Genomic DNA, 57,671 nt, shown 5'->3' with positions numbered 1-57,671 from the left:
AATGGTATGTAGTATTTTACATCTATTCCTATCTCTTGCAAAGCCAAATAGCAAAGAGATGTCGAAGTTATTCCATCTACATCATAATCACCATAAATCCAAACGCTTTGATTTTTGCTTTTAGCCATAAGTATCCTATCCACAGCTCTATCTACATCTGAAAATTCACTTGGATTCATGAGGTTTTCTAATGTTCCATTTATAAAAAAATCAATTTCTTCACGCTCAGTAACGCCTCTATTATACAATATTTGCACTATATCTTTATCCAATTCTATACCGTTTGGTACGAAATCTTCTGACTTATAAACCCATCTAGTATTTCTCATTTTTTCTCCTTTTTTTAATTGTATATTGCGCTATAAAAAGCATATGTATAGACAATCTCCTCTATCTCTTTTTGTAATTTATCATCACCGACTGTTTCCAACTTCAAATCCCCATCTAACTCAAAATTTAAACTTTTCAATACAGTTTCACCATATAGATAATCTATAAGTGTTTTTAAAATCATAGCATTATTTTTTTCATAACTTTGTTTTAACAATTTTGTTCCAAGCTCTATATTTTCCTGTGGATCAAAATATTTTTCTTTTTCTAGTATACCTTCTAAAGGAATTCCCATAAGTCCAATTCTATCAAACTTATCGTTATTTTTATCAAATCCACTTTCTATGTACATAACTGTATAAATTAAAGATTGAGGAATTAAATTTTTCTTTCTAGCACTCTCAACTTCATTCCAATAATATTTTGGGTAAATATTATGTAGTAAATTTCGATATCTATACATATCTCTTTTATATTTTTTAGATTTTTCAAAGGCCTCTTTATAGAAACTACTTTTTGCGAAACTATCAATAACTGTTATTTTATCTCTTACAGTATCTATATCTAAATCAAAGTTTTTGCTTCTAGTTGCTAAATCTAATAATTCTGAATTTCCCAATTCTCCTATTTGTGTCAATGCACTTTTTAAAATTTTTTCTTTAAATGTTTCTTCCAAGTTGAAATTTTCCAAAGAATCAATATAATTTCTTACCGCATAGTTACTTGTAAAAAATATGCTATAATTTGCCATATCCCACGGTTGTTGGTTATTATTTAACAACTTTGTATATATCATATAATATAGACCCAATTTAGGATTTTCAGGATATTTACTTCTAAAATCTTCATAAAACTTTAAAAATTTACTCCTATTTTCTAATTTCACATAAACATCTAGCATCAATTCATCTATTTTTTCATTTTTAGAAATTATCTTTTCTAAAATATTTTTAACTTTTTTATACTCCTCCAATTTAAAATAAATTCTAGCTGTTCTATACATAGCTCTGTCTTGATAATCTGTTTGGTTTAAAAGATTATAATTATATAGAGCTCTTGAATAATCTTTTGCTTGTTCGTATGCAACAGCCCTTATAAAAATTAATTTCATATCTGTCTTATCTTGTGTAAATTCTATAATTTTTTTATTTTCATTCAACTTTAATAATGTTTCCAAGTATCTTATTTCAATATCTCTTTTTTTATCTGAAATATTATACAACTTTTCCAAAATAATTTTAGTTTTTTTATACTCTTTTTTTTCAAAGAAATATTTACTCAGCCCCTCTAATTCAGAAGAATTAAGTTTGTCAATAACTGAAAAATCACCTTTATATTTCATCCTATATATGAACTCATATTTAGGATTTTTTATTCTTAAAAGATTCAAAGCTTTTATTTCATACGGTGTTAATTTGGGATCATAATAATCCGTTACTAATCGCTCTAAAAACTCGTTACTTTTTTTATGATTGTTCAATTTTAAATATATTTCTCCCACATAATAGTCACGTCTATACTGAAAAAAATTAGTTTTTTTCGTTTTTTGTTTAACAAATTCTTCCGGAACATACACGGCTCTACTAAAGTACAATATTGCTTCCTCATATTTTCCTAAATCCATATAATTTTTAGCTATGTAATACTTAGCGTAATTACTCGTCAATGGATAGGAATCTTTATAATTCCTCTCGTATATCTTATAAAAAAATTCACTTTCTTTAAAGTCTTTTTTTTCATTAGCTTTTAAAGCTTTATCAAAAAAAAGGTAATCATCTATATTGTATGAAAAGCTTTGTATAAATAGTATTCCCATGAAAAATAACATAATCAAATATCTCACTTTCCCCCTCCATTTTCATTAATAATTTCATTATATCATATTAATTTTTACTATAAAATTTATATTTTATAAAAAAATAGTTGAAATTATTTGAAATCTGTATAATAATAAATAATGTTATAATTTCTTATGGAGGTGACATTTTGGGCATTATTAAAATTTTAGATGAATCTCTTTCTAATATGATTGCAGCTGGTGAAGTTGTTGAGAACCCTGCTAGCTTGGTTAAAGAACTTTTAGAAAACTCATTAGATGCGGGTAGTAAATACATTAAGGTTGATATCAAAGATGGTGGAAAAAATCTAAAGTTTATAGATGATGGAAAGGGAATGTCTCGTGAGGATTTACTTCTTTGTATCGAAAGACATGCCACAAGTAAGATTTCATCCAAAGATGATCTTTTCAATTTATATACTTATGGATTTAGAGGAGAGGCACTTTCATCTATCTCTGCTGTTTCAAAAATGGTTATATCCACTAAACGAAGCATGGATGCCAACGGTCATTCTATAAATATTTCCGCGGGAAAGATAACAACCCTTAAAGAAATTACTAAAAGTAACGGAACTGAAATATCTATAAAAGATCTGTTCTTTAATACTCCCGCCAGATTAAAATTTTTAAGAAAAGATTCTACTGAAAATATCCGTATAAAAGAGATTGTTTTACAAGAGGCTCTTGCTAATCCTACAGTTTCTATCGTTCTTACTATAGATGGAAAAGAATCCATTAGAACTAGTGGCAATGGTCTTGAGAATACTATTTTAGAAATTTTCGGAGTATCAGTATTAAAAAATCTAAAGAAAGTAGATTTTGGATATATCGGCAATCTATCTTTAACTCGTTCTACTAAGGACTCAATTTTTATTTTTGTCAATGGTCGGCCTGTGAAAGCTAAAATTATAGAAGAGGCCATTATAGATAGTTTTTATACAAAATTGATGAAAGGCAAATACCCTTTTGCTATTATTGATTTCAAGGTTGATCCTAAAACTATCGATGTCAATGTTCATCCTTCAAAAAAGATTATCAAATTTTCTGATGAAAGGCAAATTTACCAGGATGTTTACGATGAGATTGTGAACGTTTTGAATGACGATAAAAATTTTACTACAGGCATTATTGAGGTTAAAAAAAATTCTATGAACTTCAATAATTTCGAGGTAAAAGAAAAGAAAAATCTTGAATTTTTTAAAATAAATGATATAAAGATAGATGAGGAATTTATTGTTAATAAAAATCTGAACTCTATCAAGCCAAATAAAAAAGAACAAAGTTCTTTAGAAAATGATATTCAAGCTAATCCCGTTAAAATTAATTCATTTAATTTTGATACTGAAATCAAGCCAGTAAATAATATATCTAATAAAACTGAATTGATTTTAAAAACAACTCAGTTCACTCCAGATGTTGAGGAGCAAAATAAAATTAAACCAGCCGGAAATGTCGAGGCTGAAAAAAAATGTGCTTCTACGCATTTCAAAATTATTGGTCAGTTTTCAGATACATTTATCCTTGTTGAGGAGAATAAAGAATTAATTATCTATGATCAGCACATTGTTCATGAGAGGATTTTATATGAAAAACTTAAAAAACAATATACTTATCATAAAATATCTTCCCAGCATCTTTTAGTTCCGATTAAAGTTACACTTTCTTTAAAAGAAAGTGAGCTTTTCAAAGAAAAAAGTAGTTACTTTGAAAATTTTGGATTTGAGATAGATCAATTCAATGAAAATGATTTCTTAATTAGGTCTGTACCTAATTTCCCCACAAAAGATTCCTTTGAAAACATTTTTTTCGAAGTTCTAAATGGTTTGAAAAAAGTCAAATCTAAAAATGAAGTTATTGAAAATATGATTATTTCCATGTCTTGTAGAGGTGCTATAAAAGCAAATGAAAAATTATCTATCTATGAAATGGAAAAATTAATAAAAGAGTTACACGAAATTGGAGAGTTTACATGTCCTCACGGCAGACCTATAACTTTCAAAGTTAGTTTAATGGACATGGAGAAAGGATTTAAAAGAAAATGAATATAAATATAATCTGTGTAGGTAAAATAAAAGAGAAATATATTAATGATGGAATTCAAGAGTTCGCTAAAAGACTTCAAGCATTTGGAAAACTTAAAATAATTGAATTGAAAGAGGATGGAAATGATAACAATAGAACTATTTCCATTGAGAAAGAGTCTAAAGCTATATTAGAAACTTTAGAAAAAAACAAAGGATTTAAGGTTCTTCTAGACATTCAAGGAAAGAATTTTTCTTCGGAAGAGATGGCAATTCAAATTGAAAAAATTGGTGTTAATGGTGATAGCACAATTAACTTTATTATTGGAGGTTCTTATGGTACCTCTGACACAATCCGAAAAATAGTTGATTTAAAACTCAGTTTTTCAAAAATGACTTTTCCTCATCAGTTGATGAGACTCATCTTAATAGAACAAGTTTATAGATGGTTTAGTATCATAAAAAATACTAAATATCACAAATAGCATTTAATTTAAATTTTTATAAAGTATTTAGGAGGAAACAATGTATTCACAAGGAGAAACTTTTTATCACACTTTCGATGACGAGGAGTTTGAATTAACAGTCTTAGAAAACCTTATTATTAGGGACAAGGAATACCTTATTACTGAGGATTTCGATGGAATTAATTACATTTTTTTATATGATGAAGATGATGATGATCTTCAATTTGTAGATGATTCTAATGAGGTTAATGCTGTTCTAGACTTTTGGAAAGATCAATATTTAGGCTCTGATGATATTGGCGATTGGGATGATGATGAGTACTATGATCGTGAAGATTCATACGATAAAGATGATTATTACGACATGGACTACGACGATGAAAAGGACTACTATTAATGGCTAGAATAATAATAAATAGCCTCGATTCTTTTGGAGATAATATCTCACAAAAGATGATTGCCAAAAAAGAAGTTGTTGGTGACACAACTATTTTTACTTACGATAATAAATATGGACAAGGTGAAATCAGGATATCTCCTTTACTCACTGAGATTTTTAAATTTGGAGAGGTCCAAAGTAAACTTATTATCAAACCAGAATCTAAAACAAATTTTTTATATAATACTTCTTTTTTTACAAAAAACTTTGATGTTTTTTGTAAAAAATATTTTTATTCTGAAAATAAGTTGACAATTACCTATATTATATATGATAATAATGTTGAGATAAATCAATTAGAAATTGAAATAATTGAAGTACAATAAAAGTTATAATAGAGCAATCTCTTTGCTCTATTTTTTATTAAAGGAGGGATCAATGAAAAAAATATTTGTAATTTCTGCTACAACTTTACTTTTATTTAGTTGTTCTAATCTTGATATGCAACTTCCTGAAAAAAACAAAGTCGTTGTACCTAGTGTTAAGAATCCAGTTTTACAGCAAACCGATTTTTATTTAAATGAATCTGGTGTTACTTATCTCTATGATTTAATCCAAAGAGATTTAACTACTAATTCTATCAGAGAATATCTTCCATCGCAGATTTCCTCTACATTGGAAACCTACGCTGGCGAAACTCTTATAATTAATAATATCAATGCAGACAGAGTTAAAATTATCTCATCACCTGTTAAGACTGACTACACTTTTGCTATAAATGGAAATAGTTTGAAATTTAACAGTTTATATCAAGGTGAATATATTGCTGAAATTTATAAGGGTTTTACATATATAGGAACTATAAAGATTAAAAATAAGTTGAAATATGATTTTACTGAGAAAGATAATTATGATATAATTTTAAACAGCTACAATAATAAGAATTTAGATTTATTAGTAAAAAGTGCCCATTTATACTCTATTGCTTTTCCTAGAAATAGTAAGCAAAAAGACATAGCTTTTATGGTCTTAGATTTAGGAGCAATAAATGATAATAAACTTTTGATTAATAAAGAAATAAGATATTTAAAAGATAACTTCTCACTTAATGAAAATGAGAAAATAAAACTTCTTACTTTAGAAGAAAATTCTAGGGACGGTGTTTTCATTATTAATAATTACTATTTAGATTATAACCGTAATAATTTAAAACTTAATACCGAAATAATGAGAATTATTCAAAGAAAAAATAGCTCAACACTGGACGAACTGCAATTTTTAGAGAAATTCTATAGTGATTCACAAGAGTCTCAACTTGCAGCTTTAATAGGAAATCTATACAAACTAAATGGCGATTCTGACAAAGGAAATTACTATTTAAGTTTAAGTGGTGGAGATTTTGAGTTAACTAACTCTTTAATCCCTACTAACTCAAATGGGAGTTTACCTTTTAATACTTTATCCCAAATTTCTAAAGAAAATCAGATTAAACAAGATCCTAGTGAAATACTTACTTCTTCTGATCCATCTAAAGATATCACAAGTGGTATTGATGCACTTAACCGTAAAAGCTATAACGAAGCCTTGATATTCTTTAACAAAGCTGAAAGCAATTCGAAAACATATTTTTATCGTGGAAAAACATATTTTTCGATGAATAACTATGATAAAGCGCTTTTAGATTTTGAGAAAATAGATAATCCAGAGGAAAATACTTCTGAACTTTATTATTATTTAGGTGTTATTTATCATAAAAAAGGTAATTTAGAAAAGGCTAAAGAATATTTAAGAAAGTCTAGAGAAAATAACCCAAGTAGTACCTGGGGAAGAAAAAGTAGCATATATTTATTGAAACTATAAATTTTAAAAAGGGAGAAAAACTATGGAAAAATACTTTGACAGAGTTGGAAAAGAACGTCTTGTTATGGAGCAATGGGAAAAAGTAAAAGAACTTGAAGAGCTTGGGGTGTATCCTTTTGGAAAGAGATACGATAAAGCTTTCATGGTTGGAGATCTTTTATCAGCTTCTCCTGAGTCTGAAACAGTATTTAAAACTGCTGGAAGAATTATGGGATTTAGAGAGCAAGGTAAAGCTGTCTTTGCTCATATCGAAGATCAATCTGGTAGAATACAAGTTTACATAAGACAAGATCAAATCGGTGAGGAGCTTTACACTGTAGTTAAAAAACTTGGTGCAGGAGATATCATCGGTGTGGAAGGAAAACTATTCGTAACACAAAAGGGTGAATTAACATTAAGAGTTTCTTATGTTGAACTACTTTCAAAAAATGTTAGAGCTCTTCCTGAGAAATTCCATGGTCTTACTGATGTGGAAACTAGATACAGAAAAAGATATCTTGACCTTATCATGAATAGAGAGGTTAAAGACACTTTTATTAAAAGAGTTAAAATTATAAATGGTGTTAGAGAGTTCTTAAACAAAAAGGGCTTTTTAGAAGTTGAAACTCCTATGATGCACCCTATAGTTGGTGGAGCTGCTGCTAAGCCTTTCATCACTCATCATAACGCTTTAGATATGGAGTTATATTTAAGAATCGCACCTGAGCTTTACTTAAAAAGATTAATTATCGGTGGATTCGATAAAGTTTATGAAATTAATAGAAACTTTAGAAACGAAGGAATGTCAACAAGACACAATCCTGAATTCACTATGATGGAGTTATACCAAGCTTATGCAGATTATAACGATATGATGGATTTAACTGAAAACCTATTCCAATATCTTGCTACAGAGGTTTTAGGAACAACTAAAATTGAGTATAATAACAAAGAGATTGACTTAGGAAAGTTCCATAGAATACATATGGTTGATATGATCAAAGATATCACTGGAGCAGATTTTTGGCAAGAGTTAACTGTTGAAGAAGCTAAAGCTTTAGCTAAAGTTCACCATGTTCAAATTGCAGATCACATGACTACTATCGGTCATATTATAAATGAATTCTTTGAACAAAAATGTGAAGAGCATATTGTTCAACCTACATTTATTTATGGACATCCTGTTGAAATATCTCCTCTTGCTAAAAGAAATTCTGAAAATCCAAGATTTACAGATAGATTTGAGTTATTCATCGATGCTAGAGAATATGCAAACGCATTCTCTGAATTAAATGATCCTGCTGATCAAAGAGGAAGATTTGAAGCTCAAGTTGAAGAAGCTCTTTTAGGAAATGATGAAGCTACTGCTGTTATTGATGACGATTACATCGAGGCTTTAGAATATGCTTTACCTCCTACTGGTGGTTTAGGTATTGGTATCGACAGAGCGATCATGCTTTTAACTGGCGCTCCATCTATCAGAGACGTAATCCTTTTCCCACAAATGAAAAGAAAAGACTAACTAATTTACAGAGGTGTTCACTGAACACCTCTTTTAATATTTTTAACACAACTATCGGAGGTTTTATTTTGTTATATGAATTTCTTATAATTTTATCTGTTAATTACTTTGGTGTTATTTTAGAGAAAGTTTTTCACCTTCCAACCCCTGGAACTGTTAATGGACTTATCATTCTCTTTCTCTTATTGTGCTTTAAAATAGTTAAACTAGACTCTATAAAGAATGTTGGCGAGTTTTTTATAGCTAATATGATTATTACCTTTATTCCACCCAGTGTTAAGCTTTTAGATGTTATTGATTTATTGAAAGTAGATTTTTTTAAATTAATTTTTCTTTTAGTATTAACTACTCTTATTACCATGGTAATAACAGCTTTATTCGTTGATTTTATGATGAGGGGGAAAAAATAATGAAAGAACTATTTTTTGACAATGCTTTTTTTGGAATATTTATAAGCTTATTAGCTTTTAAAATAGGGAAAGATCTTTTCAACAAATTTAAGCTTCCCATTTTAAATCCTATTTTTATTGCAATTATTATTATTTTTATATTTATGGAAGGATTCAATATCCCAACTTCTTATTATAACAAAGGTGGAGATATCTTAGGATTTTTCATTGCTCCCGCAACTGTTTGTTTAGCTATACCCCTATATAAAGAATTAAATACATTAAAAAAACATTATAAAGTTATTTTTTTAGGTTCTATTGTTGGCTCTATAACAGCCATCTTATCTGTTGTTCTACTCGGAGAGTTACTGGGAATTAAAGATGTCATCTTACTCTCTTTTGTTCCTAAATCCATTACGACTCCAATCGGCATTGAGGTTAGTAAGATTCTTGGTGGTATTCCTTCTATAACAGTTTTCGCTATTATGGTCACTGGGATTACAGGTAATATTTTCGCACCTATGATGCTAAAATTATTTAAGATTGAAAGCTCTATCGCCAAAGGTCTAGGTATAGGTATATCTAGCCATGCTGTTGGTACGAGTAAAGCTATTGAAATGGGAGAAATTGAGGGGGCTATGAGTGCACTTTCAATTGTAATTGCAGGAATAATTACGATATTTATAGCACCACTTATTGTTTCTTTTCTATAAAAAAATCGAAGTACTTGAATGTACTTCGATTTTTTTATTTATCGACAAATAAAAAACCCTCCTGGGGGGGAGGGTTTTTTCATAACACGGGGGAGTGTTAAAAAATAAAAAAGATTAAAATAGATTTTTGGGGGGTATATAGATCTATTCAATCAAATTCGGTCTCAACATTAGTATATAATAAGAACACTATTATGTCAAGTTTTTTTTTGGTACATTTTCCTTTTTTGTTCTGTTCCGTTTTTTACCGCGAAAACGCAACAATGTTTACAAAAAGGAAGGAGTGGATAATATCCACTCCTTCCTTTTTGTATTATACTAATTCTTTTTTTATCATAGCAAAGGCATATTGGTGGGCATCTACAGTTGCATTAGCATATGCAAACTTCGTTTCCCCTTCAAATAATCCATTAAGTAATATTTGCTGTTGCTCCTCTATATTAGTAGTCAACGCCTCTATTGTTAATCTACCCTCTTTATATTCTTCTAATAATGCATAATACACTGCATCAAAAGTACTATCATAAATCTCATTTTGTATTTCTTCAAAAAACATGTGATTGCACCCCTTTATTATATAATTTCTTTTATGCCCTATGTTAACATTTTTTAGTAATTTTGTCAACAATTATCCTATATAGGCTATTTCAAAATTACTGTGAACTCCGAGGTACTTTTCTTTTAAACTCTTATAATTTTTCTTCAAATATAATAACTGATTAAAAAAATTTTCAGATGCATTTTTTATCATTAATTTATTATTTAATTCTTTCCCATATTCATTCCACAAATTAGTAAATAGTACAAATAAAAAAACTAGTGTAGTTACTTTTATCCCCGTAAAATCTAAAACAACTTCTTCCTCTTTTTTTAATACCTCTTTTAGTTTATCACAAAATATTTTTGCTTTATCTGGATTTACCAAAACAGAGCTATTGAAGTATTTATTCAGCTTTATTTTCATATGTTTCTCCTCACTGATTTGATTGATCAAAATGTTGTTGCTTATTATAATTCAGCTTCCCCGTAAGGGTTCCTTTTTCATTATAATAGTTCCAAATTCCTGTGGCTTGACCATTGTAAAAACTTCCTACTATATGAGGAGTTCCATTCTCATGGTATAATTTAAAAAGTCCATGATCCTTTCCTTTTAAATAATATGTTTGAAATATTCTATATCCTTCTTCATTATATAATATATACTTACCATTTAACTGTCCATTTTCCCAATTTTCAATTGATTTAATTTTTCCATTCAAATAAAAAGATAACCACTTCCCTTCTGCTATTCCATTTTTATAAAACTCCCTATCTTTTCTATATTTTACCATTCCTGTCAAAGGAGTAGTTAATCCTTTGACGAAAATTTTTCCATTTTTGTTTAAAATTTTAGAATAATCTACTTGTAATAACTCTGACAATGAAATTTTAAAAAGTATAAAAAAAATTATCCCTGCCTTTTTGAACATATTTATTACCTCTCCTTTTTTTCTAGCGCAATTATTTTTACTGATTTTTCCATTCTATTTTTTACAACTTTTTTATCATAAACAAAAATTCCTAAAAATGATAATACTAAAAATAAAAATGACATCCCTATATTTTGTCCCTCTGTAAATCCATTTTTATCTCCTAAAAAATACCCAATAAACATTGCTATTAATGGCAAAATATAAACTATTAACGCTGCTTTAAAAACTTGCTTATCCTCCATTTCAAATGTTACAATATCTCCTATTTCAATATCTTTTCTATCAGATATCAATGTAAAGTTATTTGTAATCTTTGCACTCTCATTACATTTATTACAATGAGAACATGCACTCTCTTTATACATTGAAATTGTTATTTTATTTCCTTTTTTATCTTTTACAATACCACTATTTTTCATTTTCACTCCTCATTAAAATGATTATAATGGAATTATAACATATTTCCATTAACTAAAAAATAAAATTGTAAAAAAAAAAGCAAAGGTTCAACCTCTGCTTGTAATTTCTATAATTTATCGTGAAGAGTTCCTCCAACAGCACATTTACAACCCATCCCAACCTCTACACATCTATTCGGATCTATATAAACTACATCCCAACCGTCATCTTCATCGTCTCCATAACCAACTTCACCGATAAACATAAGTTCAAATCCTTTTTCTTTTAATTCCTCTTCAGTTTTCTCAATTTTTTTTAAAAATTCTTCTCTAGTTAGCATAGCACTTCACTCCTAATCCTCTTTATATTGTTAACTTATAATATACCTTTTTAGTGTAAATGTCAACTTGAAATTAGTTTTTTTAATATTATTTTTTAAGTTTTAATTTTTAGTGAAAAATGTTATAATATTCACTGGTAATACAAATAATAGAAATGAGGTAAAGAATGAAAGTTTTAGTTATCGGTGACGTTGTTGGAAACCCTGGAAGACAAACTTTAAAGGCTTTTTTAGATAAAAATAAGTCTCAATATGATTTTATAATTGTTAACGGGGAAAACGCGGCTGCTGGATTTGGAATCACTGGAAAACTGTGCGATGAAATCTTAGATTGGGGTGCAGATGTTATTACAAGTGGTAACCATATCTGGGATAAAAAAGAAATTTATGACTACTTAGATAGATCAAATAAAGTCCTACGTCCATACAATTATCCTAAAGGGGTTCCGGGCACAGGATATACAATTTTAAAAGATAAAAAGGGTAATAAAATTGCAGTTATATCTCTTCAAGGAAGAGTTTTTATGCCACCTATAGACTGTCCATTTACTACTGTGAATAAACTGGTGGAAGAGATTAGAAAAGAATGTAAGCATATTATAATTGATTTTCATGCCGAAGCAACTTCAGAAAAATTAGCTCTAGCTAACTTTTTAGATGGAAAGGTTTCTGTTGTTTACGGCACACACACACATGTTCAAACAGCTGATAATAAAATTTTACTAGATGGAACAGGTTATATAAGTGATGTGGGAATGACTGGTTCAGACTCAGGCATAATTGGTATGAAAAAAGAGTCCATAATCCCTAAATTTTTAACTTCTCTCCCTCAAAAGTTTGATGTCGCTGAAGGAAAAGAAAGACTTAATGGTTTGGATATTGAGATTGATAATGAAACCGGTGAATGCATAAAAATAGATAGAATTAACCTTTCTCTTATAGAGTTAGGAATCTTTTAATTAGGTAGGTTATGATGAAAGTTATTGAAATAAAAGTTATATTTGATAGTGATAATATTGAAGAAACTCAGAAAGAGATTTCAGATATATTTTATAATTTTGGAGCAACTGGTTTAAAGCTAGATGAACCTTTAAAATTTAAAAATCCTTTAGATTTTTATAAAGATGAAAAGAAATTTTTAATGGTAGACCATGCTGTGTCAGCATATTTTCCAATGAATCCTTATTCTCAAAGAAGAAATGATATGATAAAAAATACTTTTGATGAAAGATTTAATGATAGAGATGATGTTATTTTTTCAATTGATTTTTATGAGTATGAAGAGGAAGATTATCAGAATAGTTGGAAAAAATACTTGTATCCTGAAAAAGTGAGTGATAGATTTGTAGTTAAGCCTACTTGGAGAGAATATGAAGCAACTGAAGGAGAATTAGTAATTGAACTTGATCCAGGAAGAGCTTTTGGAACTGGTTCTCATCCAACTACATCTCTTTGTCTAAAATTGATGGAAGATAATATTAAACAGGGTAATTCTGTTATTGATGTTGGAACTGGTTCAGGGATTCTTATGATTGCCGCTGAAAAACTTGGTGCTTCTGAAATATATGGAACTGATATTGATGAACTTGCTATTGATTCCACTAAAGAAAATTTAGTGTTAAACCATATATCAAACGATATCGCACAAGTTCACCTAGGCGACTTAATCTCTATTGTAAAGGATAAACACTTTGATGTTGTTGTTGCTAATATCTTAGCCGACGTTATTCTTTTACTTCTTAAAGATATTTTTAAAGTTGTTAAAAAAGATGGACTTATTATTTTTTCTGGTATAATCGATGAAAAGCTTCCAGAAATTGTAAAGCAAGTCGAAGAAAAAGGACTGGAAATACTTGAAATAAAAAGAGATAAAGAGTGGAGAGCTCTTCTTATTAAAGCGTAACGGAGGATTCTTATGAAAAATTATATAGTCGCCTTAGATGGCCCTGCTGGGAGTGGAAAAAGCACTATTGCTAAACTTATCGCTAAAGAGTTTGACCTTACATATTTAGACACTGGAGCTATGTATAGAATGGTTGCTCTTTATGTTCTTGAAAACTCTATAGATTACACCGATGAACTCTCTGTTGAAAATGTTTTAAATAATATTAATATGGATATAATTGGAGATGCCTTCTTTTTAAATGGCGAAGATGTTTCTTTAAAGATAAGAACTCCAGAAGTTACAAATATTGTTTCTCCTGTTTCTGCTGTAAAAGCTGTTAGAGTTAAACTCGTTGATCTTCAAAGAGAGATCAGTAAAGGGAAGAACGTTATTTTAGACGGAAGAGATATCGGTACTGTTGTTTTTCCAAATGCTGACTTAAAAGTTTTTTTAATCGCATCTGCTGAAGAAAGAGCTAAAAGAAGAGTAAATGACTACCTATCAAAAGGTATCAATGAAGATTTCAATACTGTTTTAAAAGGAATATTAGAAAGGGATCATATTGATTCCACTAGAAAAGAGAGTCCTTTAAAAAAAGCTGAAGATGCTATCGAGGTAGATACTAGTTTTTTAACTATTCAAGAAAGTTCTAAAGCTATCTCTGATTTAATAAAGGGAAATATCGGAGGCTAATCAATGTTTTATAATTTGCTACGAGCATTTATATATCCATTTTTATTTATTTCTTTAATCTTTATGCCTAAGAAATTTATTTTTGTTTTTAAAAGGTTCTTTCAAAATTTTTCTTGTTTAAAAAGGGGAGAAAAATATATTTGGATTCACTGCTCATCTGTTGGTGAAATAAATCTTTCTGACGCTTTAATTAAAAGAATAAAAGCAACCTATAGAGAAAACATATTGATTACTGTTTTCACTGATACCGGTTTTGAAGTGGCACAGAATAAATATTCAAAAGATTCGCAGATAACTGTACTTAGATTTCCTTTGGATGATATCTTTATTATTAAAAAAATACTAACTATTATTGATGTCTCTTATCTTGTGCTCATAGAAACTGAAATTTGGCCAAACCTTATATCTCAAGTTTCTAAAAAAGGAAAAGTTCTTCTTGTCAATGGTAGAATTTCAAACAAAAGTTATCCACGATACAAAAAATTAACTTGGGTTTTAAAACCTCTGTTTAAAAATATATCTAATTTTTGTATGCAATCTCAAATTGATCAGGAACGAATTATCTCTTTAGGAGCTAAAAAAGAGAATGTTTTTATCACAGGAAATCTAAAATTTGATATCTCTTTCGAAGAATTTTCTAATTTAGAAAAAAACTCTTTAAAAAATCAAATTTTATTAAATAATCGTAAAGTTTTTGTTGCTGGAAGTACTCGTGAAGGTGAAGATCAAATAATTATTGATGTTTTTAAAAAATTAACTTCAACTCTATTAATTATTGTTCCACGTCATTTAGAGCGTGTGGCGGATATTGAAAACCTTGTACTTTCTTCTGAATTAACTTTTGAAAAGTTTTCTAATATTGAAAAAATCTCATTAAAAAATGAGGTGGATGTTATTATTGTAGATAAAATAGGAATCCTTAGAAAGTTATATTCGATCTGTGATATTGCTTTTGTCGGCGGGACCCTTGTAAACATTGGTGGTCATAGCCTACTAGAACCTCTTTTTTACGGGAAAACACCTATTTTTGGACCTTATCTACAAAATATAAAAGATATATCTAATGATATTTTGAACCTAAATTTAGGATATAAAATATCTGATGAATCTGAATTTTTAAATGCTATCAACTCTTTAGAAACTCATCCAGCTTCTAAAGATAAAATATATGAATTTTTTAAAAATAATAAAAATTCTGTTGAAAAAATTGTTAAACTTATGGAGGAATAATGAAAGAAAGATTAGAAGATACTCTTTGGAGACACTTCTTTGCAAATCCTAGAATTAACTACAACCCATATATGGTTAAATTAGTTGATTATCCTAATCACATTATTTATGATAGTGAAATTATGGATTCGTACAAAGGACAGTGGAACGAAAAAGCTTTTGGTAACAGTAATCCCGTTTATCTTGAGATAGGTTCTGGAAGTGGTAATTTTGCTATTGGAATGGCAGAAAAGTATCCTGAAAGAAACCATCTAGCTCTTGAAATTAGATTTAAAAGGCTTGTTTTATCCGCAAACAAAGCTATTAAAAGAGAATTAAACAATGTTGTTTTTCTTAGAAGACGTGGAGAGGATATCACTCAATTCATTGATAATAGTGAAATCGAAGGTCTTTACATCAATTTCCCTGATCCTTGGGAAGGAAATGAAAAGAATAGAATTCTTCAACCACAGCTTTTTGAACTTCTTGATGTTATAATGAAAATTGAGGGAACATTATTTTTTAAAACTGATCATGATCAGTACTATAGTGATGTTTTAGATTTCGCTAAAAATTTGGATAACTATGAAGTTATATATCATACTCATGATTTACATAATAGCCCAAAAGCTGCTGATAATATCAGAACTGAGTTTGAGGACCTATTTATTTGTAAACATAATAAAAATATCAATTACATTGAAATAAAAAAAATCAAATAATACATGGAGGTATTTAAATGGCAGGATATGTTGTAGTTGGAACTCAATGGGGAGACGAAGGAAAAGGAAAAATTATAGATGTACTTGGACATAGAGCTGACTATGTTGTTAGATTCCAAGGTGGAAATAATGCTGGACATACAGTTGTAGTAAACGGAGAAAAATTTATTCTTCATCTATTACCATCTGGAATGCTTCATGGACAAGGAAAATGTATAATCGGACCTGGTGTTGTTGTAGATCCTAAAGTTCTTTTACAAGAATTAGATACATTAGAAGCTAAAGGAGCTAAGGTTGATCACCTATTTATAAGTGATAGAGCACATCTTATTATGCCTTACCATATTCAATTAGATATTTTAAAAGAAGAGAGAAGTGGAGATAATAAAATTGGTACTACAAAAAGAGGTATCGGACCATGTTATTCTGATAAATTCTCTAGAGTTGGAATTAGAGCTGTTGAACTTTTAGATATGGAACTATTTGCTAAAAAATTAAAAATCAATTTAGAAGAAAAAAATGAGCTTTTCACAAAAATATACAATGCTCCTGTTATGATTTTTGAAGATATTTTTGAAGATTATAAAGGTTATGCTGAAAGATTAAAACATAGAATTATTGATGCTACTCCTGAAATTAATAAAGCTTTAGATGACGATAAGTTCGTTCTATTTGAAGGGGCTCAAGCTATGATGCTTGATATTAACTATGGAACATATCCATATGTTACTTCTTCATCTCCTACAAGTGGAGGAGTTACTACTGGAGCTGGAGTTTCACCTAGAAAAATTGATAAAATAATAGGAGTTATGAAAGCTTACACAACAAGAGTTGGAGAAGGTCCTTTTGTTACTGAATTAAACAACGAGTTAGGAGAAAAGATTAGACAAGTTGGTGGAGAGTTTGGTGCTACTACTGGAAGACCTAGAAGATGTGGTTGGTTAGATCTAGTTGTTGGTAAATATGCTGTAGATATCAATGGTTTAACTGATGTTGTTATAACTAAGATTGATGTTTTAAGTGGTTTAGATACTCTTCAAATTTGTACTGGATATGAAATTGATGGAAAAGTACATACTACTGTTCCTGCAGCTACTGAAAAATTAGCTTTCGCTACTCCTGTATATGAAGAGTTACCTGGTTGGACGGAAGATATCTCTCAAATGAAAAATTATGATGATTTACCTGAAAACTGTAAAAAATATCTTGCTAGAGTTGAAGAGTACTTAGGTTGCCAAATAACTGTTGTTTCAGTTGGTCCTGATAGAACTCAAAATATCTTCTTAAAAGATATCTAAAAAAACAAGAATCCCCTAGGTAACTAGGGGATTCATTTTACAAGGGGGTTTGTAATGCTTGAAAAAATATTAATCATAAATACTGGTGGAACAATTGGTATGGTCAATAGTGACGAAAATGATTTAAATAGTCCTTTAAGACCAGCCAAAAATTGGTTTGAAGTTGCTAAAAATCATCCTATTTTGGAAAGATTTCCTACAGATTATTGCCAAATACCAACTCTTATTGACTCTTCTGACATGAATCCTGATCTTTGGATTGAGGTTACAAAGATTATAGAGAAAAACTATTATACATATAGAGGGTTTGTTATTCTACACGGAACAGATACTATGGCTTTCACTGCATCTGCTCTTTCATTTATGTTAAAAAATTTGGATAAACCTGTTGTTATAACAGGCTCTCAAGTTCCTTTAATTACACCCAGAAGTGATGCTCTTCAAAATCTTATCACATCAATTCAAATAGCTGGAAATAGAATTTATGGGGTTAAAAATATTCCAGAAGTTACCATCTGCTTTAGAGATGAGCTTTTAAGAGGAAATCGTGCTAGAAAAATTGATGCAACAAATTATTTTGGATTTTCTTCTCCAAACTATAGAGCTCTTGGTGAAATTGGGTGTGAAATTAAAATTCACGATAAAAAAGTTTTAGATATGCCAAAAGATGAATTTTATGTGGATTCTACAATCAATAACAATGTTATCATTATAGAAATATTCCCTGGATTTAATCCTGTCTATATAAAAACAATTGTAGATGCTCATCCCGAGATAAAAGGAATTATTTTAAAAACATATGGAAATGGTAATGCTCCTACTTCTGAAGTTTTTTTAGATACTCTTAAAGATATCATGAGTAAGGACGTGGCCGTTATAAATGTTACTCAATGTGGCACTGGAGCTGTAAAAATGGGTTTATATGAGGCTAGTAGTGCTTTAAAAAGCTTAGGGGTAATCAGTGGTGGAGATATGACACCTGAAGCAGCTATAACTAAACTTATGTATCTCCTTGGCAAAAACTTATCTAAAGAGTGCATTAAAAAATATATGGAAAACTCTCTTTGTGGAGAAGTTTCTATTTAGGAGGATAGATGGAAAATAATCTTTGGAAAAACAATAAAAATGGAAAATTATACCAAGTTATAAATCACCATATTTTAAACTGTACAAATGAGCAAGATGGACAAAATATGTATCTTTACAAAGTTTTTTCTGACAAAATTTTAGATAAAAATGGAGAAGAGATGTTATTTGTTCGTTCAGAAGAAGAGTTTAAACTTAAATTTACTAAAATATAAAAAGTACCGCAGAAAGTTAAATTAATTTTCTGCGGTTATTTATTTATTTTTCAAACCTTTGTGGTTTTATCCATTCACTAGTTTTTCCCATTAAATAATTTTTTTCAAATTCAGATTTAAATTCTAGGAATCTTTGTTCTTTTATTGCTTTTCTTGAATCTTTCATAAGTTTTAGAAGAAAATATAGGTTATGGTATGTTGCAAGTCTACCACCTAAAATCTCCTGTGCTTTAAAGAGATGTCTTATATACCCTCTGCTGTAGTTTCTACATACATAACAGTCACATCCATCATCTAAAGGTCTAGAATCCTCTGCATAAGAAGCATTTTTTACAACAAGTCTTCCATACTTTGTAAATATAGTCCCATGTCTTCCTATTCTACTTGGTTGAACACAGTCCATCATATCTATACCAGATGCAACAGCTTCTAACATATCTAAAGGCTCTCCAACACCCATTAAATATCTTGGTTTATTCTCAGGTAACTTCTCAACTATGTAGTCAAGAATTCTATACATATCCTCTCTTGGTTCTCCTACAGCTAGTCCTCCAACTGCATATCCTGAAAAAGATTCATCCATTTCAAATAATTCAGCTAAACTTTTATCTCTTAATTCTTCATATACTCCACCTTGAACTATTGCAAATAATCCTTGTTCATCTGGTCTTTTATGAGCTTCAACACATCTTTTAGCCCATCTAGTAGTTCTTTCAATCGAAGGAATCAAGTATTCTTTTGATGACATTCCAGGTGGACACTCATCAAATAACATAACTATATCCGATCCTAAATTGTTTTGAATATTAATCGATTTTTCTGGTGATATAAAATGTTTTGACCCATCCAAGTGAGATCTAAAATAAACTCCCTCTTCTTTTATATTTCTTAAATCACCTAAACTAAATACTTGGAATCCACCACTATCAGTTAATATAGGTTTTTTCCAGTTCATGAATTTATGTAGTCCACCAAATTTACTAACAAGCTCATCCCCTGGTCTCAAATACAAATGATACGTATTCCCTAATATAATTTCTGACCCCATCTCTTCTAACTCTTCTGGAGTCATTCCTTTTACTGTTGCCTGAGTTCCAACAGGCATAAATACTGGTGTTTCAATTTCCCCATGCGGTGTTGTTATTTTTCCAATTCTAGCTTTTCCATTTGTTTCGTATAACTCATATGTTACAGGTAATTTTTTACTCATTTCCTCTCCTATCTATCTATTGATATTATATCTTTTATTTTTAATAAATGATTTACTAATGCCTTATATTCTTCCTTAGCATTCAATTCTACTGTAATTTTTACTACAGCTATAGTATCTAGTCCTTTTTTTATATTGTGTGAATTCAATGAAATTACATTTATTTTATGATTGGATATTGTCGTTACAACATCCATCAATATATTTTGTCTATCTAAGGCTTTTACTACAAAAGTAAATTTATACTTATTTTTTTTGAATGATTTATCCAATATTTTTTCATCCCAATTTACATCTATAGCTCTAGCTGGATCATGTAAGACCATGGAGATATAATTTGGACAATCTTTTCTATGAATTGCTATTCCTGTTAGTTTTGTTACATAGCCCCCGATATTATCTCCTGGAAGAGGAGTACAACATCTTGCAAATCTTATTAGGGTATTTTCTGTTCCATCGATAACTATTCCTTGATCATCTTTTTTAGCAGATTTCTTTTTTACTGGCTCTTTTATAAAATCATCTAAAGTATTCTCTATGATAGAACGATTTTTTTCTAACTCTAATTTCAATTTTCCAATGATAATATCTATCTTACTTTTAGTTTCTCCCATATGAAAATAGAAATCATTCAGTGTTGGTATATTATGTTTTTCTAGATGCTTTTTTAAAGTTGGTCCCTCTTCAAATTCTTTAAAAGTAACCCCTAACTTTAACAACTCTTTTTCTATAAGTTCTTTTCCTATTTTTATATTTTCATCTAATTTTTGATCTTTTAACCATTTTTTTATTTTACTCTTAGCACTTTGAGTTGCTACTATATCTAGCCAGTCATTTCCTGGACCTTTTCCTGTTTTAGAAATTATAATTTCTACTCTATCACCATTGTTTAATTTTGAATCTAAAGGAACTATTTTTCCGTTAACTTTAGCTCCAACACACTTTATTCCTATTTCAGTATGTATATTAAATGCAAAATCAATCGGAGTTGCTCCTTGGGCTAACTCCACTACATCTCCTTTTGGAGAAAATACAAATACAGTATCCTTTACTATATCTCCTGTGACTTCTTTTATAAACTCCTCTGTATTTTCTGCTCCTTGATTTAGCTCCACAATATTTCTTAACCAACCATACACTTGGTCTTTTTGACTAATTTTTTTGTGTTCTTTATAACTCCAGTGGGCAGCAACCCCCTCTTCAGCAACTCTATCCATCTCTTCAGTTCTAATTTGTATCTCTACAAATTTACCCATTGGCCCAACTATTGTTGTATGAATTGATTGATAATTATTTGATTTGGGAACTGCAATATAATCTTTAAATCTTCCAGGAACAGGACGATAATTACTATGAATTACCCCCAATGTATTATAGCATTCCGCTTCTGTATTTAAAATTATTCTAATCCCAATCAGATCATATATCCCATCAAAATCTTTTCCTTTTTCAAACATTTTCTTATAAATACTATAAAAATGTTTAAATCGTCCCTTCACTTTAGCGTAAATTTGAACTTCATCTAAAAGATTAGTTATATTATCTACCATCTCTTTTAAGTATTTTTTTCTTTCATCTTTTTTTTCATCAATAAGTGCTTTAATATCTCTATATTTTTCAGGTTCTAAATAATATAAAGACATGTCTTCTAACTCCCACTTTATTCTAGCTATTCCCAGTCTATGTGCTAATGGAGCATATATTGCAAGTGTTTCTCGAGCTATTCTTTGCTGTTTTTCTGGAGACATAAATTTTAATGTTCTCATATTATGGAGTCTATCAGCCAATTTTATAATAATTACCCTTACATCTTTTGCCATAGCTATTATCATTTTTCTGATATTTTCATCTTGTTTTTTTGTTCCATTTGGTAGGTTATCCAACTTTGTTACCCCATCAACAAGATGTGCAACTTCATCTCCAAAATTATACTTTATATCAGCTATTGTAATTAGAGTATCCTCTACTATATCATGTAATATTCCTGCTATTATTCCCTCTGTATCCATTTTCATATCAATTAAAATTTTAGTAACTTCAACAGGGTGTATTATATAGCTGTCCCCTGATTTCCTGTATTGTCCAACATGGCATTCTTCTGCAAAAAAGAAAGCCAATTTTATTTTATCTTTATCAACTTTTAATTTATGTTTCTCTATTTCACTTTCTATTTCTTGCCAATATTTCATAACACACCTCTTTCCTCTAATGTTATACAAACAAGGCGACACAGAAGTGTCGCCTTAAAAGTTTATTAATACTTCATTAAAGTTAGAACTGGATATCCTTTTAATTTTTCTCTACCATTTAGGTCTTCAAGTTCAATTAAAAATGCTAATCCCGCTACAACTCCGCCTAACTCTTCAATTAGTTTAACTGTTGCCTCAACAGTTCCCCCAGTTGCAAGTAAGTCATCAACTATTAATACCCTCTGTCCTGGCTTGATTGAATCTTTATGCATACATAAAACATTTGATCCGTATTCTAAATCATAAGCATATTCTACAACCTCTCTTGGTAGTTTCCCTGGTTTTCTAACTGGAGCAAAACCAACGCCTAGTGCATATGATACAGGGCATCCAAATATAAATCCTCTTGCCTCAGGTCCCACAACTAAATCAATATGGTTTTCTTTTGCAAATTCAACAACTTTATCTGTTGCATATCTATAAGCTTCTCCATCTCCCATTAGGGGTGTTATATCTCTAAATTTAATCCCTGGTTTTGGGTAATCTTCAACTAATGCTACATATTTTTTTAAATCCATTTTTTATTTCCTCCTAATTGCAACCTTAAAAGTCACCTTCTATATTATCTTAAAATCAAGTTCAATGTTTTTAAACTCTCCTCTTTTTTTCCCATGTCAGAATATAAATTTGATAATTTTTGTAAAATTTCGTTATTTAAACTATTATGTGTTAAATAATTTTTCATTACTTTTTCAGCTAATTCATATCTTTTTAAACTATTTTTATAAAAATTGAATAAAACTATTGTATTTTTTTGACTATATACTATTTTTTCTTCAATTAATAGTAAAATTTTTACTTGAGTTACTTGGTCATACTCTTCTTCCAGAACTTCTAAATATGATTCAAAAAATAAAGAATTACTATACATTATATCATTCTTTATTAAATTATAATTAATTAAAGAATCTTTATAATTTCTATTTAAGTATTGAATATATGCAAGCATTAGATAGTCTTGATCACTTTTTAAATCGTTTGGAATTTTTTCTAAATACTCAAAACTTTTAGAATATTCTTTTTTTTTGAAACATATATATGCCAAATTTTTTAAAACTATTATATCGTTTGGATTTTTTTTAAAAACCAAATCTAAATTTTTTTCTCCCGCTTTTAAATTTTCTAGCTGTGCTAATATTATTCCTTTTTCTCTCAATGCAACTAAATTCTGAGGATTTAATTTTAATGCGTCCTCATACATTTTTAAAGCTTCACTTTTTTTCCCAACAGAATATAAATTTGCTCCTTTTAAAACTAAATATTTTTCATTTGAACTCTCACTTTTCTCTAAACTGCTACATCCTATTAAGATAAACATAAAAAAAAGATAAATCCACATTCAACTCTCCTTTTTATTAGGCGGTAAGATAACTCCACCTGAGATTATTAGTTTTATTGCATCGTCTACTTTTATATCTAAAATTTTAACTTCTGATTTTTTTAAAATAATAAACATACCAGATGTTGGATTAGGAGAGGTTGGTATAAAAATATTGCACATTGCTTCTCCTGTCACTTCCTCAACTAAATGATTTCCATTTGACGTCATGAAACCAATACTATATACTCCTTTTCTAGGATACTCAATCATTACAACTTTTTGATAAGCCTTTTGTCTATCTGATGCAAAAAGTGAAATAATCTGTGTTATTGTGCTATATATTTGACTAAATAATGGAATCTTAATTAATAATTTATTTAAATATCCACCTATTTTTTTAAATAAAAATACTCTCATTGCAGTTCCGATTATTATCAACATTAAAATTAAGGTCACAAATGACAACATATTGATTAGAATATTTGTATAAAAATAAAGATCCTGTTCTTTTGTCGGTCCCATTTGTAAAACTAAACTTTTTATTGCTACTGTTACAAATGAATCCTGTAATAAAGTAAAAAATATTTGAAATATCCAGTTAAAAATATATATAGTTATAACTATTGGTAAAATTGCGATTAAGCCACTATAAAAACTAGCTTTAATTCTTTTCATGCTATTCTCCTTTTTCAATCTCTACCTTAGATACTCTCATTTTTTCAACTTCAACTACTATTAATTTAACATCTTCAAACTCAACAATATCTCCAATTGAAGGGATTTTTCCAAGTTCTGACATCATTAAACCACCCAAACTTTCATAGTCATCTGAGGTTGGTAACTCAATACTCAAACTTTTATTTATTGTTTCTATATCTAACATCGCATCAATTTCATATCTATTCTCATCTATCTCTTTAATTGATTCTTCCTCTTCGTTATCAAATTCATCTCGAATTTCTCCGACAATCTCCTCAAGTAAATCTTCAATGGTTACAACACCACCAATTCCACCATATTCATCTAAAACAATAGCTATATGAACTTTTTTACTTTTAAATTCTTTAAGTATCTCTATAATTGATTTAGTTTCTGGAACAAAATAAGCCTCTCTTACCAAATCTTTAACCTTTGTTTCTGTACTATGTTCTTTCAGATAGTTTAATACATCTTTTGTATAAAGAACTCCTATAATATTATCAATAGTTTCTTCATATACAGGTATTCTTGAAAATCCAACTTCAATCATTTCTATCCAAATATCATTTAATGTTTTATTCCCTTCAACAGCGAACATCGATGTTCTAGGAGTCATTATTTCTTTTGCATTGGTTTCTCCCAATCCAACTATTGAATGAATCATCTCTTTTTCTTCCTCTTCAATAATCCCTTCTGCTTCTCCCACATTCACAAAAGATATTAAATCCTCTTCTGTAAACATCAAATTTTCTGATTTTACCTCTACACCTAAAATTCTCCCAATCAAAATAGAGGTCCACATAAGTATTTTTACAATCGGTTTCATCAATAATCCAAAATAATACATTGGCCCTATAACTAATTTAGAAAACCACTTCGAATTGTTTTTTGCCATAATTTTAGGAGTGATCTCACCAAATATCAATATCAAAATCGTCATAACTCCAGTCACAATTGCCAAACTTCTTGGAGAATTTCCCATCCTATTTATAGCTATAGCAGTAGCTATAGATGACGCTAAAATATTCACTATATTATTTCCTAAAAGCATTCCTGTTAAAATTTCATTCGGACTCTTCAACCACTTTTTCAATAGATGTGCCGTCTTTTTACTTGTTTTTTCAACATCTTCCAAATCTATTGTTTTAAAAGACGTTAGCGCCGTTTCCGATGCGGAGAAAAAACCAGATAATAAAATCAAAACAACTAATATAATAATATCACTATACGTGTCCAACTTTAAAATACACCTTCCTTATTTTTATATTATATACTTAAATATTCTACCATAATTCTCTAGAAAAAACAACTAAGTCTAATTCTTATAGACGAAAAAGGAAAGCTTTACGCTTTCCCTTACTTTACCACAAATAATGTTTCTCCCTTTTTTATAACTTTACCATTTTCAGATTTCATAGCAACTATTGTCCCAGAAATCGTCGATTTCACTTCATTCATCATCTTCATCGCTTCAACAATACATACAGTATCGCCCACTTCTATTTTATCACCTATTTTTACAAAATCTTCTGAGTCTGGAGATGGAGCTGAATAATATGTCCCTACCATTGGGGATACAATATTCTCTCCCTCAATAACTTTTTCTAATTGGTTTGGTACTTCAATTATCTCTTCACTAGTTGTGCATAGTTGCTCTTTCTCAAGATACTTTACATTATTAGAAAATTCCTGTTTAAAATCTTCTTTTTTCATTGTCAGTTTTGTTCCATTTATTTCAACCGTAATTTCCGATAAATTATGCTCTTTAATATTTTTTGCTAATTTCTTTATGTTCTCTAAATCTAGTTTCATTCTCTTCCTCCTTAATTGCTTCCTATTACCCTTAATTCCTTTACAGAGCTTAAAGAACTAATCTTTTCTAACATCTCTTCAATCTTTCTCAGTAAGTTTTCTGTTGTTTGTATTGAGATAGTCACTCTGCTTATTCCATCTATTGCAATATTTTGAACTATTGTCAATATATTCATCTCTTCTCCCGCAATAATATCCAAAACTCTTGCTAAAATTCCAGGTCTGTCTACTAAAGATAAATGTATACTGAATACTTTTTCTTTTCCACCTTCGAAAAATGGTTTTATATAATCTTTATATTTATAATATGTACTTCTACTTATTCCAACTCTTTTTATCGCTTCATATTTTGAGATTCTCTCTGCTTGTACTATATCATTTACCTTTATAACACTTTGAATAGAATTAGGTAAAATCCTTTTATCTACTATATAATACTCTTTTTTATCCATAAATATCTCTCCCCTATATTTTTTTTCCATTTTTAAATGCTTTTAATGTGTTATTAAGTAGCATAGCTATTGTCATAGGCCCTACTCCCCCTGGAACAGGTGTTATAAATCCCACTTGTTCCTTTACACTTTCATAGTCTACATCTCCACATATTTTATTATTTTCATCCCTATTTATGCCCACATCAATTATCACAGAATCTTTTTTTACCATCTCTGCCGTTAAAAAATTAGCTTTTCCAACCGCTACTATTATTACATCCGCTGTTCTTGTTTTTTCAGAAATATTTTTTGTTTTACTGTTACAAACTGTAACTGTTGCCCCTTCATTTATTAAAAGTGCTGTCATTGGTTTCCCTACAATATTACTTCTTCCAATAACCACAACATCTTTTCCTTCTAAATCTATATTATACTCTTCAAACAGTCTTAATATCCCTGCCGGTGTACAAGAGATTAACGCTGTCTCATCTCCTAAAACAACTTTTCCTAGATTTTCTGGTTTAAATCCATCAACATCTTTCCCTATTTCAATTGCCTCTATTACCTTTGGTGTATCTATATGATCTGGTAAAGGTAATTGAACTAAAATTCCATCTATTGTGTCATCATTGTTTAATTCTTCTATTTTGTCTAACAGTTCTTTTTCACTAACACTTGCGGACATTATAAAGTTTTTTGACTCTATCCCCACTTCTGCACATTGTTTTATCTTTGAATTAACATAAATTTTAGATGCTAAATTATCTCCTGCTTGTATTACTGCTAACCCTGGAACTTTTCCTGTTTTTTCTTTTATTTCAAATATCTCTTGTTTTATTGAATCTCTAACTTTTTGAGATACATATTTACCATCTAAAATCTTCATTACTATTCCGCCTTTTCTTTCCAGTAATTCAATTCTTGTAACTTTCTATTTAGGTCTATATGCTCTATTACAACATCTTTTGGAACTTTTATTTCTAAAGGTGTCATATTTAATATTGCTTTAATTCCAGATTGAATAACTATATCGGTAACTTGTTGAGCTATTGATTTATTCTCTGTTATTATTGCCATATCTATCTTTTGTTCTAACGCAATTCTTGGAATATCACTCACACTACTTATTTTTATTCCTTTATACTCTTTTCCAATTCTGCTCTTAGTTATATCAAAAATCCCAACTATATTAAATCTTGGTTTCTCAATATCCCCTTCCAAAAAAATCGCATTTCCTAATTTTCCAGCTCCAACTATGATTACATTATTTTGTTTATTTATACCTAAAATACCTTCTATCATTTCGTAAAGACATTTTACATTGTATCCCTTACCCCTTATTCCTACACACGAATCTATATCCCCTATAAAGTTTGAAAAATCTTTTCTTATTTGTGCTGCTGTAACACCAAGTAAAACTCCCATCTCCTCCGATGAAATATAATCCTCCGGTGAAAATTTATCTAAACATTTTAAATACATTGTTAGTCTTTGAATTGTTTTTCTGGAAATTTTCTCTTTTTTTTCTAAATTTTTCATTATAACGCTCCCCCATTGTTTTTTTATTTTAAAATCACACCCATTTTTAAAATATTTCCGTTTATACTATCATTACCTGAGATGTTTTTCTTGTTTTCTGGCTTTATATTTGTCAATATAACACTTCCATCTTTAACTTTTATTACAAATCCTTTACCTTTTATTGAATCAACTACTTCTCCTACTTCTCCTAGTTCATATATTTTTTTATTTTTTTCAACTGTATATATTTTCAATATTTTTTCATTCTGATGTGTATAAGCAGTAGGAAAAGGATTCATTCCCCTTATAAAATTAAATATCTCTTCCTCTGTTTTATTCCAATCAATTATACAATCGCTTTTTTTATATGGTTTAACAAAAGTTACTTCTTCTGGATTTTGGACCTCTCTTTTAGCTGTTCCATTCTCTATTTGATCAACAGCCTCAATTAATTTTTGAGCCCCAATCTCTTTTAATCTATCGTGAAGTGTTAAGAACGTATCCTCTTCATAGATAGGAGTTACTCCTTTTAGTATTATGTCCCCTGCATCTAATTCTTCTGCAATATCCATTATTGTTACTCCGGTTTCTTTTTCTCCAGCTATTATAGCTGCATTTATTGGAGCTGCTCCTCTAAATTTTGGCAATAAAGAAGAATGAACATTTATTATTCCATATTTCGGAAAATCTATTATATTATTTGGAATAATTTTTCCATATGCTACAACCACTATCAAATCTGGATTTAATTCTTTTATTATTTCAAAAGTTTCATCTATTTTTAATGAATTTGGTTGAAACACAGGAATATTATTATTTATTCCATACTCCTTTACAGGTGTATATTTAATTTTTCCACCTCTGGTATTTGGTTTATCTACTTTCGTAAATATACCTACAATTTCATGTTTTTCTCTTAGCTTATCTAATGATGGAACAGCAAATTCAGGCGTTCCCATAAATAAAATTCTCATGTTGCCTCCTATTTTTTTAAACTATTTAAGTAGTGGAGAGCCATTTTATAGCTCTCTGAGCCAAATCCTGTTATCTTTCCAACAACAATATCTGATATGACAGATTTATGTCTAAACTCTTCTCTTGAATAAACATTAGATAAGTGTACCTCTATAGTTTTTATTCCCGTAGATAGAATAGCATCTCTTATTCCTATTCCATAATGAGTTAATGCTCCTGGATTAATGATTAAATAGTCTATTACATTATAGCTTTCTTGTATTTTATCTATTATTTGCCCCTCATGATTAGATTGATAAAACTTTACTTCTATTTCTAATCTTTTCCCCAAAATCTCAATTTCCTCATTTAATTTTTCCAGTGTTTTTGAGCCATATACTTCTGGTTCTCTTATACCTAAAAAATTTAAATTCGGTCCATTTATTACTAATATTTTCATCATTTTTTATCCTTTTTTATATCTTCAACTGTATCAAGAAATGATTTTATATCATCAAACTCTTTATATACTGAAGCAAAACGTACATAAGCTACCTCATCTAAGCTTTTCAACTTTTCCAGAACAAGCTCTCCTAGCTCCTGTGTTGTTATCTCATTTTTTAAAGTGTTTTGTATCACTTTTTCCACATCTGCAATAAATTTTTCTAAATCATCTCTACTGATATTCCTCTTATTTGTAGCACGCTCTAATCCTCTTAAAAGTTTTTCTTTATTAAACTTTTCTCTACTTTTATTTTTTTTTACGACGTAGATTGGATTCTCTTCTATTCTTTCATATGTTGTGAATCTCTTCTCACAACTATTACATTCTCTTCTTCTTTTTATGGAATTATTCTCAGGAAATGCTCTACTATCGATTACTTTTGTGTCTTCACTATTACAAAATGGACATCTCATACTCTCTCCTATAAAGCTTCTTCTTTATTTATACAATTCAGTATATCTTTTGAATCTTCACAATTTAAAAGTTTTTCCCTAAATTTTTCATCCCTTATAAGTCTCGAAATTCTTGCTAATACTTTTAAATAAACTTGACTATCTTTAAAAGGTGAAGCAAAAACAAAAAATATTTTTACCTTTTCTTTATCTAAAGACTTGAAATCTATACCATCTCTGCTGACACCAAAAGCAATTGTTAAACCTTGAGCTGCATCTGTTTTTGCATGAGGTATCGCTACTCCTTTACCAATACCTGTACTTCCTAAGTTTTCTCTTTCTAAAAGAGCTTTATAGATGCCCTCTTTCACTTCAATTTTGTTTGATTTGCCTATTAAATCAGATAGCTCCTTTAGTGCTTCATCTTTATTTTTAGCTTTTAAATCAAGTGATACTAACTCTTCTGACATATAGTCAGTTATTTTAACTATGTTTAACATGAGTACCCTCCAATAAATGTTTCTTTAGATTTAATCTTGTGTCTAAATGATAATTCAAGTATTTTTCATATAATAAAATTGCTTCTATTAAATTCGTTTTTCCTTCTTCACTATCCATAAATATTTTTTCATTTCTCTCAATAGAGTTCAAAATATTGAACAATTCTTTTTTCAAAGGTATTACTTTTTCATTTGAATTATCCAGTATTGTTGATTCTGAAATACTAAAATATTTTTCACCATCTATAGCTATTTGATACCCTTCACTTTTTATAATCCAGTTCATCATTTTTAAGGTCATTAAGTAATTTCTATCGCTATTATTTTCTATAATAAAATTCAATCCTTTTTTCAATCTTAAAAAAAACTCTTTTTTCCTTTCACCAGGAAGTACTATTTCATTTACTATAGAAAGAATATACGAAGTTATTTCAAGTTTTTCAATATCCATCTTTAAATCGTAAAAAAAATCAATTGAATCTATATTGTTGAGTATATAACTATCACCTTTTTTATAAAAAGTAAAATTAGATAGAGTCAATAAATCTACCGAACTTTGATCTCTTTTTTTACTTTTTCTAATTCCCTTAACTAAAAGATCAATTTTCCCAAAGTTTTCTGAAAAAACTGTAATTATTCTATCAGCTTCCCCTATATCTCTTTTTCTTATAACCAGTCCCTTAGTTTTTATAAATTTCATTTTTTTAAATCCCTTCTTTTAAGCCCACTATTTACTTTGATATTCTCTAGATTTAACTCAGCTAATTTATTGTTTTCTTGAAAAATCTCCATTTCAACAGGTAAAAGAAATCCATTAATTTTTTCAAATTTTTTAAATCTTATTTTATATGAGTCTTTATATTTTAATTCTTTAATTTTTTTCAAATAATAATTTTTAACAAACTCTTTATCTTTCAAATCCTTGCTTTTTAAATCTTTAATAATTGATAAAAAATTACTCACATCTTCTGAACCGTTCTCTTCTGTTATCTCATCAAATAAAGGTATATAAACTTTAGTTTTATCTTTTTCGTATTGAAATATCTCCCCTTTATTTACATTTGGCAAAATCATCTCTTTTCTTAAATAATCAGGTGAAACATATTCAATTTTATAAACCTTTTCTCTTTTTTCACCATTCAAATAGGTCACTTCTTTAACAATGGAATATATATCCTGTATGTTTGATATTCTTTCCGATGCTGAAAATAAAGTGGTAACCATCATCAGAAACACTAATATATTTTTTATCATCTATCCACCTCTGTCAATACAATTATCTCGTTCATATCCATCACATTAACTGGTAATTTTAAAATATATTCAACATTATTTCCATATTTTTTTTTCACCTCTGAAACTTCACCTATATAGAGCCCTTTAGGATAGATATCACTGATTCCAGATGTATATACTTTGCTCCCTGTTTCTAACTGAGCTTCATAAATTGATACCGGTTCAAATATAAGTTCCTCACTTCTATTTCCTTTTATTATTCCCAAAACATTGTCGCCAGCCATTGCACTGACTATTGAATCTTGAAAAGTTATCATTTGAACAATTGAATAGTCTTTAAATACTCTTTCAACCTTTCCTATCAGTGCTTCGTTGAATAGAACAGGCATATTTTTCCTTATTCCTTCTTCAGCACCTAAATTTATGGCAAAGCTTTCATATAATTCTCTAGTTTGTTGAAAGCTTATTTTACCTACTTTAAATTTGAATTTAAAAGATCCCTTCATCTCTAGTATTTCTCTCAATCTTTCATTTTCTTCTAAAAGTTTGATATTTTTTTCTTCAACTAGCGATTTCTCAGCTAAAACATTTTTCATTTTATTGTTTTCAACTACTAAATCCTTATAATTAATAACATTTTCAGTACTTTCTTTGGCTTTTTTTCCTAAAAAATATATTTTAGATTGAATTGGATAAAACACTTCCTCTAAACCGTTTATAGTATACATAAACACATCTCTCGCAAAAAAAATTATAACCATTAACCCTAACAAGATATATATTATATTCAATGCTTTATTTTTATTTTTTCCTAATTTCATTTTTATCCTTTTATAATTTCTAATAACATTTTTGATAAGTCTACTAAATCCTTAATTTCAATATACTCCTCTAATGTATGAACTTTAGTCATTCCAACCGCCAAATTTACTGAAGGAATCCCCTTGCTGTTATAGATATTAGTATCACTTCCACCACCCGAAGAAACAGTTTCACTTTTTAAATTTATTCTCTCACAAGCTTTTTTTACAATCTCTACAACTTTTTCATTTTCATCCAATGCAAATCCTGGATATTCAACATTTACTTTGTTTTCAAATGTCGCTCCAAATTCATTACAAACTCTTTCAAATATTTCAAACGTTTCTTCTAACAGAGAGTTCAACTTTTCATTTGATAAACTTCTAGCTTCATAGTCTAATTCAACTGTTGGCATAACAATATTTGTTGCTTGACCACCGCTAACAACTCCAATATTAGATGTCGTCTCTATATCTACTCTTCCTAGTTTTATTTTTGTTATTGCATGTGCTGCAACCGTCAATGCATTTATTCCACTCTCTGGAGATATTCCTGCATGTGCTGGCTTTCCTAGTATTGTCAATTTTCCTCTTGCTGCTGATGGAGCTTTTGTTATAATTCTTCCCGGTTTTCCACTTGAATCTAAAATAAATCCGTAATCTATTGAATATTTTTCTATCTCAAAAGATTTCGATCCTAAAAGTCCTATCTCTTCTCCCATTGAAAATACAACTACAATTTCAGGGTGCTCTATTTTTTTTTCTTTAATCACCTTTAACATCTCTATTATAGCAGCTATTCCACCTTTGTCATCCCCACCTAACACAGAAGTTCCATCAGTCTTTATTATTCCACCTTCTATTATGGGATTAATTTTTTCACAAGGTACAACCGTATCCATGTGTGCGCTAAATAAATACTTTTTCTTACCTTTTGCTCTTAAAACTCCAATTATATTTCCACAGTTCCCACCGTTTATTTCTCCAGCACTATCCTCTGTTACCTCTAACCCTAGTTCTTTCAAAACATTTATTAAGTAGTCTCCTATTGCTCTTTCATTTTTTGAAGGTGAAGGAATTTTCACCATTTCTAAGAAGTTTTCCACTATTCTATTTTCTTGTACCATTTTCCCTCCCAAAGTTTATCTTTTTTTTCAATATTCTTCACTAGATTATATTACATTGTCTTACCTTTGTAAAGAGTTAAAGGTAATAAAAAAATAACAGCAGTAATGCACTACTGTTATTTTTTTTTAATACTCTATTTTATTTTGAATAATATTTTGTATGTAATATTCTATGAGCTTCTGAACTTAATGGATGTTCTAAATATTTTTCATACAATGATTGAACATATGGATTTTCATGAGATTTTCTAAACCTTTTCCCTTCATCTATCTTTTGAAGACCTTCTGCTCGTTTAATAACTTTAATAAATTCACCGTGGTGATAAGGCTGTCCACCTCCACCAACACATCCTCCTTTACATGCCATTATCTCAATTGCGTGAAAAAACTCCTCTCCACTTCTAACTTTGTCTAAAATTTCCCTAGCTGCCGACAATCCATTAGCAATTCCAATTCTTACCTTTATATCCCCTACTTGGACTTCACTAATTTTTATTCCATCCATGCCTCTCATCTCTACAAAGTCTACTTCCTCTAAAGTTTCATCGGTCATCCATTCATACAGTGTTCTTGTTGCGGCCTCTATTACACCCCCTGATCTTCCAAAAATTACAGCTGCTCCTGTTGAATAACCTAGGGGATTATCAAAATCATTTTCCTCTAAATCTTTCAAATCTATATTTGATTGCTTTAATAGATGAGCCAGTTCTCTTGTTGAAATAGAATAATCCACATCCGGTATTCCATCTACAAAAAATTCAGGTCTTGAAGATTCATACTTCTTTGCTAAACAAGGCATTATTGAAACATTTATTATCTCTTCTCTTTTTATTCCTCTAGCTGGTCCCCAAATATTCTTCAAAACTGCTCCAAACATCTGTTGTGGTGATTTTGCAGAAGATGGGATATCCAACATATCCGGATAACGATGCTCAATAAACTTCACCCATGCTGGACAACAAGAAGTAAGAATTGGTAGCTTTACACTCTTATCTCCAGCCAAATGTTTTTCAAGTCTCAACTTAAACTCTGCAGCTTCCTCCATAATTGTTAAATCTGCTGCATAATCAGTATCAAACACATCATCAAAACCTATTTTCTTAAGTGCCGTCACTATTTTTCCTGTTACATCTGTTCCTGGTTCAAATCCAAATTCTTCTCCTATAGCTACTCTTACAGCTGGTGCAACCTGAACTGTCACTCTTTTTTGAGGATTTGCTAAATCTTTTATAAGTCCCCATGTATAATCTTTTTCATATAGGGCTCCTACTGGGCAAACTGCAACACACTGCCCACAGAATGTACAGTTAGTTTTATCCAAATCTAATTCAAATGCCGTAGATACAACTGATTTAAACCCTCTGTTTATACCTGATAACACTTGGCATTTTTGAATATTATTACACATATTTTCACATCTTCTACACATTATACATTTATCTAAATCTCTTACTATCGATGGTGAAACCTCTCTTCTATATTCAAAAATTTTACCCTTAAACCTAATATCTCGAATTCCAAACTCCATTGCTAATGTTTGTAAATCGCACTTCCCGTTTTTAGCACAAACTAAACAATCTGTTGGATGGTTCGATAACATTAACTCTAAAACATTTCTTCTTTTTTCCAAAACTTCCATTGTATTTGTATTTATAATCATTCCAGGATAAACCATCGTGGCACATGCCGGAACTAAATTTTTTCGTCCAACAACTTCAACTACACATATTCTACAAGAAGCACAGTCATTTTTAAACCCAATCTCCGGAATATTCATATAGCATAAACTTGGTATTTTTATCCCAACAGATTTTGCTGCCTCCAATATAGTTGTTCCTGCTAATATTTCAACCTCTTTTCCATCTATTGTAACTATAACATTTTTCATCTTATACCTCCATTAGGCTATGTCTATTGCACCAAATTTACAAGAACTATAACAAGCTCCACATTTGATACATCTACTTTGATCTATAACATGTCTCTCTTTAACTTTTCCTTCAATACATGCCACTGGACACACTCTAGCACATGCTGTACAACCAACACACTTGTCATTTATTAAATATTTTCTTAATGCTTGGCACTGTCCCGCTCTACATTTCCCCTCATTTATATGCTCTAAATATTCATCCATAAATTGATTCAATGTTGATAAAACTGGATTTGGAGATGTCTGTCCAAGCCCACATAAAGATGTAGATTTTATTGTTTCTGACAATTCTCTAAGCAACTTTATATCCTCTAGCTTTCCATTACCTTTTGTTATTCTATCCAATATCTCCCACAATCTAGTGTTTCCAATTCTACATGGTGAACATTTCCCACACGACTCATCCACTGTAAACTCCAAATAAAATTTTGATACAGCTACCATGCAGTCGTCTTCATCCATCACTATCATTCCTCCAGAGCCCATCATAGATCCTTTGGCTAACAATGTATCAAAATCTATTGGTGTATCTAAATCTTTCTCTGTTAGACATCCACCAGATGGTCCTCCTGTTTGAACTGACTTGAATTTTTTATTATCTTTTATTCCGCCACCGATTTCAAATATTACCTCTCTTAAAGTTGTTCCCATAGGAACCTCTACTAATCCTACATTATTTATTTTACCAGCTAAAGCAAATACTTTTGTTCCTGGCGAATTTTTTGTACCAATACTTCTGAACCAATCTGTCCCTTTTAATATTATTTGAGATATATTGGCTAATGTCTCAACATTATTAACAATTGTTGGTTTCCCCCAATAGCCTGATTCTGCAGGATATGGCGGTTTCGATGTTGGTTCTCCTCTTTCTCCCTCCATCGAATGAATAAGAGCTGTTTCCTCTCCACAAACAAAAGCTCCTGCCCCGTATTTTATCTCTATATCAAAATTAAATTTAATTCCAAATATATCTTCTCCTAGCATCCCATTTTTTCGTGCATCTTCAATTGCCTTTCTCAACCTTTTAATTGCCAAAGGATATTCTGCTCTTATGTAAACTAATCCTTTAGTCGCCCCTATTGCATAACCTGATATTATCATTCCCTCTATTATATTGTGTGGGTCTCCTTCAAGAATAGATCTGTCCATAAACGCTCCTGGATCTCCTTCATCAGCATTACAGACCACATATTTTTGTTCAGCTATATTTTTAGCAGCATGTTCCCATTTTAATCCGGTAGAATATCCTCCTCCACCTCTTCCTCTAAGTCCAGATTTCTTTATCTTTGCTACAACATCTGTTGGTGACATTGTTGTAAGTACTTTTTTCAAAGCAGCATATCCGTTTACAGCTATATAGTGTTGTATTAGCTCTGGATCTATCTCTCCACAATTTTTTAAAGCAATCCTCACTTGTTTTTTATAAAACTCCATATTTTCACCTTCAAAAACACTTTCACCTGTTCTTGGATCTACATATAAAAGTTCTATAATTCTTTTTTTCCCCACAATATCTTCTACAATAATTCTCTCTGCATCTTCGGGCTTTACCTCTATATAAAATGTGTTTTCTGGTAATATTTTTACTATTGGACCTTTTTCACAAAATCCAAAACATCCAGTTTGAATAACTTCAACCTCTCTTTCTAAACTATGACGCTTTAAAACTTCTCTTAATTTTTTTACTATCTCTTCTCCCTTTGCTGAAATACATCCAGTACCACCGCAAACGAGTATTTTCTTTTTTTCTTCCATATTTAGCCTCCTAAATTACTCTTACTAAGTTATAATCTTTAATTTTTCTCCTCTTGCTCATTTTTTTTACGATATTTCTCTAAAATTTTTTTCATGTCTTTTACCTCTTCTTTTCCATATACGTCTTTTCCTATCAAAACAACCGGTGCAAGTCCACAGGCTCCAACACATCTTAATGCATCAATAGAAAATAATCCATCAGCTGTAGTTTCTCCAACATCTATCCCTAAATAATTTTTAACACTATTTAAAACTTTCTCTGCTCCTCTAACATAACATGCTGTTCCCATACAAACCGAAATTGGATATCTTCCTTTAGGTTTCATTGAAAAAAAATGATAAAAACTTACTACTCCATAGACTTTTGATATTGGAAGACATAACTCTTTAGCTGTAAACTCTTGCACTTCTTGTGGTAAGTATCCAAATATTTCTTGTGCTTTGTGAAGTACCGATATTAAAGCACCTTGTTTATCCTCTATATCTTCTATAAATTTTTTTAACTCTTCATACATTTCATTTTTTAAATTGTTATTGCATGCCATTTCTTACCTCCCTATTTTAAATTTCACTGTACTTTATTACTACATTTGAATCAAAAAATCAATACCTTTTTTTAAATTTAAACAAAAAAAAAGAGAGAATCCTTTAGGATTCTCTCTTAAAATCTATTATTTTCCTGCTTTATATGCGTTAGCTGATCCAAATACATTTTCAATTTTTTGCTTGTAATAAGATTTCATCTCTTCTTTTGCAACACCTAAATATTTTCTAGGATCAAACTCTGCTGGAGTTTGAGCAAATACTCTTCTTACTCCTGCTGTAAACGCTAATCTTCCATCAGTATCCACATTTATCTTAGCAACTCCTGATTTTGCTGCCCCATGTAATTCTGAATCTGGAATTCCAATAGCATCTTTTAATTGTCCACCAAATGCCTTGATCTCCTCAACATATTTTTGCGGTACTGCTGATGAACCGTGTAATACGATTGGGAATCCTGGAAGTCTTCTCTCTATCTCTGCTAATATATTAAGTTCTAACTTTGGATTTGTTCCTGGTTTAAATTTATGAGCTCCATGAGATGTTCCAATAGCTATTGCTAATGAATCTACTCCTGTTTTAGCTACAAACTCTTCAACCTCTTCTGGATTTGTAAATATGCTATGCTCAGCAACTACATCATCCTCTATTCCTGCTAAAACTCCTAACTCAGCTTCAACAGTTATATCAAATTGTTTAGCGTACTCTACTACTTCTTTTGTTACAGCTATATTTTCATCAAATGAATAGTGAGATCCATCAATCATAACAGATGAGAACCCTGTATCAATACAAGATTTTACTGCTTCTAAACTTGGACCGTGATCTAAGTGAAGTGCAACTGGTATATCTGATCCCATTGCTCTAGCTCTATCTACTGCTGCTTTCGCTAATAGTGGAGTTACCTCTTTTGTCATATACTTTAATGCTCCCATTGAACATTGTAGTATAACTGGCGAACCCATTTCAGCACAAGCTTCTACAATCGCTAACATTTGCTCCATGTTGTTGAAGTTAAATGCTGGAACTGCATAGTGCTCCTTATTGGCTTTTATGAACATCTCTCTAGTATTAGATAATCCTAAATCTTTATAATTATATGACATGATTTTCCTCCTAATATTTTATTCATTTATAATATATCAAATTTTGTTATTAAAAGCAATTTTTGAAACTATTAGTTTTTTATCTTTATTTGACTTAAAATATATCTAAAAAACCACTTTATTTTTCTTTTACTTTTAAAAATTTTAAAAACTTCCGGAATAAGTTCAATTACATCTTCAATTATCTGTTGATATGCTGCTAAGCTTTTAGGTAATAATTTTTGAGTGTTTACTAACCAAGATAATACAATCAAATTTATTATCCTTAAAAAACTTGATGCAAAATTTAAAATCCCACCTTTTGTTACATAGATATTAAATAATTTAAATAGTACTTCGCCCTCTTGATGATAGTAAACCTGAGCTATAAATGTTGTCAGATAAATAAATATTAAAAATTTTAACTTTTTTATATTTTTTATCATATCTTTATTAAAAAAAATATTTAGCCCTAAACCAACTAGAAGTAATAATCCTAACAATCTCATATCCTTAGTAAAAAGATTTAAAATAAATAGGACTAAAATACTACTTTTTAACAACTTTCATTCCACCCATATAAGGTACCAATGCTTCTGGCACTAAGAAAGATCCATCTTCTTGCTGATAGTTTTCCATAATTGCTACCAACGTTCTTCCTACCGCTAGTCCTGATCCATTTAACGTATGACAGAACTCACTCTTTGAACTTCCTTCAGGTCTGTATTTAAGCCCCATTCTTCTAGATTGGAAATCTCCACAATTTGAACAAGAAGATATTTCTCTAAATTTATCTTGTCCTGGTAACCACACTTCTAAATCATAAGTTTTAGCAGCTCCAAATCCCATATCTCCTGAACAAAGATGAATAACTCTATATGGTAATTCTAACTTTTGTAAAATTGTCTCAGCATTTACTACCATCTTTTCTAACTCATCATATGATGTTTCTGGTGTTGCTAATTTTACCATCTCTACTTTATTGAATTGATGTTGTCTTATCAATCCCTTTAAATCTCTTCCATAAGATCCAGCTTCTCTTCTAAAGCAAGGAGAGTATGCTGTGTAGTATTTAGGAAGGTCACTTTCATTTAAAATCTCTTGTCTATGAATATTTGTCAATGTAATTTCTGAAGTTGAAATTAAAAACATATCATCTGTTGTCTTATACATATCCTCTTCAAATTTAGGGAGTTGCCCTGTCCCTTCACAAATTTCTCTTCTCACTAGAAGTGGTGTTAAATGCTCTGTATATCCATGCTCAGTTGTATGTGTGTCCAGCATTAAACTAATTAAAGCTCTTTCCAATCTTGCAGCAGCTCCTCTATAAACTGTAAATCTTGAACCACCTAATTTAGCTCCTCTTTCAAAATCTAAAATTTCTAAATTTTCACCAATCTCCCAGTGTTCTTTTGGTTTAAAAGTGAACTCTTTTGGTGTTCCCCACGTTCTTATCTCTACATTGTCATTCTCATCTTTTCCTATTGGAGTACTTGAATGATACATGTTTGGTAGTGTCATTTGGAAATATGTTACTTTCTCCTCTACTTCAGATAGTTTTGCATCCAACTCTTTTATTTTTGCAGAAACAATTCCCATTTCAGATATAATTTCTGAAGCATCTTCTCCTGCTTTTTTTCTTCTTGCAACTTCTGCCGATTCAGTATTTCTTTTATTTTTTAGCATCTCCACTTCAGTTAAAATCTCTCTTCTTTCCGAATCAAGTTTTATAAACTCCTGAAGATCGATGTTACTTCCTCTGTTTACAAGCATCTCTTGTATTGCGTCAATATTTTCACGAATAAATCTTAAATCTAGCATAGCTCTTCTCCTTTATACTTAATTTATATATTTGTTATATTTTATATCCTTTTTTTACTATATGAACATCTTTTACATCTACTTCAGCTAATATTAAAAATGAATTTGGTGAAGTATTTACCAACTCTAATTTTATAACATTTCCTTCTCTTGAAAAGTTCTTCACTCTTTCTCCTAAATTCCTTTCAGAAATTTTCCCTTTTTTCTCTTTTATCTCTATAATTTCATCTCTATTAAAAAGCTCTTCTAGTTTATCTATATCCGCTTCTATTCCAGTAATTTCAAACACAGCATTTGTATATATATCCGCTATACTCCTTTTATCCTCTATTGTTTCTACTTTATTTACAGAAAACCCGGGAACTGCTGCACTATTCATTCTTGACATTACTTCTTCATTTGACATCATTTCTGATAATTCTATATCCATAATCTCACCATAGGCCTCTGTTCCTAACGAAACAGGATTTCCTAATGAAATCTTTGGTCTAGGATGAAATCCCTGACTATATTTCATAGGTATGTGAGCTTTTTTTAATAATCTATCTGCAAATCTAAGCATATCTAGGTGAGAAATGAACCTCATTTCCTCACATTTATCAAAAAATATTCTCTTTTTCATTTATTTACCTCATTTTTTTTATTTTATATATTGTATCATGTTACACCCTTAAATTAAATACCTTTCTTCAAAAAAATAAAAAATCTAAAAGAATTTTATCAACTCTTTTAGATTTTTTTTATGATCTTTTTTCTAACTCTTTAACTCTTTTTAATAATTCAGGTAATTTTTTCTGAGCAGCTTTCACTCTTAAATCATCTTTTAAATTCATTAACGGATGTCCAGCTACCACTTGATTGTCAGCCACATCCCCAATTATCCCAGATTTAGCTCCAACCATAACATTGCTTCCAATTTTTAGATGTCCAGCTACTCCAACTTGACCTCCAAGTGTTGTATTTGCTCCAACTTCAGTGCTTCCTGCTATTCCAACTTGAGATATAATTAAGCAATTCTCTCCTATTATATCATTATGAGCAATCTGAACTAGATTATCTATTTTCGTATATTTTTTTATAATTGTATTTCCTATAGCTCCTCTATCAACAGTTGTATTTGCTCCTATTTCTACAAAGTCTTCCAATACTACACTACCAATTTGTTCTATTTTTGTATTATTTCCATTAACTTTAACAAATCCAAATCCATCCGATCCTATTACAGCTCCCGGTTGAAGAACACAAGAATTACCAATTTCACAAAACTCTCTAATTGTTACATTTGGATATATTATAGTTTTGTCTCCAACTCTTACCCCTTCACAAATTGTTACATTTGGATATATTACTACATCTTTTCCAATCTTCACATCATGACCTATGTATGTATTTAAAGGTATGCTTGTACCCTCTCCAATTACAGATGATTCCTCTATCATTTTTTCCATCTTTTTGGTTTTTCTTTTAAAAAATCCTAATAATTTTGGCATTAATGCTCTTGGATTTTCTGTTACTAATAGATACGTCTTTCCATCTTTTGGCAATTCAATACCTGCTGGCACTAATACTGCACTAGCTTTTGTTTCATTTAATTTTTTTAAAAATTTTTCATCCGATGCAAATGTTAAACTTCCTTCTTGAGCTTGAAAAAAGGGAGCTAGTCCAGAAATTTCTAAACTAGTATCTCCCTTAATCTCACATGCAAGTAGAGAAGCTAACTCATTTATTTTATAAGTCATATCTCTCCTTTATTTATCTATTACTTTTTTGTATCTATTTTTTTACTTTTTTCCATAACGTTTAAAACTTTAGGAGTTATATTCTCTCCACCAAATTTGATTGCTCCTTGCTCTAAAACATAATCATATCTTTCTGATTTAGCAACATTTTGAATTGAAATGTTTATAAGTCTATCTATCTCTTGCATTTTTTTAGCTTCTTCATTCGACAGCTTAGTCTGAGATTCTCTTACAGATTTTTGAAAAGCTGAAACTTTATCTTCAAAAGCCTTTTTCTCAGTTTCAGTCACATCTTTCCCTTTTCCTTGTAGTTCAACTTGAAGTTTTTGAAGCTCAATCTCTTGCTTTTGTAAAGTAGATTCCAATTTTTGTTTTTCTTTTGTCAGATTATCTCTTAAAATTTTAGTTTGAGAATATTTTGCAAATAACTCTTGACTGTTTACATATCCTACTTTTAATGCGAACGCTGATGTTGATAATGCTGCTAGCATAGCTATCATTGTTATTTTTTTCATTTTTATTCCTCCATATACTTAAGTTTATTAGAACGACTGACCCATATTGAAGTAAAACTTCATTCCACTTTCTTCTGAATTCCCCACTGGCCATCCAAAATCAAATCTTAACGGTCCTACAGGTGTATTTACTCTCAACCCTACTCCAACAGTTGTTGCTACATCATCTGGGAATTTCTTATCTCTTTTTTCATTTAAATATCCTGGATCCTCTCCTTGGTAATCCCATGCTCTTCCGATATCAGAGAATACAACAAATCCCAGTACATCATTTATTTGAGTTCTATTCTCTATTGTTCCAGTTAATTTTTGAGTCCCTTGATAGAATCCACCATCGTAACCTCTTAAAGTACTACCTCCACCTACCCAGAATCTTTGTGATTCAGGTGTTGTAGGTGTCATTATTCCTCCAACAGCTCTATATGCAAAAGTATTGCTTTTAAATAAACCTCTATGATATTTTCTTAACTCTAAAGTTGTATTAGCAAAAGTTCCTGAATCTATAGTATCAGCATAACCTACTTCTACCTGATACTTTCCATACCAACCAGCAGTGGGATTCCAATAGTTATTTCTTGTGTCATAAACTATTGAAGGATAGATACTAAACACACCATAGCTTCTCTTATCTCCCCATTTATCTTGAAGTTCTTTTGAATAATTTAATAATTCGTCATCAGCTGACTTCTCTGTTATATACTCTGCTTTTGTTCCAATTCCTAGTCTAAGATTTTTACTTAAACCTTTTCCGACATTAATTTTTGCTCCGTATGTATCTGTTTCACGGAATAAAATACTGTCACTATTTTCATATTCATTTTTATAAAGACTCCATCCCCAAGATATTCTATCTGTTCCTCTTATCCATGGATCTGAGAAATTAAGTGAGAAACTCGTATAGTTTTCATCTGATTTTTCAAATGTTACTCCTAGCTCTTGACCTTTCCCTTTCCAGTTCATATCTTTTACGGACACCATTCCCAAAAGACCTATCTCAGAACCGTATGAAACAGCCCCTTGTAAAGTTGCTGTTCTCTCTTCCTCTATAAGAAGAACTAAATCTACTCCGCTATTTTCTCCTGGAGCATTTTTTGTTTCATATTTAACATTCTTAAAATAACCTGTTCTCATAAGATTTGATACAGTTTCGTTATAGTCATTGATGTTAAATACTTCTCCTGGCTTTATCTCAATCTCTCTTTCAACTACGTAGTCTCTTGTTTTTAACAGTGTGTCCGCAGCTTTCCTTCTTTGTCCTTTTTGTTTTGTGACCATTTTAGTAAAGTCAATTCTATCGACTATTCCTTCATTGATTACAATTTCAAGATCATTAGCTCCACTCAAATCAATATCTTGTATCTCAGCTAAAACATAACCATCTTCATTATATTTTTTTAATATTTTATCTCTTGCATCTCTTAGGTTATTTAAATTTAAAACTTTACCTGGCTCTATATTTATAAGCTTTTTAAGTTCTTCCACTGAATACTTTGTATTTCCAGTTATAGTAATTCCGTTTATAATTGGATTTTCAATTACAGAATATACAACGACTAACCCTTCCGGATATTGATATACATCTGGTACTACTTCTCTATACATACCAGTTTCTAAAAGTTCCCTTTGACCTTTTAGAATTTTATTTTTTGAAAAATATCCACCTGCTTTTATAGGAATTCTCTTTGCTACATCATTTACTGGAACATTTACACTCCCTATTATTTCTAAACTTGAAACAATTAAAGAAGTATCTACTTTCTCTCTTTCTGATGTTGGAATTATACCTTTTTTCTCAAGTAGTTCTTTTGTATTTTTTCTCTCTTTTACATCTACTACTAATTTTATTCCCCCATCGTAAACTTGAGGATATATTGCTAATTCGTCTACATAATCACTCTTTTTTATATTGTTGTAATCTTTTAGCAATCCTTCTGTTGAGAATACTTGTCCCTTCTTTAAACTCATCTGCTGTATCAATACATCTTGAGGTATCTCATTTAAATTTCTAAACTCTACCCCTTTTACTAAGTACTCTCCTTCTGCTCCAAACGAAACGACTGAAGCTATAAGAGATACTAATCCTATTAGGTGCTTTCTCATCCCGACTTGCCCTCCAATTATTTTTTATTAGAAAAAATATCCTTTATACTATTATATTTTTTTTCAAACTTAAAATCAACATAATAATTTAAATTTCCCCTTTTCTTGTTTTCAATCATATTTGCATCATTTAATTTTGAAATACCAAGACCATAAGACCAACCCGATTGGTAACGTCTTTCTACTTTGAAATCAAACTGATTTACTGAGTTCGAAAACTCTCCTCCTCGATTTTCGCCACCAGTTCCACCTATATCATATTTAGTTCCATCTATAATACCTAATTTTAAAATCCAAAAATATTTATTTTTATATATTGGGTTTTCAGCCTCTAAATAAGCGCCAAAGCCAAACATATTCGGATCTTGCATTCTTGGATTATCAGAATTTGCTAATACTTCTTGATTAAAAATATCTGAAACAATTCTAAATTTAGATATATGCAGTGTATCTTTTATAGTTCTAGATATTGGTCTTAGCAGAGTACTTGAAATTTGGCTATCTATTATAGTCTTAAACAAAAGTGCCACAACACTTTTATCATTTCCATCATCACTTGAATCCCTATTAAATAGATTCTGTAGACTACTACTCTCTGTCCCTTGATTTGTTATTATATTCAATCTTAAACTATTTAGCTCTCCTTGTAAAGAAATTTCTATGTTTCCGTTTGAAGTCATAGATGAAATATCAAAAATTAAATTTGGATTAAACTCCGACAAATACCCATTTCTCTTATCTGAAAGTAGTAAAGCTCTATTTACTATAAAATCTTCACTTCCTAAAACAAATTTTCCATTTTGAATTTCTAACTCTCCTATTACTGCTATTTTTTCATTTTTTCCAGTTATATTAAACTGACCTAATAGTTTTCCTTTTACATCTTGTGCAAAAGTTGATATGTCAGGAATATTTATATTTATACCATCTTTTATTAAAACTCCTACATTAAATTCTGGTGTTTGTTCTATTTGGCTTTTAATCTCAAACTCTTTTCCTAACTTTTTACTTTCTCCTATCAGAGATCTTGTTTTGTCTATCAAGAAATTGAAAATTGTCACAAGAAGTCCTTTGTCCTCTTTTAATATTCCTGTTATTTCACCACTATTTACAATAATATTTCCTGAGATTTTATTTTCGGAATAAACTAAATTAGTTGATAAGTCAATCTTAAAGAACTTCTCCACCTGATATACAAAATTTTTCAGACTAAAATTAAACGCGTACTCTAAATTTTTATAAAATTCATCATCAGCTTTTATTTCATCTATTGTTGGCAACTCAACATATCCCTTCCCTGTTATCTGCCCACTGTTCAAATATCCATTTAGTTCTTTTACTACCAATCTTTCATTATTTATTTCTAGTTCCATATTAAAATCTTTTAACTCTAATAAAGCTTTTGGTATATTTATATTCACATTTTTCAAATCTATATATCCAAAATTAGATTTTATATCACTTGATATTTTTATATCAAAATTAGCTATTCCACTTATATCTTTTATCTCTCCTTTTGAAAAAATTGCATTTAAAAAACTTAAATCTATATTTTTTGAAAAAAGATTAAAATTGTATGCTTGAGCAAAAATATTATAATTTCCAGACCCTTTTATCTTATTTTTTTCATAATACATTAAAAACTCTTTCACTTCTAATAACTCTTTATTTCCAGATAAATCCAATGATATATTATCAAATTCAAATCCTTTTATTTTAACATTTCCTTCAGAAAGCTTTAAAAAATAATTTGGATTTTTTATTGGTCCGACTATTTCACTCTGAATATTTATACTTCCTTTAATATCTTTTGTATCTATAACTCCTTTAAAATCCTCAAATTCTATCTGTTGTTTATCTATATAAAACCTTATAGTTTCCTCTATCAAATCAACACTACCTTGAGAATTAATTATTTTATTTCCAGATAAACCAACTAATGTTAGCTTAGATATATCTATCTTATTTTCAAAACTATTTTTAGTATAACTTATATCTCCAATTAAATTTGGAAGTTGATTACCATTTAAATAAACCCTATCTATATTTAACCCTGCTTTAATAGAGATGACTCCATCTGTTATTTTTCCCGCTACTCTAGAAAGTAACCTATATTTTAAAGATTTATAATTATAATATTTCGGTAAATTTTCCTCTAATATATTGAAAATAAACTCACCATTTTTATTTTTAATATCATATTTTAATCTTCCTAAACTTTGGTTTACTTTGAAATCTTGAACTAAAACTATATTGTCTCTATAATCGATTTTTCCATTTAAAGATAGTAGCTCTTTATTTGGCATTTCTAAATTAGCATCTATTATATTAGCATTTGCTGATATATTATCAAATTTTCCATTGATTTTTCCTTCAACATTTCCTAATATCAAATTTATATCCGTTTTTTTAAATTCATTACTTTTTAATCCGCTAATATTGTAACTTAAATCGAGATTCCTTTTTTCTAAGTCTATTATTCCTGAGATTTTAAAAATTTCATTTCTTAAATTTGAGATTTTAAATGCTCCATTCTCCAATGTTGAATCCAATTTTATACCTTGAAGCTTAAAATTTTTATACTTTATTTCTCTAAGTTCTCCATTTAATTGAGATTGAAACCCATTATCATTCAATACTGAAATATTTGCATATGCATCTAACCGGATATCTTCATTTTCTATTCTTATATCTTTAGCTACTCCTCTAAGAATAAACCTTTCTTTCTCTCCTGCTATCTGACCAGTAAAATCCAATTTACTTTCTACACCAAATCTTTGAAATAAACCTTTCTCTCTCAAATTTCGTGTTTGAATCTTAAAAAAATACTTTAATTTTTCTGGGTTTAATTCTCCTGAAACTAAAAGTACTTTTTGCCCTTCCAAACTGACCATAGATATCTCTTCAAATTTTATATTTTCTTTATCACTTTTAGCTTTTATAAAAAAGTCATATTCACCTATAATATTTTTAGCTTTTATTCCAAATATTTCTAAATTTTTTATATTAAAATCATATAAAAGTGCTAATTTAGACTCTTGATAAACTTTCAAAATCCCCTCTTTTTTTTCATAAACTCCATTAAAATTTATATAGTTTGTTTTGATATCAAACTTTAAATTTTCTGAACCTAAATCTAATAATGCTTCATACGAGAGCTTCTTTTCATAATCTAATCCCGGAATATATATTGAAATATCCTTCCCATTTAATTTCAATATATTATCTTGAAAAATAACCTTTCCACTTAAATTATTGATATCTAAACCTAATGTTTTAAACTTTTCACCCCTGTAATCAACTACTGCTTTAAATCCTGTATCTTTTTTATAAAACAATCCTACATCCACATTAGAAAACTTCAAGTTTTCTAAAGGTAATTTTAAATCTCCCAACATCTTATATCTAGATGCAGTTGTATAAGGAAGATCTTTAAAATTAAATTCAACTTTTACTCCCTCTTGATCCGAATAAAAGACTTTAAAATCCCCTGGATTTCTATCTAATAAATAATTAAAATCTACAAAAATTTTATCTGTTTCAAATTTTATTTTACCATTTATATCCTCTACAATTCCTTCTAATCCATCATATATTACCTTTCCATCGCTTAACTGAGCTTCACCTATAAGCCCTTTTGTAGCTATTGTTAAGTCCATATTAAATAATCCCGATGCTTCACTTATTTCTTTATCATCATATCCATATTGAATTAGCTCTGAAGAAACTTTAATATTTTTTAAAACTATATTCATATCTAAAGGTTCATTTAAATTATTGAACCTATACTCATACTTCTCTTCTTCAGAAGTCCCTTTAAACTCTAAATTTATTCCTGTTTCTCTGTTAAAATCTACATATCCATTCACATCTACTAAGTTTTTTATTATCTCTCTCGAGTAAGTATTATCAGTAAATAATAACTTTGCATTGTTTACCGATATTTTATCTATTGGAACACCTACTCCTGCTTTAGAATCAGAACTGCTCCCTCCGCTTGAAAAAGCCTCAATTATATTTATGTCACTACCCTTTCTATCTATATGAACCCAAGGATTATTAACTTTAATCTCTTCTAATCTAAATTGTTTTAAAGAATTTTTAGAATACATTATTTTCACTTCTGGAGCTTTTACTATAACATTTTTTTTATCGGATAAAATTACTCCAGTTGCTTCAATTTCACCAAATTTTGGAAATTTAATCTCTTGAATTGAAATTGTTGGTCCAACAGCTATTTTCAAAACAACCTCTACTATCTTAGGAAGTTCATATTTCACCAACAAGCCTCCACTCAAAAGAATAAAAAAAGAAAGAGATATGATTATAAGTTTTTTGTATTTTTCAAAAATTTTCATATCTCTTCCTCCTATTTTTTTATTATAGCGGTTTTTTTAATGCAACCCCCGCTCTTCTTGGGTATTTGTTATCTGTTGTTTTTTCTTTAATTATCTCTACAACTAATCTTTCATCTCCATAATTAGGTAAATTATATCTATGTACCTTTACTATTTTAGCTCCTAAAATCTCTAACGCAGATTTAGCTTCATCTTCCTCTTCCGTTCCCACCATTTTCTGTGCTAAAAAATAACCATCTATTTTTATAAAAGGAATCATATATTCTAAAATAATATTTAATTTACTTACACCTCTGCAAAGTCCCACATCAAAAGTTTCTCTATTTGTCTCATCAATATAATCCTCTGCTCTTGAATTTACAACTGTGACATTTTTTAAATTTAAAAATTCCTTAACCTTTTGTAAAAATATAGTTTTTTTTCCCACAGAATCCATCAATACAAACTCCATATCAGGATTAAATATAGCTAATACCATACCAGGAAAACCTGCTCCTGTTCCTATATCAATCGCTTTTTTACATTGTCTTTCATCCAATAGATTTTGTAGTAATAACGAATCTAAAAAATGTTTTTCCAATACATCATTAGCGTCTCTTATTGCAGTTAAGTTTGTATGTACATTATATTCCATTAGATATTTTAAATATTTTATTAAATTATCTATTTTCTTATCCGTATAATTTAAACCTATTTTTTTTATACCTTCAATTAAATACTCTCTCATTATTTATTTCCCCTCATCTTTAAATACATTAAAAGCACTTGAATATCTGCTGGAGAAACACCCGATATTCTTGAAGCTTGTCCAATGTTATATGGTTTAACTTGTTTTAACTTATCTTTTGCTTCTTTTGGCATATTTTCTAACAAATCATAATCCATATCTTCGGGCAACTTTTTATTTTCTAAACCTTTGTGCTTTTCTATCATTTTTAGTGATTTTTGAATATATCCAGAATATTTTACTTGAACTTCAGCTTGATATTCTGTATCCTCATCATATTCTCCTAAATCAAATTTGTCTACCATCTCAGATATGTACTTTATATCTTTATAGAACACTTCAGGTCTTCTTAAAAGTTCTATAAGTGTTATTCCAGATTTTACCTCTGGTTCATTAGCTTTTAATAAAATCTCATTTACTCTCGGATTGCTACTTCCAACATGTTGCTTTTCCAATTTTTCAATTATTTCTAAAACATCAGTTTCTTTTTTCTGAACTCTTGCATATTCCTCTTGAGAAACTAGTCCAATTTCATAACCTAATTTAGACAATCTTAAATCAGCATTATCCTCTCTTAAAACCAATCTATATTCACTTCTTGCAGTAAACATTCTATATGGTTCATTTGTCCCTTTAGATACTAAATCATCTATCAATGTTCCTATATACGAATCGGCTCTATCTAAAATTACTGGTTCTTTTCCAAAAACTTTTCTTGTTGCATTTATCCCGGCTATAAGACCTTGAGCTCCTGCCTCTTCATAACCAGATGTTCCATTTATTTGTCCTGCTAAAAATAAATTTTCAACTTTTTTTGTTTCTAAACTATATTTAATCTCTTCTGGAATAATATAATCATACTCAATTGCATATGCATATCTCATTATTTTAGCATTTTCTAACCCTTCAATACCTTTTAACATCTTATATTGAACATCTGTTGGTAGCGATGAGGAAAATCCACTGATATAAACCTCGTTCGTATCATATCCTTCTTTTTCTAAGAATAAATGATGTCTATCTTTATCTGGGTATCTAAAAACTTTATCTTCGATAGATGGGCAGTATCTCGGTCCAGTCCCTTGAATTGTTCCATTGAATAACGGAGATCTATCTTTATTTGAGATTATTGTATCATGAACCTCTTGATTGGTAAATACCATATGACAAGGAATTTGTTTTCTACTTAAAACCTCTTCGGCTGTTGTTCTGCTAGAAAACTTAAGAACTCCTTTATCTCCTGGTTGAACTTCCACTTTTGAATAATCTATTGTTCTCGCATCTATTCTTGGTGGTGTTCCTGTTTTAAATCTTCCTAATTTTAAGCCCGCCCCTAATAACGATAACGGTAATTCTTCAGAAGATAATTCACCCATTCTTCCACCTTGAAATTGATTCTCTCCGATATGTATAAGTCCCCTCATGAATGTTCCTGTAGCTATAACAACAGCTTTAGCTCTATATTCTACACCCTCTTTTATTTTTACACCTATAACTTTTCCATCTTCAATTACTAGATCTGTTACCATTCCTTGAATAACATCCAAATTTTCTGTATTTTCTAGAGTTTTTTTCATCTCTTTACTGTAATTTACTTTATCTGCCTGTGCTCTTAAAGATCTAACAGCTGGTCCTTTTTTAGTATTCAAAACTCTTATTTGAATAAAGGTTTTATCAATATTTCTTCCCATCTCTCCACCTAAAGCATCCACTTCTTTAACTAAGTGAGACTTAGCTGGACCTCCAAGTGAAGGGTTACACGACATATATCCAATATTGTCCAATAATATCGTAAAAATTGCCGTCTTCGCACCCATTCTTGCTGCGGCCAAGGCTGCTTCACATCCAGCGTGCCCCGCTCCTACAACTATAACATCAAAATCTTGCATTTTTTTTGCTCCTCTCATTACTTTAAATTCTTTAATTCTGCTGCTGTCTTTGCATCAGTTATTACTAACAAAATATCCCCTTGTTCTATGATTGTATCTGCAGACAAATTAGGAATAAAACTTCTATTTTCTTTTTTTATTCCAACTATATTTACATTATACTTCTTTCTTATATCTAACTCAATAAGAGTTTTATTCCAAAATACTTCTGGCGACTTAATTTCCGCAAGTAAAAAATCCTTTGAAAATCTAAAGTGCTCTATCATATTTGGATCCATTGCGGCCAAAGCTGCTCTTTTTCCCATATATTCCTCTGGGTAAACAACTTGATTAGCACCAATTTTTTCTAAAACTTTACCATGTCTTCTTGAAACTGCTTTAACTATAATTTTTTTTACACCTAAATCTTTTAAATTCAACGTTACCATAATACTTGGTTCGATAGCCCCTATACATACAAAAGCTACATCAAAACCCTCTAACCCTATTTTATTGAGTTCTTTATCGTCTGTTGCATCTGCGACAATAGCATTTTCAACAACTCCACTATTCACTGCTTCTTGTATAATGTCTTCAGATTCATCAATCGCAAGAACCTCTTCATTTGCCTTATAAAGTGTTTCTGCAACACTCGAACCAAATCTTCCCATACCTATTACAACATATTGCTTCATCTCAAAATCTCCTCCATAGTTATCGTTATCCTACTAAAATATTTTCTTTTGGATATCTTAAACTTTGTTTTATCTTTTTTTCTCCTAAAGCCAGTGCAAAAGTCATAGGACCCAATCTTCCTATAAACATTGTCACTATTATAAGTATCTGCGATAGAGGACTTAAATCAGATGTTACCCCTAAAGATAGCCCCACTGTACCAAATGCTGAAACCACTTCAAACGCTACTTTTTCAAAACTAATTCCATCTTCAATAGTCATCACCAACATAGTTATTATTGATACATAAATTATAGATATCACTAATATTGCCAAAGCTCTATTCAATATATCCCAACTAATACGTCTATTAAAAACATTTATATGTTCTCTTCCTTGAACAACTCCAATAACATAGAGAACTATTACTCCTATTGTAGTTGTCTTTATTCCTCCACCTGTAGATCCCGGCGAAGCTCCAATGAACATTAAAATACAAAACATAAATATTGTTGCTGGCTTCAACGCAACCATAGGAACCGTATTAAATCCTGCAGTCCTAGTTGTCACACTCTGAAAAAATGAAGATAACACCTTATCTATAAAGGTCAAATTTCCAATTGTAGTTGGATTTTTATATTCAAGTAAAAAAAATAAAACCATCCCTATAAAAGTTAAAAACATTGAAACTAGAATTGCTACTTTAGATGTTAAAGTAAATCTTTTAACATCTCTTCTTACAGCCATTAAAACTGAATTGATAACTGAAAAGCCAATTCCACCTAGTATTATTAAATATGCTATTGTCATATTCATCAAAACACTTCCGTGATAATTTTCTAAGTTATTAGAAAACAATGAAAATCCTGCATTACAGAAAGCTGAAATGGAGTGAAAAATTCCAAAATATATAGCTTTTGTAAATTCAAATTCTTTTAAAAATTCTAGAGTTAAAAAAAATGCACCAATAATCTCTATCGACAAGACTATAATCACTATTTTTTTTATAAAATCTACTATTTCTCCACTACTTTCTGCATTTCTTTCCTCTTTTATAAGCTCTCTCTCTTTATAACTCATCTTTTTTCCTATCAACAGAAAGAAAAGAGATGAGAACGTCATAACACCTAATCCACCCAATTGAATGAACAAAAGTAATATTAGCTGCCCTTGAAAAGATAAAACTTTGCTTATATCAATAACAGATAATCCTGTTACACAAATTGCAGAGGTTATTGTAAAAATTGCAGTTAAAAAACTTATGCTTTGTCCTTCTTGTAAAGAGAAAGGCATATATAATAATATCGATCCCAAAACTATCGCCGTAAAAAAAACTAATATTAGTTTACGAGAAAATGATAGTTTTTTTATAGGCATTAAAAGTCTGCTTATCATTCATTCCTCCTATGAAAAAATGCTTTTGAAATTATACCTCATTTTTACCATTTTTTCAAGTTTACTATAATTAATAAGGATAGAATTTAACAATCCTATCCTTATCATCAATAATATTAATTTCTACTTATAGGAAATATAATTAGGATTTACTCCTTTATCTACAAGTGTTCTCAAGATATCACTGTATCCTAATTTTTTTGCTTTTAAATAAACTTCACCTAAAATATTTTCTCCATATATATTTGTTTCCTCAGGATTATATTCACCCTCTAAAAGAATTTTCATAACCTCTCTTGAATTAGCATAATATATTGGATAATTTAATTTCCTATCTTTAAAAAGATATTGCTTTCGATCTCTGCTCAATATCTCTTTTAGAATCTTTTCACTCTCTATATTTACAGCCCAAAATATTGGATACCATTCACTCATATCTACTATATTTAAATTAGCACCATTTTTTATCAATGTTATTGCCAAATTTTCTGGCCTTGCTTTTATAAAAAAGTTTAAAAGAAGCTGCCCATCATCACTGACTTGATTTAAATTAACTTTATCATTAATAAATAAATTCAAAGCATCAATACTATTCACATAAAATATTGGTGGTCTAGATGGTATTATAATATTTGTTCCCATAATTTTTTTAGCCGGTAAACTTTTATTTCTATCAGCACCATTAGCTAATAAACTAGAAATCACTTGAAGAGAATCCTCTTTTAAGGCTAAACTTAAAAGAGTATCTCCACTTTTTAATTGTTGATCTATGTTAAAACCATTTTTTATTGCCCTATTTAAAATATATACATTATCCACAACAACAGCTGCGACTACTTCATCTTCTGTATATAATCTTCTATTTCCATTACTACAACCAAGTAAAGTTAACAACACAATAATACTAAGTAATAATCTCTTCATAGACTACCTCATATTTTTATTTTGAGTTTCTTCTTCTATCACTATCTTTTAAGAATTTTTTTCTTAATCTAATATTTATTGGAGTGATTTCTACTAACTCATCATCAGCTATATAATCTAATGCTTGCTCTAAAGTAAATTTCTTTGGAGTTGCTAATTTTATACAGTCGTCACTTCCTGAAGCTCTCATATTTGTTAATTTTTTAGCCTTACATACGTTTACAACTAAATCATTATCTCTATTGTGCTCTCCAACCAGCATTCCTTCATAAACTGCTACTCCTGGATCCATAAATAAAATTCCTCTATCCTGTAATCCACCTAGTGCATAACCTACAGTTGAACCTTGCTCTAAAGATATTAAAACTCCTTTTGGTCTTGTTGGAATTGGACCTTTATATAACTCGAAATCATAGAATGAATGGTTTAATATACCAGTTCCTTTCGTATCAGTTAGGAATTCATTTCTGAAACCTATAAGTCCTCTTGCAGGAACTTTAAATTCAAGTCTAGTATATCCATCAGTACCAGGATTCATTGTTACCATTTCTCCCTTTCTGATTCCCATTTTCTCGATAACTACTCCTACAAACGCCTCATCAACGTCAACCATTGCTAATTCAATTGGTTCGTATTTTTCTCCATCAATATCTTTTAAAAGAACTCTTGGTTTTGAAACTTGAATCTCATAACCTTCTCTTCTCATGTTTTCTAACAGTATTGAAAGTTGAAGTTCTCCTCTTCCTTTAACTACAAATGCATCCGCATTTTCTGTAGCTTCTACTCTCATACTTACATTTGTTTGTAACTCTTTTTGTAATCTATCCCAAATGTTTCTAGATGTAACAAACTTTCCTTCTTTTCCTGCGAAAGGTGAGTCATTTACCATGAATGTCATAGCAAGTGTTGGCTCATCTATATCTATAACTGGAAGTGCAATTGGTTCTATGTTATCAGCGATTGTTTCTCCGATATCTATGTTGTCTAATCCTGCTACAGATAGTATATCTCCTGAGAAAGCTTCTTGAATTTCTACTCTTTTTAATCCTTCATAACCATAAAGAACTGAAACTTTTCCTTTTACTTGCTTTCCATCTCTTTTTATTAAGATTACTTCTTGGTTTCTTTTTAAAGTTCCATTATATAATCTTCCAACAGCTAGTTTTCCAACATAGTTGTCATACTCAATATTTGTTATTAAGAATTGAGTTGGCTTGTCGTTATCCCCTTCTGGGTCTTCTACATGCTCTAATACAGTTTCAAATAATGGTATCATGTTCTCACTCTTATCTGATAACTCTTTCTTAGCAAATCCTGCTTTTCCAGAAGCGTATACTACTGGGAACTCAAGTTGTAAATCATTAGCATTCAGTTCAATAAATAGGTCATATACCATATATAAAACCTCTTCAGGTCTAGCATTTGGTCTATCAACTTTATTTACAACAACTATCGGTCTATGACCTTGCTCTAAAGCTTTCTTTAATACATATTTTGTTTGAGGCATTGGTCCCTCAAATGCATCAACTAGTAAAACAACACAGTCAACCATTTTCATGATTCTTTGAACCTCTCCTCCGAAGTCAGCATGGCCTGGAGTATCTACAATGTTTATTTTGTAATCTTTATATTTTACTGATGCATTCTTAGAGAATATAGTGATTCCTCTCTCTTTTTCAATATCATTTGAATCCATAACTCTTTCAGAAACTTTCTCAAGTTCGTGAGCTCCGAAAACTCCTGATTGTCTTAACAGACAGTCAACCAATGTTGTTTTTCCATGGTCAACGTGGGCAATAATTGCAATGTTTTTAATTTTCATATTTTTTCCTCTCTATTAAATAATTAATAATACTTATATCCTTTTAATAACCCTTTTGTAACTTCACCTAAGCCTATAAATTCACCATTAGAATAAACTCTGTACTTTCCATCATCTAATAGTTTTTTACATCTCTGTCCATTAACAAATAGTTTTAAATCCTGTTCATCTTCAATTTCTGTTTTTGAAAATTGAAAATAATTTTCAACTGATATTAAGAAACTCATATCTCCATTTAAAGTTAACTCTTCGATCTGTTCTAAAGTGAATGACCTATCTAAACTTTCCTCTCCTACTCTAGTTCTTCTAAGCCCTGTCATAGTTGCAAATGTTTTTAATTTTTCACCTAAATCGAATATTAAACTTCTTATATACGTCCCTTTAGAAACTTGACAATCAATTTTAGCAATTTTTCCATCAAATTCTAAAGTTTTTAAAGCTGTTATCCTAACATCTCTAGCTTTTCTTTCAATCTCTATTCCCTCTCTAGCAAGCTCATAGAGTTTTTTTCCATCAACTTTTATCGCAGAATACATTGGTGGAACTTGTTTTATATCACCTTTAAATGTTTCCAAAGTTTTTTCAAACTCATCCTGAGATATATCAAATTCATCTACTTTTTCTAAAACTTTACCCTCTATATCGTAAGTGTCTGTTCTAAATCCCAGCTCTAAATCTGCAACATACTCTTTTTCATACCCCTCTATATCCTGTGCCAATTTAGTGGCTTTCCCTACACAGATTATCAATATACCTGTTGCCAGTGGATCTAAAGTTCCTGTATGTCCTATTCTTCTCTCTTTTAAAGTTCTTCTTAAAACCCTTATTACATCAA

Annotated in this window: 59 protein-coding genes (2 of these 59 cut by a window edge); 16 read left to right on the top strand and 43 right to left on the bottom strand. The window is 29.9% G+C overall.

The genetic code is table 11. The annotated features are described in order from the left end of the window. Both recJ and Q0V67_RS01925 read right to left on the bottom strand, forming a co-directional pair. On the bottom strand, window positions 1-329 hold the 5' portion of the coding sequence (gene recJ / locus Q0V67_RS01930; protein ID WP_297596500.1) for a single-stranded-DNA-specific exonuclease RecJ. 2,191 nt of this gene lie to the left of the window's left edge; 329 of the gene's 2,520 nt are visible here — the first part of the coding sequence; the start codon lies at window positions 327-329; its stop codon lies beyond the left edge, outside the window. A gap of 14 nt (window positions 330-343) precedes the next feature. Continuing rightward, window positions 344-2,173 carry a transglycosylase SLT domain-containing protein gene (locus Q0V67_RS01925; RefSeq protein ID WP_297596498.1) on the bottom strand — a complete coding sequence of 610 codons (1,830 nt, stop codon included), beginning with the start codon at window positions 2,171-2,173 and terminating at the stop codon, window positions 344-346. 143 nt (window positions 2,174-2,316) lie between these two features. Here Q0V67_RS01925 and mutL point away from each other — a divergent pair, with 143 nt between their 5' ends. The 8 genes from mutL to Q0V67_RS01885 all read left to right on the top strand — a co-directional run bounded on the left by mutL (window position 2,317) and on the right by Q0V67_RS01885 (window position 9,497). Then, window positions 2,317-4,209: a DNA mismatch repair endonuclease MutL gene (mutL, locus tag Q0V67_RS01920; protein WP_297596496.1), complete on the top strand. Its 1,893-nt coding sequence runs from the start codon at window positions 2,317-2,319 to the stop codon at window positions 4,207-4,209. Then, complete coding sequence (gene rlmH / locus Q0V67_RS01915; RefSeq protein ID WP_297596494.1) at window positions 4,206-4,673, top strand: 23S rRNA (pseudouridine(1915)-N(3))-methyltransferase RlmH; 468 nt, start codon at window positions 4,206-4,208, stop codon at window positions 4,671-4,673. The genes mutL and rlmH overlap by 4 nt, the downstream gene beginning before the upstream one ends. Before the next feature lie 40 nt (window positions 4,674-4,713). After that, window positions 4,714-5,052: a hypothetical protein gene (locus tag Q0V67_RS01910; protein ID WP_297596492.1), complete on the top strand. Its 339-nt coding sequence runs from the start codon at window positions 4,714-4,716 to the stop codon at window positions 5,050-5,052. Beyond that, window positions 5,052-5,420, top strand: coding sequence for a DUF1934 family protein (locus Q0V67_RS01905; RefSeq protein ID WP_297596490.1), 369 nt, complete (start codon window positions 5,052-5,054; stop codon window positions 5,418-5,420). The genes Q0V67_RS01910 and Q0V67_RS01905 overlap by 1 nt, the downstream gene beginning before the upstream one ends. Before the next feature lie 52 nt (window positions 5,421-5,472). After that, window positions 5,473-6,894, top strand: a complete 1,422-nt coding sequence (locus Q0V67_RS01900; RefSeq protein ID WP_297596488.1) for a tetratricopeptide repeat protein — start codon at window positions 5,473-5,475, stop codon at window positions 6,892-6,894. A gap of 22 nt (window positions 6,895-6,916) precedes the next feature. After that, complete coding sequence (gene lysS, locus Q0V67_RS01895; RefSeq protein WP_297596487.1) at window positions 6,917-8,395, top strand: lysine--tRNA ligase; 1,479 nt, start codon at window positions 6,917-6,919, stop codon at window positions 8,393-8,395. 68 nt (window positions 8,396-8,463) lie between these two features. Continuing rightward, window positions 8,464-8,805: a CidA/LrgA family protein gene (locus Q0V67_RS01890; protein WP_297596486.1), complete on the top strand. Its 342-nt coding sequence runs from the start codon at window positions 8,464-8,466 to the stop codon at window positions 8,803-8,805. Beyond that, window positions 8,805-9,497 carry an LrgB family protein gene (locus Q0V67_RS01885; protein ID WP_297596485.1) on the top strand — a complete coding sequence of 231 codons (693 nt, stop codon included), beginning with the start codon at window positions 8,805-8,807 and terminating at the stop codon, window positions 9,495-9,497. The genes Q0V67_RS01890 and Q0V67_RS01885 overlap by 1 nt, the downstream gene beginning before the upstream one ends. 313 nt (window positions 9,498-9,810) lie before the next feature. Here the strand turns inward: Q0V67_RS01885 and Q0V67_RS01880 are convergent, their stop codons facing one another. The 5 genes from Q0V67_RS01880 to Q0V67_RS01860 form a co-directional block, all read right to left on the bottom strand. Then, window positions 9,811-10,053: a hypothetical protein gene (locus tag Q0V67_RS01880; RefSeq protein WP_297596524.1), complete on the bottom strand. Its 243-nt coding sequence runs from the start codon at window positions 10,051-10,053 to the stop codon at window positions 9,811-9,813. A 72-nt stretch (window positions 10,054-10,125) separates the two neighbouring features. Continuing rightward, window positions 10,126-10,461, bottom strand: coding sequence for an STAS-like domain-containing protein (locus Q0V67_RS01875; protein ID WP_297596484.1), 336 nt, complete (start codon window positions 10,459-10,461; stop codon window positions 10,126-10,128). 10 nt (window positions 10,462-10,471) lie between these two features. Then, a complete protein-coding gene (locus tag Q0V67_RS01870) occupies window positions 10,472-10,966 on the bottom strand; it encodes a toxin-antitoxin system YwqK family antitoxin (protein ID WP_297596483.1) in 495 nt (164 codons plus the stop codon). Window positions 10,967-10,971: 5 nt separating this feature from the next. After that, window positions 10,972-11,388, bottom strand: a complete 417-nt coding sequence (locus tag Q0V67_RS01865; RefSeq protein WP_297596481.1) for a SoxR reducing system RseC family protein — start codon at window positions 11,386-11,388, stop codon at window positions 10,972-10,974. Window positions 11,389-11,495: 107 nt separating this feature from the next. Then, window positions 11,496-11,708 carry a hypothetical protein gene (locus Q0V67_RS01860; RefSeq protein ID WP_297596480.1) on the bottom strand — a complete coding sequence of 71 codons (213 nt, stop codon included), beginning with the start codon at window positions 11,706-11,708 and terminating at the stop codon, window positions 11,496-11,498. 167 nt (window positions 11,709-11,875) lie between these two features. Between Q0V67_RS01860 and Q0V67_RS01855 the strand changes: the two genes are divergently transcribed. From Q0V67_RS01855 to Q0V67_RS01820, 8 genes are read left to right on the top strand one after another with little or no spacing between them, the layout of a single operon-like run. Next, window positions 11,876-12,667, top strand: coding sequence for a TIGR00282 family metallophosphoesterase (locus Q0V67_RS01855; RefSeq protein ID WP_297596479.1), 792 nt, complete (start codon window positions 11,876-11,878; stop codon window positions 12,665-12,667). A gap of 14 nt (window positions 12,668-12,681) precedes the next feature. Continuing rightward, the gene (gene prmA / locus Q0V67_RS01850; protein ID WP_297596478.1) at window positions 12,682-13,611 is read left to right on the top strand and encodes a 50S ribosomal protein L11 methyltransferase; all 930 of its coding nucleotides are present in this window, start codon (window positions 12,682-12,684) and stop codon (window positions 13,609-13,611) included. A 12-nt stretch (window positions 13,612-13,623) separates the two neighbouring features. Continuing rightward, window positions 13,624-14,286, top strand: coding sequence for a (d)CMP kinase (gene cmk, locus Q0V67_RS01845; RefSeq protein WP_297596477.1), 663 nt, complete (start codon window positions 13,624-13,626; stop codon window positions 14,284-14,286). Between the two features lie 3 nt (window positions 14,287-14,289). Then, the gene (locus tag Q0V67_RS01840) at window positions 14,290-15,516 is read left to right on the top strand and encodes a 3-deoxy-D-manno-octulosonic acid transferase (RefSeq protein WP_297596476.1); all 1,227 of its coding nucleotides are present in this window, start codon (window positions 14,290-14,292) and stop codon (window positions 15,514-15,516) included. Next, window positions 15,516-16,217 (top strand): tRNA (guanosine(46)-N7)-methyltransferase TrmB, encoded by a 702-nt coding sequence (gene trmB, locus Q0V67_RS01835; RefSeq protein WP_297596474.1) that lies wholly within the window; start codon window positions 15,516-15,518, stop codon window positions 16,215-16,217. Before Q0V67_RS01840 ends, trmB begins: the two co-directional genes overlap by 1 nt. A gap of 17 nt (window positions 16,218-16,234) precedes the next feature. Continuing rightward, on the top strand, window positions 16,235-17,515 hold the full coding sequence (locus tag Q0V67_RS01830; protein ID WP_297596472.1) for an adenylosuccinate synthase: 1,281 nt from the start codon (window positions 16,235-16,237) through the stop codon (window positions 17,513-17,515). A 54-nt stretch (window positions 17,516-17,569) separates the two neighbouring features. Next, entirely contained in the window at window positions 17,570-18,601 is a 1,032-nt protein-coding gene (locus Q0V67_RS01825) for an asparaginase (RefSeq protein ID WP_297596470.1), read from the top strand. Between the two features lie 8 nt (window positions 18,602-18,609). Next, window positions 18,610-18,816: a hypothetical protein gene (locus tag Q0V67_RS01820; RefSeq protein ID WP_297596468.1), complete on the top strand. Its 207-nt coding sequence runs from the start codon at window positions 18,610-18,612 to the stop codon at window positions 18,814-18,816. A 43-nt stretch (window positions 18,817-18,859) separates the two neighbouring features. Here the strand turns inward: Q0V67_RS01820 and tgt are convergent, their stop codons facing one another. From tgt to truB, 36 genes are all read right to left on the bottom strand, one after another. Beyond that, the gene (tgt, locus tag Q0V67_RS01815) at window positions 18,860-20,026 is read right to left on the bottom strand and encodes a tRNA guanosine(34) transglycosylase Tgt (RefSeq protein ID WP_297596466.1); all 1,167 of its coding nucleotides are present in this window, start codon (window positions 20,024-20,026) and stop codon (window positions 18,860-18,862) included. A gap of 8 nt (window positions 20,027-20,034) precedes the next feature. Then, window positions 20,035-22,215 (bottom strand): bifunctional (p)ppGpp synthetase/guanosine-3',5'-bis(diphosphate) 3'-pyrophosphohydrolase, encoded by a 2,181-nt coding sequence (locus tag Q0V67_RS01810; protein WP_297596464.1) that lies wholly within the window; start codon window positions 22,213-22,215, stop codon window positions 20,035-20,037. A 65-nt stretch (window positions 22,216-22,280) separates the two neighbouring features. Further along, on the bottom strand, window positions 22,281-22,793 hold the full coding sequence (locus Q0V67_RS01805; protein ID WP_297596462.1) for an adenine phosphoribosyltransferase: 513 nt from the start codon (window positions 22,791-22,793) through the stop codon (window positions 22,281-22,283). Window positions 22,794-22,837: 44 nt separating this feature from the next. Next, a complete protein-coding gene (locus tag Q0V67_RS01800; protein ID WP_297596460.1) occupies window positions 22,838-23,614 on the bottom strand; it encodes a hypothetical protein in 777 nt (258 codons plus the stop codon). Then, window positions 23,615-24,271 (bottom strand): DUF502 domain-containing protein, encoded by a 657-nt coding sequence (locus Q0V67_RS01795; protein ID WP_297596458.1) that lies wholly within the window; start codon window positions 24,269-24,271, stop codon window positions 23,615-23,617. It lies immediately after the preceding gene. Between the two features lies 1 nt (window position 24,272). Continuing rightward, window positions 24,273-25,532 carry a hemolysin family protein gene (locus Q0V67_RS01790; RefSeq protein ID WP_297596457.1) on the bottom strand — a complete coding sequence of 420 codons (1,260 nt, stop codon included), beginning with the start codon at window positions 25,530-25,532 and terminating at the stop codon, window positions 24,273-24,275. Window positions 25,533-25,651: 119 nt separating this feature from the next. Next, window positions 25,652-26,107 (bottom strand): biotin/lipoyl-containing protein, encoded by a 456-nt coding sequence (locus Q0V67_RS01785; protein WP_297596455.1) that lies wholly within the window; start codon window positions 26,105-26,107, stop codon window positions 25,652-25,654. Window positions 26,108-26,118: 11 nt separating this feature from the next. Continuing rightward, on the bottom strand, window positions 26,119-26,559 hold the full coding sequence (locus Q0V67_RS01780; protein WP_297596454.1) for an ACT domain-containing protein: 441 nt from the start codon (window positions 26,557-26,559) through the stop codon (window positions 26,119-26,121). A gap of 13 nt (window positions 26,560-26,572) precedes the next feature. Beyond that, window positions 26,573-27,427, bottom strand: a complete 855-nt coding sequence (gene folD / locus Q0V67_RS01775; RefSeq protein WP_297596452.1) for a bifunctional methylenetetrahydrofolate dehydrogenase/methenyltetrahydrofolate cyclohydrolase FolD — start codon at window positions 27,425-27,427, stop codon at window positions 26,573-26,575. A 2-nt stretch (window positions 27,428-27,429) separates the two neighbouring features. Then, entirely contained in the window at window positions 27,430-28,080 is a 651-nt protein-coding gene (locus Q0V67_RS01770; protein ID WP_297596450.1) for a redox-sensing transcriptional repressor Rex, read from the bottom strand. A 23-nt stretch (window positions 28,081-28,103) separates the two neighbouring features. Then, a complete protein-coding gene (gene fmt / locus Q0V67_RS01765; RefSeq protein WP_297596448.1) occupies window positions 28,104-29,036 on the bottom strand; it encodes a methionyl-tRNA formyltransferase in 933 nt (310 codons plus the stop codon). Between the two features lie 8 nt (window positions 29,037-29,044). Next, the gene (gene aroQ, locus Q0V67_RS01760; protein WP_297596446.1) at window positions 29,045-29,479 is read right to left on the bottom strand and encodes a type II 3-dehydroquinate dehydratase; all 435 of its coding nucleotides are present in this window, start codon (window positions 29,477-29,479) and stop codon (window positions 29,045-29,047) included. Next, window positions 29,476-29,934 (bottom strand): transcriptional regulator NrdR, encoded by a 459-nt coding sequence (nrdR, locus tag Q0V67_RS01755; protein WP_297596444.1) that lies wholly within the window; start codon window positions 29,932-29,934, stop codon window positions 29,476-29,478. The genes aroQ and nrdR overlap by 4 nt, the downstream gene beginning before the upstream one ends. A gap of 8 nt (window positions 29,935-29,942) precedes the next feature. Next, the gene (locus tag Q0V67_RS01750; RefSeq protein ID WP_297596442.1) at window positions 29,943-30,413 is read right to left on the bottom strand and encodes a PTS sugar transporter subunit IIA; all 471 of its coding nucleotides are present in this window, start codon (window positions 30,411-30,413) and stop codon (window positions 29,943-29,945) included. Beyond that, complete coding sequence (recO, locus tag Q0V67_RS01745) at window positions 30,397-31,113, bottom strand: DNA repair protein RecO (RefSeq protein WP_297596439.1); 717 nt, start codon at window positions 31,111-31,113, stop codon at window positions 30,397-30,399. The genes Q0V67_RS01750 and recO overlap by 17 nt, the downstream gene beginning before the upstream one ends. Continuing rightward, window positions 31,110-31,667, bottom strand: coding sequence for a hypothetical protein (locus Q0V67_RS01740; protein ID WP_297596435.1), 558 nt, complete (start codon window positions 31,665-31,667; stop codon window positions 31,110-31,112). The genes recO and Q0V67_RS01740 overlap by 4 nt, the downstream gene beginning before the upstream one ends. Continuing rightward, complete coding sequence (gene mreC, locus Q0V67_RS01735; RefSeq protein ID WP_297596433.1) at window positions 31,664-32,470, bottom strand: rod shape-determining protein MreC; 807 nt, start codon at window positions 32,468-32,470, stop codon at window positions 31,664-31,666. Before mreC ends, Q0V67_RS01740 begins: the two co-directional genes overlap by 4 nt. Before the next feature lie 2 nt (window positions 32,471-32,472). Continuing rightward, window positions 32,473-33,576: a M20/M25/M40 family metallo-hydrolase gene (locus Q0V67_RS01730; protein ID WP_297596430.1), complete on the bottom strand. Its 1,104-nt coding sequence runs from the start codon at window positions 33,574-33,576 to the stop codon at window positions 32,473-32,475. A gap of 139 nt (window positions 33,577-33,715) precedes the next feature. Beyond that, window positions 33,716-35,464 (bottom strand): NADH-dependent [FeFe] hydrogenase, group A6, encoded by a 1,749-nt coding sequence (locus tag Q0V67_RS01725; protein ID WP_297596428.1) that lies wholly within the window; start codon window positions 35,462-35,464, stop codon window positions 33,716-33,718. Window positions 35,465-35,476: 12 nt separating this feature from the next. Continuing rightward, complete coding sequence (locus Q0V67_RS01720) at window positions 35,477-37,264, bottom strand: NADH-quinone oxidoreductase subunit NuoF (RefSeq protein ID WP_297596426.1); 1,788 nt, start codon at window positions 37,262-37,264, stop codon at window positions 35,477-35,479. Between the two features lie 38 nt (window positions 37,265-37,302). Further along, the gene (locus Q0V67_RS01715) at window positions 37,303-37,809 is read right to left on the bottom strand and encodes an NAD(P)H-dependent oxidoreductase subunit E (protein ID WP_297596424.1); all 507 of its coding nucleotides are present in this window, start codon (window positions 37,807-37,809) and stop codon (window positions 37,303-37,305) included. 126 nt (window positions 37,810-37,935) lie between these two features. Then, entirely contained in the window at window positions 37,936-38,913 is a 978-nt protein-coding gene (fba, locus tag Q0V67_RS01710; protein ID WP_297596422.1) for a class II fructose-1,6-bisphosphate aldolase, read from the bottom strand. A 71-nt stretch (window positions 38,914-38,984) separates the two neighbouring features. Beyond that, a complete protein-coding gene (locus tag Q0V67_RS01705) occupies window positions 38,985-39,455 on the bottom strand; it encodes a hypothetical protein (protein ID WP_297596420.1) in 471 nt (156 codons plus the stop codon). Then, entirely contained in the window at window positions 39,442-40,713 is a 1,272-nt protein-coding gene (gene serS, locus Q0V67_RS01700; RefSeq protein ID WP_297596418.1) for a serine--tRNA ligase, read from the bottom strand. Before serS ends, Q0V67_RS01705 begins: the two co-directional genes overlap by 14 nt. Window positions 40,714-40,747: 34 nt before the next feature. Continuing rightward, window positions 40,748-41,335, bottom strand: a complete 588-nt coding sequence (locus Q0V67_RS01695) for a TIGR03936 family radical SAM-associated protein (RefSeq protein ID WP_297596416.1) — start codon at window positions 41,333-41,335, stop codon at window positions 40,748-40,750. A gap of 118 nt (window positions 41,336-41,453) precedes the next feature. Next, a complete protein-coding gene (lpxD, locus tag Q0V67_RS01690; protein ID WP_297596414.1) occupies window positions 41,454-42,452 on the bottom strand; it encodes a UDP-3-O-(3-hydroxymyristoyl)glucosamine N-acyltransferase in 999 nt (332 codons plus the stop codon). A 20-nt stretch (window positions 42,453-42,472) separates the two neighbouring features. Next, window positions 42,473-42,967: an OmpH family outer membrane protein gene (locus tag Q0V67_RS01685; RefSeq protein WP_297596412.1), complete on the bottom strand. Its 495-nt coding sequence runs from the start codon at window positions 42,965-42,967 to the stop codon at window positions 42,473-42,475. Between the two features lie 27 nt (window positions 42,968-42,994). Continuing rightward, complete coding sequence (locus tag Q0V67_RS01680) at window positions 42,995-45,067, bottom strand: outer membrane protein assembly factor (protein ID WP_297596410.1); 2,073 nt, start codon at window positions 45,065-45,067, stop codon at window positions 42,995-42,997. A 17-nt stretch (window positions 45,068-45,084) separates the two neighbouring features. Then, the gene (locus Q0V67_RS01675) at window positions 45,085-49,425 is read right to left on the bottom strand and encodes a hypothetical protein (RefSeq protein ID WP_297596409.1); all 4,341 of its coding nucleotides are present in this window, start codon (window positions 49,423-49,425) and stop codon (window positions 45,085-45,087) included. A gap of 22 nt (window positions 49,426-49,447) precedes the next feature. Next, window positions 49,448-50,152, bottom strand: coding sequence for a 16S rRNA (guanine(527)-N(7))-methyltransferase RsmG (rsmG, locus tag Q0V67_RS01670; protein WP_297596407.1), 705 nt, complete (start codon window positions 50,150-50,152; stop codon window positions 49,448-49,450). After that, entirely contained in the window at window positions 50,152-52,041 is a 1,890-nt protein-coding gene (mnmG, locus tag Q0V67_RS01665) for a tRNA uridine-5-carboxymethylaminomethyl(34) synthesis enzyme MnmG (RefSeq protein WP_297596406.1), read from the bottom strand. The genes rsmG and mnmG overlap by 1 nt, the downstream gene beginning before the upstream one ends. A gap of 17 nt (window positions 52,042-52,058) precedes the next feature. Further along, the gene (locus tag Q0V67_RS01660) at window positions 52,059-52,715 is read right to left on the bottom strand and encodes a TrkA family potassium uptake protein (RefSeq protein WP_297596404.1); all 657 of its coding nucleotides are present in this window, start codon (window positions 52,713-52,715) and stop codon (window positions 52,059-52,061) included. A 25-nt stretch (window positions 52,716-52,740) separates the two neighbouring features. Continuing rightward, window positions 52,741-54,072 carry a TrkH family potassium uptake protein gene (locus Q0V67_RS01655; protein WP_297596522.1) on the bottom strand — a complete coding sequence of 444 codons (1,332 nt, stop codon included), beginning with the start codon at window positions 54,070-54,072 and terminating at the stop codon, window positions 52,741-52,743. 141 nt (window positions 54,073-54,213) lie between these two features. Further along, the gene (locus tag Q0V67_RS01650) at window positions 54,214-55,014 is read right to left on the bottom strand and encodes a hypothetical protein (RefSeq protein ID WP_297596402.1); all 801 of its coding nucleotides are present in this window, start codon (window positions 55,012-55,014) and stop codon (window positions 54,214-54,216) included. 16 nt (window positions 55,015-55,030) lie between these two features. Next, window positions 55,031-56,836 carry a translational GTPase TypA gene (gene typA, locus Q0V67_RS01645; RefSeq protein WP_297596400.1) on the bottom strand — a complete coding sequence of 602 codons (1,806 nt, stop codon included), beginning with the start codon at window positions 56,834-56,836 and terminating at the stop codon, window positions 55,031-55,033. Between the two features lie 23 nt (window positions 56,837-56,859). After that, window positions 56,860-57,671, bottom strand: the 3' portion of a protein-coding gene (truB, locus tag Q0V67_RS01640; protein ID WP_297596398.1) for a tRNA pseudouridine(55) synthase TruB. 46 nt of this gene lie beyond the right edge of the window; the window shows 812 of its 858 coding nt (coding positions 47-858); its start codon lies off the right edge, out of view; the stop codon is at window positions 56,860-56,862.

The sequence above is a fragment of the uncultured Cetobacterium sp. genome, from assembly GCF_947072685.1.
Classification (GTDB): domain Bacteria; phylum Fusobacteriota; class Fusobacteriia; order Fusobacteriales; family Fusobacteriaceae; genus Cetobacterium_A.
The sequence above is the reverse complement of the archived record's forward strand: the minus strand, read 5'-3'. Positions and strand labels throughout refer to the sequence as shown.

Coding starts and splice junctions, on each gene's coding strand:
- rlmH (WP_297596494.1), top strand. CDS start 4,206: ATGAATATAAATATAATCTGTGTAGGTAAAATAAAAGAGAAATATATT.
- Q0V67_RS01910 (WP_297596492.1), top strand. CDS start 4,714: ATGTATTCACAAGGAGAAACTTTTTATCACACTTTCGATGACGAGGAG.
- Q0V67_RS01905 (WP_297596490.1), top strand. CDS start 5,052: ATGGCTAGAATAATAATAAATAGCCTCGATTCTTTTGGAGATAATATC.
- Q0V67_RS01900 (WP_297596488.1), top strand. CDS start 5,473: ATGAAAAAAATATTTGTAATTTCTGCTACAACTTTACTTTTATTTAGT.
- lysS (WP_297596487.1), top strand. CDS start 6,917: ATGGAAAAATACTTTGACAGAGTTGGAAAAGAACGTCTTGTTATGGAG.
- Q0V67_RS01885 (WP_297596485.1), top strand. CDS start 8,805: ATGAAAGAACTATTTTTTGACAATGCTTTTTTTGGAATATTTATAAGC.
- Q0V67_RS01880 (WP_297596524.1), bottom strand. CDS start 10,053: ATGTTTTTTGAAGAAATACAAAATGAGATTTATGATAGTACTTTTGAT.
- Q0V67_RS01875 (WP_297596484.1), bottom strand. CDS start 10,461: ATGAAAATAAAGCTGAATAAATACTTCAATAGCTCTGTTTTGGTAAAT.
- Q0V67_RS01870 (WP_297596483.1), bottom strand. CDS start 10,966: ATGTTCAAAAAGGCAGGGATAATTTTTTTTATACTTTTTAAAATTTCA.
- Q0V67_RS01865 (WP_297596481.1), bottom strand. CDS start 11,388: ATGAAAAATAGTGGTATTGTAAAAGATAAAAAAGGAAATAAAATAACA.
- Q0V67_RS01860 (WP_297596480.1), bottom strand. CDS start 11,708: ATGCTAACTAGAGAAGAATTTTTAAAAAAAATTGAGAAAACTGAAGAG.
- Q0V67_RS01855 (WP_297596479.1), top strand. CDS start 11,876: ATGAAAGTTTTAGTTATCGGTGACGTTGTTGGAAACCCTGGAAGACAA.
- prmA (WP_297596478.1), top strand. CDS start 12,682: ATGAAAGTTATTGAAATAAAAGTTATATTTGATAGTGATAATATTGAA.
- cmk (WP_297596477.1), top strand. CDS start 13,624: ATGAAAAATTATATAGTCGCCTTAGATGGCCCTGCTGGGAGTGGAAAA.
- Q0V67_RS01840 (WP_297596476.1), top strand. CDS start 14,290: ATGTTTTATAATTTGCTACGAGCATTTATATATCCATTTTTATTTATT.
- trmB (WP_297596474.1), top strand. CDS start 15,516: ATGAAAGAAAGATTAGAAGATACTCTTTGGAGACACTTCTTTGCAAAT.
- Q0V67_RS01830 (WP_297596472.1), top strand. CDS start 16,235: ATGGCAGGATATGTTGTAGTTGGAACTCAATGGGGAGACGAAGGAAAA.
- Q0V67_RS01825 (WP_297596470.1), top strand. CDS start 17,570: ATGCTTGAAAAAATATTAATCATAAATACTGGTGGAACAATTGGTATG.
- Q0V67_RS01820 (WP_297596468.1), top strand. CDS start 18,610: ATGGAAAATAATCTTTGGAAAAACAATAAAAATGGAAAATTATACCAA.
- tgt (WP_297596466.1), bottom strand. CDS start 20,026: ATGAGTAAAAAATTACCTGTAACATATGAGTTATACGAAACAAATGGA.
- Q0V67_RS01810 (WP_297596464.1), bottom strand. CDS start 22,215: ATGAAATATTGGCAAGAAATAGAAAGTGAAATAGAGAAACATAAATTA.
- Q0V67_RS01805 (WP_297596462.1), bottom strand. CDS start 22,793: ATGGATTTAAAAAAATATGTAGCATTAGTTGAAGATTACCCAAAACCA.
- Q0V67_RS01800 (WP_297596460.1), bottom strand. CDS start 23,614: ATGTGGATTTATCTTTTTTTTATGTTTATCTTAATAGGATGTAGCAGT.
- Q0V67_RS01795 (WP_297596458.1), bottom strand. CDS start 24,271: ATGAAAAGAATTAAAGCTAGTTTTTATAGTGGCTTAATCGCAATTTTA.
- Q0V67_RS01785 (WP_297596455.1), bottom strand. CDS start 26,107: ATGAAACTAGATTTAGAGAACATAAAGAAATTAGCAAAAAATATTAAA.
- Q0V67_RS01780 (WP_297596454.1), bottom strand. CDS start 26,559: ATGGATAAAAAAGAGTATTATATAGTAGATAAAAGGATTTTACCTAAT.
- folD (WP_297596452.1), bottom strand. CDS start 27,427: ATGAAGATTTTAGATGGTAAATATGTATCTCAAAAAGTTAGAGATTCA.
- Q0V67_RS01770 (WP_297596450.1), bottom strand. CDS start 28,080: ATGAAAAATTTAGAAAAAAAAGAGAAAATTTCCAGAAAAACAATTCAA.
- fmt (WP_297596448.1), bottom strand. CDS start 29,036: ATGAGAATTTTATTTATGGGAACGCCTGAATTTGCTGTTCCATCATTA.
- aroQ (WP_297596446.1), bottom strand. CDS start 29,479: ATGATGAAAATATTAGTAATAAATGGACCGAATTTAAATTTTTTAGGT.
- nrdR (WP_297596444.1), bottom strand. CDS start 29,934: ATGAGATGTCCATTTTGTAATAGTGAAGACACAAAAGTAATCGATAGT.
- Q0V67_RS01750 (WP_297596442.1), bottom strand. CDS start 30,413: ATGTTAAACATAGTTAAAATAACTGACTATATGTCAGAAGAGTTAGTA.
- recO (WP_297596439.1), bottom strand. CDS start 31,113: ATGAAATTTATAAAAACTAAGGGACTGGTTATAAGAAAAAGAGATATA.
- Q0V67_RS01740 (WP_297596435.1), bottom strand. CDS start 31,667: ATGATAAAAAATATATTAGTGTTTCTGATGATGGTTACCACTTTATTT.
- mreC (WP_297596433.1), bottom strand. CDS start 32,470: ATGAAATTAGGAAAAAATAAAAATAAAGCATTGAATATAATATATATC.
- Q0V67_RS01730 (WP_297596430.1), bottom strand. CDS start 33,576: ATGGTACAAGAAAATAGAATAGTGGAAAACTTCTTAGAAATGGTGAAA.
- Q0V67_RS01725 (WP_297596428.1), bottom strand. CDS start 35,464: ATGAAAAATGTTATAGTTACAATAGATGGAAAAGAGGTTGAAATATTA.
- Q0V67_RS01720 (WP_297596426.1), bottom strand. CDS start 37,264: ATGGAAGAAAAAAAGAAAATACTCGTTTGCGGTGGTACTGGATGTATT.
- Q0V67_RS01715 (WP_297596424.1), bottom strand. CDS start 37,809: ATGGCATGCAATAACAATTTAAAAAATGAAATGTATGAAGAGTTAAAA.
- fba (WP_297596422.1), bottom strand. CDS start 38,913: ATGTCATATAATTATAAAGATTTAGGATTATCTAATACTAGAGAGATG.
- serS (WP_297596418.1), bottom strand. CDS start 40,713: ATGCTAGATTTAAGATTTATTCGTGAAAATATTGACGCAATACAAGAG.
- Q0V67_RS01695 (WP_297596416.1), bottom strand. CDS start 41,335: ATGAAAAAGAGAATATTTTTTGATAAATGTGAGGAAATGAGGTTCATT.
- lpxD (WP_297596414.1), bottom strand. CDS start 42,452: ATGACTTATAAAATAAATGAGTTAGCTTCTCTACTTGCATGTGAGATT.
- Q0V67_RS01685 (WP_297596412.1), bottom strand. CDS start 42,967: ATGAAAAAAATAACAATGATAGCTATGCTAGCAGCATTATCAACATCA.
- Q0V67_RS01680 (WP_297596410.1), bottom strand. CDS start 45,067: ATGAGAAAGCACCTAATAGGATTAGTATCTCTTATAGCTTCAGTCGTT.
- Q0V67_RS01675 (WP_297596409.1), bottom strand. CDS start 49,425: ATGAAAATTTTTGAAAAATACAAAAAACTTATAATCATATCTCTTTCT.
- rsmG (WP_297596407.1), bottom strand. CDS start 50,152: ATGAGAGAGTATTTAATTGAAGGTATAAAAAAAATAGGTTTAAATTAT.
- mnmG (WP_297596406.1), bottom strand. CDS start 52,041: ATGCAAGATTTTGATGTTATAGTTGTAGGAGCGGGGCACGCTGGATGT.
- Q0V67_RS01660 (WP_297596404.1), bottom strand. CDS start 52,715: ATGAAGCAATATGTTGTAATAGGTATGGGAAGATTTGGTTCGAGTGTT.
- Q0V67_RS01655 (WP_297596522.1), bottom strand. CDS start 54,072: ATGCCTATAAAAAAACTATCATTTTCTCGTAAACTAATATTAGTTTTT.
- Q0V67_RS01650 (WP_297596402.1), bottom strand. CDS start 55,014: ATGAAGAGATTATTACTTAGTATTATTGTGTTGTTAACTTTACTTGGT.
- typA (WP_297596400.1), bottom strand. CDS start 56,836: ATGAAAATTAAAAACATTGCAATTATTGCCCACGTTGACCATGGAAAA.